The sequence below is a fragment of the Ensifer sp. ZNC0028 genome, assembly GCF_000799055.1.
Lineage (GTDB): Bacteria > Pseudomonadota > Alphaproteobacteria > Rhizobiales > Rhizobiaceae > Ensifer.
Map to the genome: position 1 here is coordinate 55,268 of NZ_JTLA01000045.1, position 56,443 is coordinate 111,710.

The following is a 56,443-nucleotide window of genomic DNA, read 5'->3' on the forward strand; positions in this document are numbered from 1 at the left end:
CCGGCCAGGCCGAGGATCCGACCGGCGCGCTCGGCGACGATGACGATGCTGTCGTCCGAAAGGGTCTCCAGCCACTTGCGTGTCTGTTCCGGATTGGAGAACGGCTGGCGCAGCGTGCCTGCGCGGATGCCCGGTTGGCTCATCAGCGCCGAGATCGCTTCGAAATCGACGACGCGGGCCGCGCGGATGCTGATATCTGAAGGGTCGTTCGCCTCGGTCATTGTTTCCTCTCTTGGCTCCGAGGAAACAGGACCAACCCTGCTCGCCTCGGCAGGGTTGGTGGGGGGACATTTCGCCTTAAGTCAGCGCAACAGGTCTCCCGCACACCCCTGGGGTATGCGTGCAAAGCACCATTGCGAGCATCGAGCGATTGTCCATGAGGGGACGATAGCAAGCGAGGGTAGAAAAGCAAGCCGGTTCGGCGACCGGATTGCTGACGGTCAGGTCACCTGCCAGGCGATATAGACGAGCGTGGCGGCGATCAGCCAAAGCGCGATGCGGCCGGAGCGCGTGTGTTTCGCCTCCGCCTTGCCGATCGCATGCGCGGTCTCCGCATCGAAACGCAGGCCGTTTTCGCTCATCGCCATGATCTCGCTCGAAAACTTCTCCGTGCGAGCGGCGATTTCAGGCGCGGCTTCGGCCAGCCGCAGTGCGGCATGCAGGCCGTCGCGCAGGTCGGTGACGATGCGCTTCGGTCCGAGATTGTCGCGGATCCATTTGCCGACGACCGGTTCAGACGCCTTCCACATGTTGAAGCGCGGATTGAGTGTGCGTGCGACCCCTTCGACGACCACCATAGTCTTCTGCAGCATGACGAGCTCGGGGCGCGTCTGCATGTCGAAGAGTTCGGTGACCTCGAAAAGCAGCGTCAGAAGCTTCGCCATCGAGATGGTTTCGGCCGGCTGGCCGTGGATCGGCTCGCCGATCGCGCGGATCGCCTGGGCGAAACTCGCAGCATCGTGGTGCGAGGGCACATAGCCCGCTTCGAAATGCACGTCGGCGACGCGCTGGTAGTCGCGGGTGATGAAGCCGAAGAGGATTTCGGCCAGGAACCGGCGCTCCTTCTTACCGAGACGGCCGACAATGCCCATGTCGACCGCGACGATATGGCCGGCGTCATCGACGAAAAGATTGCCCTGGTGCATGTCGGCATGGAAGAAGCCGTCGCGCAGCGTGTGGCGCAGGAAGGACTGGATCAGGACTTCGGCGAGAAGGTTGAGATCGTGGCCGGCCGCCTTCAGCCCCTCGATATCCGACATCTTGACGCCGTCGATCCATTCCATGGTGACAACGTCACGCCCGGTCCGCTCCCAGTCGACCTTCGGCACGCGGAAGCCGGAATCGTCCTTGGTGTTCTCGCCAAGTTCGGAAAGGGCGGCCGCCTCCAGGCGAAGATCCATCTCGATCTTGGTCGTCTGCTCCAGCGTCTTGGTCACCTCGACCGGTTTCAGCCGGCGGGTATAGGGCAGGAAGCGTTCCTGCATGTGACTGACCAGATACATCGCCTCGATGTCGGAAGCGAAACGCTGGCGCACGCCGGGACGGATCACCTTGACGGCGACCTTCTCTCGCCCGCTGTCGCGCATCACGATCGCCGGATGCACCTGGGCGATCGAGGCCGCAGCCATCGGCTCGGAAAATTCGGCGTAGAGATCGTCGACCGTCCGGCCGAGCGAGCCTTGGATCGCGGCCTTCGCCTCGTTCTGCGGGAAGGTCGCCATGCGGTCCTGCAACAGCGACAGATCGGCGGCAAACTCCGCGCCGACGACGTCGGGGCGGGTTGCAAGGAATTGACCGATCTTCACATAGGAAGGGCCGAGACGGGCGACGGCGCGCGACAGCCGGTCGCTGCGCTCTTCCCCCGGAACCCTGCGGCGCGCCAAAAGTCCGGCCGCCTTCTGGGCAAAACGGGCAAAGGGCGGCAGATGTTCGGTCGGGACGGCGGAGACGACGCCTTCGCGCACGAGAACCCAGCCGATCCGCGCGAGGCGGATATATGCTCCAGGCGTGCTCATCGGGATCAGATTTTCCAGCCGGAATGCAGCGCTGCGATGCCGCCGGTGTAATTGGTGAAGGAAACGCGGGAGAAACCCGCCTCCTTGATCATCGTCGCGAAGTCCTTCTGGTTCGGGAACTTGCGGATCGATTCCACCAGATACTGGTAGGGCGCCTCGTCGCCGGTGATCAGCTTGCCGAACTTGGGGATCGCGTTGAACGACCATGCGTCATAGAAGCGGTCGAGCAGCGGCATTTCGACTTCGGAAAATTCCAGCACCAGCAGGCGGCCGCCGCGCTTCAGCACCCGGTATGCTTCCTTCAGCGCCACGTCGATGCGCGGCACGTTGCGGATGCCGAACGCGATCGTATAGGCGTCGAAAGTGTTGGCCTCGAAGGGCAGGTCCTCGGCATTGGCCTCGACGAAATCGAGATTGGCGGAGAGCTTCTTCTTCTCGGCCCGCTCGGCGCCGACCGCCAGCATCGAGCCGTTGATGTCGAGCACGGTCGAATGTGCCTTGCGGTCGGAGGCCTCGATAATGCGGAAGGCGATGTCGCCGGTGCCGCCGGCAACGTCGAGGGTCCTGTAACCCTCGCGGCGTGGCGGGTTGAGGGCGGCGATCATCGCGTCCTTCCAGGCGCGGTGGAGGCCCGCCGACATCACGTCGTTCATGATGTCGTAGCGCTTCGCGACCTTGTGGAAGACGTCGTTGACGAGCGGCTGCTTCTCGCCCGTGCCGACGTTGCGGAAACCGAACGATGTTTCCATGCCGCCATCGGCCGATACGCGCTGATCCGTCATACGAAGAACTCCACCTGAACCAATTTTTCCGGCACCATAGCGAAAAGGCCCGTCACACGCTATCTCGTGGGCGGGACCGCGGCTGCGGCATAGCGCACCCCTATAGGATAAGAAGGCCGCCAAGGAAATGCCAACCACCGCATCCGGTGGCTGAGATCGAAGGAGTGCATGCATGCCGGAGTTGCCCGAGGTCGAAACCGTCAAGCGCGGCCTGGCGCCGACCATGGAGGGGGCGCTGCTGGTCAATGCGGAACTGCGCCGTCCGGATCTGCGATTTCCTTTCCCGGAGAATTTCTCCTCGACCGTTGCCGGCCAGCGCATCGTCTCGCTGTCGCGTCGCGCCAAATATCTGATGATCGATCTGGAAGCCGGCGACGTGATCATCGCCCATCTCGGCATGTCCGGCTCCTTCCGCATCGAGGTGGGACCGGCGGCAGCAACGCCGGGCGAATTCCACCATCCGCGCGGCAAGGACGAAAAGCACGATCACGTCATTTTCCATCTCGACGGCGCGCAAGGCCCGGTTCGGGTGATCTACAACGACCCGCGCCGTTTCGGCTTCATGGACCTTGCTCGCCGCGACACGGTGGCAAACCACGCCTATTTTCGTGCGCTCGGCGAGGAGCCGACCGGAAACGTGCTTGATGCCGCCTATCTCGCCGCACGCTTCTCGGGCAAGGCGCAGCCGCTGAAGGCGGCTTTGCTCGACCAGAAGAACATCGCCGGTCTCGGCAACATCTATGTCTGCGAGGCGCTGTGGCGCTCGCACCTGTCGCCGCTGAAACCGGCCGGCGCGCTCGTCGACAAGCGCGGCAAGCCGAAGGACGGGCTGGTGCGCCTGACTGACGCAATCCGCGAGGTCATCGCCGATGCCATTGCCGCCGGTGGATCGTCGCTGAAGGACCATATCCAGGCCGACGGCTCGCTCGGCTACTTCCAGCACTCCTTCTCCGTCTACGACCGCGAAGGAGAGGCTTGCCGCACGCCCGGCTGCGACGGTACGGTCGCGCGGATCGTGCAGGCGGGCCGCTCGACCTTCTATTGCCCGCATTGCCAGAAATGAACGCCGGTCCGTGAGCGGTCTGGTGCATGAACCGGAGGAAACAGGAATGACCTACGAAACGCTGCTGGTCGAAACACGCGGCCGCGTCGGCCTGGTGACGCTCAATCGTCCGCAGGCGCTGAACGCGCTGAACTCGACCGTGATGCGCGAGCTTGCCGCAGCGCTGAAGGCCTTCGATGCCGACAAGGAGATCGGCGCCGTCGTCCTTGCCGGCTCGGAGAAGGCCTTTGCCGCCGGCGCCGATATCAAGGAGATGCAGACGCTCGATTTCGTCGACAGCTATCTCGGCGACTTCATCGGCGGCTGGGACCAGGTCGCTGCGGCCCGCAAGCCCGTGATCGCCGCGGTCTCCGGCTATGCGCTCGGCGGCGGCTGCGAACTGGCGATGATGTGTGACTTTATCATTGCATCCGAGACTGCGAAATTCGGCCAGCCGGAAATCACCCTCGGCGTCATTCCCGGCATGGGCGGCTCCCAACGCCTGACGCGCGCCGTCGGCAAGGCCAAGGCGATGGATCTTGTGCTGACCGGCCGTATGATGGATGCGGCCGAGGCCGAACGCGCAGGACTCGTATCGCGTGTGGTGGCGCCGGAGAAACTGATGGAGGAAGCGCTGGCCGCTGCCGAGAAGATTGCGTCCTTCTCGCTGCCGGCCGTTATGATGGCCAAGGAAGCGGTCAACCGCTCGCTCGAGTTGACCCTTGCCGAAGGCCTGCGTTTCGAGCGGCGTCTCTTCCATTCGCTGTTTGCAACCGAAGACCAGAAAGAGGGCATGGCCGCCTTCGTCGCCAAGCGCAAGCCGGACTTCCAGCATCGCTAGCGCAAGGGGTGGCGCGCAGATTCTGGAAAATGCGCGTTGACGGGGCGGCCGTTTCCCGCTATACGCCGCCCTCAGTTTGGAACGCCATCCTGGGCTTTCCGGAAATACTCCCGAATTGCTTTGATGACAGGTCGCAGTGACCCGGCACGGCGAGGGCGGAGTTCATGTCAGTTTTCGAAGAGAGGCACAAATGGCCAATACAACTTCGGCGAAAAAGGCGACCCGCAAGATCGCACGCCGCACTGCAGTGAACAAGGCCCGTCGTTCGCGCGTCCGTGGCTTCATCCGCAAGGTAGAAGAAGCGATCGCAACCGGCGACCAGGCCGTCGCAGCCGCAGCGCTCAAGGCAGCTCAGCCCGAGCTGATGCGCGCAGCCACCAAGGGCGTCCTGCACGCCAACACTGCATCGCGCAAGGTTTCGCGTCTTGCACAGCGCGTAAAGTCGCTTTCGGCCTAATCCGGCTAAGAAAAATCTGTTAATCGAGAGCCCGGCCCTTGCGCCGGGCTTTTCGGATTCATACTTCTGTCATTGCGATGGTTAATCTGGCGGCTTGGGCTTATGTCAGTGCGATGACAAAATTTATATAATTATTTCAATGACTTGTGAGAGGTCCTTATCAAAAGGATGTCTCTGGCTGGGGGTCCGTTAGGCCCATTCTGAGTCAAGCGAATTTTTATTTTTTTTCTTTTTCGCCAGCTAAGCAAAGAGCGAAAAATCAAAACCCTTGATTCAACAGGGATTCTTCTCGGACTCGGAATGCGGCAAGCAAATGGCGGCCGGAGAGTCAACGGCCGGCGCTTAAGGTTGCGTAAAAATCGCGATTGATCTTGCCCATCGATCCTGCCTAAATGCCCTCCACAGGGGACACGGACCACATCTGTAAAAGGAAGCAAAAGAGGCCATTTCGAAGAAATGGTTTCGATGTTTCTGTCCTTTGTATCAGGGCGGCTCCGCGTCGTTCAATCAGACAAGTCGAAGGTGAAAAACCGGATGGTTCATACCACTCCGGACGAGAAACTTTCGTCCTGTGATTGTGAGGCGGCCATCTGCAGCACCGTGCGTCCGGTCGGACGCCTGAAGGTCGCTGCGGCGCTTTGACGGCTGCCTATCCTGCCCTTTGATCGGCTACGACAAAGGAAACATGCAGGCGGTCTCGATGGAGGGTGCAAGCGGCGCCCGACACGAGGCCAAGGTCCAACGCGCGGCTCATCGCTTCGTACGAGGGTGCGAGGAGCTGTTGACGAGGAGGAGGATCCGGTACGGCGCGGGAGCGCGTCGAAGGGATTGTTGACAAGAGGCGCGAGGGGACATCCTCCGGCCCGAAGGGCAGGTGGGTGCGCGTAGCGCGCAGCGAGGCGGGAGATGAGGAGCCCGGCGTCGTCTGCGACTGTGACGTTCGGCGAAAGCGGCATGGCCTTCGAAGGCGCCGCGGGCGACGGACATAAGAGATGAGGCCGGCAGCGATGACGGCATCTGAACATGAATTGGAAGGCGGCAAAATGCAGATGAATTTGGTGACGGCGGGCGCACTTCAGAAAGAAGGAGACGCATTTCAGGCCGGAAGCAATCTATCTCAGGCGGCGGGGGAAAAAATCGACATGAGGCACGACGCACTGTTCGAGCGGGTAAGTGCGCGTCTCAAAGCTCAAGTCGGTCCGGATGTCTTTGCAAGCTGGTTTGGGCGTCTGAAGCTCCATTCCGTATCCAAGAGCGTTGTGCGCCTTTCGGTGCCGACCACGTTCCTGAAGTCCTGGATCAACAACCGTTATCTCGACCTCATCACCTCGATCTTCCAGCAGGAAGACGGCGAGATCATGAAGATCGAGATCCTGGTGCGCACGGCAACCCGTGGCGCCCGTCCGACCACCCAGGAAGATGTGCTGCCGCAGGCGGCAGAAGCAGCTCCGGCCCAGCCCGCGCGCCGTCCGGCCGCAGCCCAGCCGGTGGCAAGTGTTGCCGCGGCGACCGTCGCAAGCATGCAGAAGCCGACCCAGGCGCCGCTTTTCGGCTCGCCGCTCGACCAGCGCTACAATTTCGAGAGCTTCGTCGAGGGGTCCTCGAACCGCGTGGCGCTTGCCGCCGCCCGGACGATCGCGGAAGCCGGCGCCGGTGCGGTGCGGTTCAACCCGCTCTTCATCCATTCGAGCGTCGGCCTCGGCAAGACGCACCTTCTGCAGGCGATCGCCATCCAGGCGCTGCAGAGCGCGCGTGCACCGCGCGTCGTCTACCTGACGGCCGAATATTTCATGTGGCGTTTCGCCACCGCGATCCGCGACAACGACGCGCTGTCCTTGAAGGAGTCGCTGCGCAACATCGATCTCCTGATCATCGACGACATGCAGTTCCTGCAGGGCAAGTCGATCCAGCATGAGTTCTGCCATCTCCTGAACATGCTGCTCGATTCCGCCAAGCAGGTCGTCGTCGCCGCCGACCGCGCACCGTGGGAACTGGAATCGCTCGACAGCCGCGTTCGTTCGCGTCTCCAGGGCGGCGTCGCCATCGAGATGGACGGCCCGGACTACGACATGCGCCTGGAAATGCTGAAGCGTCGCCTGGACACGGCCCGTCAGGACGACGGTTCGCTCGACATTCCCGGCGAAATCCTCAGCCATGTGGCACGCAACGTGACGGCCAGCGGCCGCGAACTGGAAGGCGCCTTCAACCAGCTCCTGTTCCGCCGCTCCTTCGAGCCGCAGCTCTCGATCGAGCGCGTCGATGAACTGCTCGGCCACCTCGTCAACGCCGGCGAACCCCGCCGCGTCCGCATCGAGGACATCCAGCGCGTCGTCGCCAAGCACTACAACGTCTCGCGCCAGGAGCTTGTCTCCAACCGCCGCACCCGTGTCATCGTCAAGCCGCGCCAGATCGCCATGTATCTGTCGAAGACGCTGACGCCGCGCTCCTTCCCGGAGATCGGCCGTCGCTTCGGCGGACGCGACCATACGACCGTGCTGCATGCCGTGCGCAAGATCGAGGAGCTGATTTCGGGTGACACCAAGCTCAGCCATGAGATCGAGCTGCTGAAGCGCCTGATCAACGAATAGTCGCGGCGGATTGCCGAAAAAAGCCCGGGTTCGCCCGGGCTTTTTTGTTTTACCGGACCGTTTTCAGTGCCGGCCGCGGCGAGTGCTTGGCCGCTGGATTTCCCACGCCCTGTTCGGCCCGCGCCTGCTCGATGATCCAGGCACGAAAGGCCGTGACCGGCGGCCGGTCGAGAGCCGCCGGCGGGTACACGAGATGATAGGCAAGCCCGGTCATGACGCCCTCGGGGAAGGGGGCTTCCAGCACGCCCTCCGCAAGCTCGCGCGTGACCAGCGACAGGCGCACCAGTGCAACGCCGTCGCCGGCCTTGGCTGCCTCGATGGCGCCGTTGCTGTTGACGAAGACTGGCCCTCGTCCGGCGTCCACCCCGTCGGCGCCTGCCGCATCCAGCCACAGCCTCCAATCCTGACGGTGCACATCGTGCAGGAGCACATGCGCGGCGAGGTCGCCCGGCATGTCGAGCGGGTTCCTTGCGCGTAATGCCGGGTGAAGGACCGGGACCGGGTCGTCATCGATCAGCCGTTCACTGACGAGCCCGTCATAGCGGCCAAGCCCGTGGCGGATGGCAATGTCGACCCCGTCGGCGTTGAAGTCCGTCAGCCGGTTGGTGGTGCTGATGCGCACGTCGATGCCAGGCACCTGCAGCTCGAAGGCGCCGATGCGCGGGACCAGCCATTGGGCGGCAAAAGTGGGCGTGCAGCTCACCGTCAGCACCGGCGCGCGCTTGCGTGCCGTCAGCTCCTCGGTCGCTTCGCGCATCATCCGGAACGCGCGCCTGAGTGTCGCGAAATAGGTGCTGCCGTCCTCCGTCAGCACCAACTGTCTCGGCCGGCGCTCAAAAAGCGGCACGCCAAGCGTCTGCTCCAGTTCGCGCACCTGCAGGCTGACCGCGCCAGGCGTCACGTTGAGTTCCTGTGCGGCCTTCGTCACGCTCGAATGGCGCGCCGTCGCCTCGAAGGCGCGCAGCGAGGCGAGGGAGGGAAGGGATGTCGCCATGGTTTAGCCAAACTCAATCATGTGTCGAGAAATGATCGTTTGTTCGAAGCTCAATATCCTGAGAATAATGGCACAAAGTCAAGATGGTCGATGCCATCACGGTTTAGCCTGACAAACAAACGAGGGTTAAGGCAATGACGCAAGCAACGCAGGCCAAGGTCATGGGCGCCCGGGAATGGGGCATGTTGATCCTGCTCTCCATTCTGTGGGGCGGTTCGTTCTTCTTCATCGGCGTCGCCGTCAAGGCGTTGCCGCCGGTCACGATCGTGGCGCTCCGCGTCAGTCTCGCGGCGCTCGCGCTGTTCGCCTTCGTTCGTCTGATGGGGCTGTCGATGCCGCGCGACCCGCGCGTATGGGTCGCTTTCTTCGGCATGGGTCTGCTCAACAATCTCATCCCCTTCTCGTTGATCGTCTGGGGGCAGACGCATATCGCCAGTGGCCTTGCCTCGATCCTCAATGCGACCACGCCGCTTTTCGGCGTGATCGTCGCGCATCTCCTGACCGATGACGAGAAACTGACAGCCAACCGTTTTGCCGGTGTCGTCGTCGGCTTCCTCGGGGTTGCGATGATGATCGGCCCGGCGGCGCTCGGTGGGCTCGGTTCGAACCTGCTTGCCCAGGTCGCCGTGCTCGGTGCAGCGCTTTCCTATGCGCTCGCCGGTGTCTTTGCCCGCCGCTTCAAGCGCATGGGCGTGGCGCCGATCGTGACGGCGACCGGCCAGGTCTCGGCCGCAAGCACCATGCTGATCCCGCTGTCACTGCTGATCGATCATCCCTGGACGCTTCCCATGCCCGGCTTCGACGTCTGGGCGGCGATCGTCGGCATCGCGCTCATTTCCACGGCGCTCGCCTATGTCCTGTTCTTCCGCATCCTTGAGACTGCCGGTGTCACAAACCTGATGCTGGTGACCTTCCTGATCCCGGTCAGCGCCATCCTGCTTGGCGCCCTGTTCCTCGGCGAAACGCTGGAACCCAAGCACTTTCTCGGCATGACCTTGATCACAGCTGGTCTGGCGGCGATTGACGGGCGGCTTTTGCGCCTCTTTTCCCGGCCGGCCATCGACACCAAGTTAGAGTGCCGCGACAACGCTTGAGCGTTTCTGATTTACACGCATTGCGGGCCGGTGGGCGAAAGCACCACCGGCCCTGTTTTTTTCATCCCGGTTGTCGGCTATTGCTTGCCGCCACCGTCTTTGTTTCAGGAGCTGGAGTTCCGATGCTTTACGCCGTGTTTTGCTACAATCAAGAAGATGTCACGAACGCCTGGACCAAGGAGCAGGACGAAAAAGTCATGCATGATCTGTTGGCCGTACAGAGCAAATATGCGGAGGCAGGCCGGCTTGGACCAGTGGCGCGCTTGATGCCGACGACGTCGGCGACGACGCTCCGGCACAGTCACAGCGAGACGATCGTAATCGATGGCCCGTTTGCCGAGACGAAAGAGCAATTGCTTGGCTTCTACGTCATCGACTGCGCGTCTGTCGATGAAGCACTCGATTTTGCCCGCGATCTGAGCTCCGCCAACCCGGCTGCTGGCTCCTACGAAATCCGTCCTCTTGCCATCTACAAACCCAGTGAGCTTGCTTCATGACAGACACAGCCTGGATAGACCTCGCACTTGTTTCGGCCCGGCCGCAGGCCGTGGGCGCGCTGTTGCGCTATTTCCGCAACCTCGACACCGCCGAAGAAGCGTTTCAGGAGGCCTGTATCCGGGCTTTGAAGACCTGGCCGAAGAGCGGCCCGCCGCGCGACCCCGCCGCCTGGCTGATCTTCGTCGGCCGCAACAGCGGCATCGACAAGGTGCGCCGCCAGTCCCGCGAGACGGCGCTGCCGCCGGAGGAAATTCTTTCCGACCTTGAGGATCAGGAGGGCGCGCTCGCCGACCAGCTCGACGGCTCCCACTATCGCGACGACATTCTTCGCCTGCTGTTCGTCTGCAGCAATCCGGCGCTGCCGGCAACGCAGCAGATCGCGCTGGCGCTGCGCATCGTTTCGGGCCTTTCGGTCAAGCAGATCGCCCGCGCCTTCCTCGTCAGCGAGGCGGCGATGGAACAGCGGATCACCCGGGCCAAGTCGCGTGTCGCCGCCGCCGGCCTTGCCTTCGAGACCCCGGATGCGGCCGATCGGTCAGACCGGCTCGCCGCCGTCGCGACGATGATCTACCTCGTCTTCAACGAGGGCTATTCGGCGATGAACGGACCGGAAAGCGTCTCGGCCGACCTGTGCCAGGAGGCGATCCGGCTCGGACGCCTGCTGCTTCAGCTGTTCCCGGCCGAGCCGGAGATCATGGGGCTGACGGCGCTGCTGATGATCCAGCATTCGCGGGCACGCGCCCGGTTCGATGCCGATGGCGCCGTCATCCTGCTCGAAGACCAGGACCGGGGCCTGTGGGACCGCCCGCTGATCGACGAGGCCTTGGCGCTGATCGACAGGGCGATGCAGTACCGTCAACCGGGCGCCTACCAGATCCAGGCGGCGATCGCGGCGCTGCATGCCCGCGCCGAACGGGCGGGTGAGACCGACTGGGCGCAGATCGACCTGCTCTACCAGGCGCTCGAACGACTGCAGCCATCACCGGTGATCACGCTCAACCGCGCCGTGGCGGTTTCGAAGCGTCAGGGCCCGGAAGCGGCGCTGGCGATGATCGCGCCCTTGGCGGAGAAGCTCTCCGGCTATTTCTATTTCCATGGCCTGAGCGGCCATCTCCTGAAGCAGCTTGGCAAGGTTCGCGAAGCGCGCGTCGCCTTCGACCATGCGATCGCACTCGCCACCAACGCGGCCGAATGCGCTTACATCCGCATGCAGCTCGACAAGCTCGATGAAACGCCTGGCATCGAGATCTCCGAAAGAAAAATCTGACGGCCGCTGTCGGGATCCCGCATGCGGTTTCGTCCTTGGACCGAGAACGAAATCCAAGGAGAGAAACCCATGACCACCAGCCTTGCAGTGCCAGCCCCGACGGCAAAGTCGATCATCCTCGGCCGCTTCCTCAGCGGCCTGCTTGTCGCCTTCCTGATCTTCGATGCGGCCATCAAGCTCGTGCCGCTTGCCGTCGTCACCGAAACCATGGTCGCGCTCGGCTACTCGGCCGACCAGGGCCTGGCACGTCTGCTCGGCATTCTCACATTGCTATGCACGGTGCTCTATGTGATCCCGCGCACCTCGATCCTCGGCGCCATTCTGCTCACCGGCTATCTCGGTGGCGCGATGGCGACGCATCTGCGCGCCGGCAGCCCGCTCTTCACCCATCTGCTTTTCGGCTTCTATCTCGGCGTGATCGCCTGGGGCGGCCTCTGGCTTCGGGATCCGCGCCTGCGCGCGCTCATCCCGCTCAAGAACTAACGGCAAGCGATAGAAAGACGACCATGACCAAGACAGTCAACGACTACATTGCCGGCCTTTCCGGCGTTCCCGCCGACGTGGCGAAACGCCTGCATGATGCTATCCTCGCGGTGGGCGGGCTGACGGACATCGTCAAATGGGGGCATCCCGTCTACGACGCCGGCGGCGCTGTCTGCCTGCTCAAGGGCACAAAGGACTCCGTCACCTTCGGCTTCTGGCGCGGAGCTGACATGCTCGATCTTGATCCTCGCATGGAGAAGGGCGGCGGCAAGGGTGACATGGCCTATATCCGCCTGCGCAGCACCGATGACGTCGACGCAGCACAGGTCGCCCGGCTCGTTGCCAGGGGCATCGAACTCAATCGCCTCAAGGGCGATCCGATGAAGTAGGTTCTGACGAACCGCTCCTGCAGCGTGGCGATGCATGAGGACGCCTGCATCGCCGCCAAAGCCCATCTCTTCGCGGGAACACGCGCGCGTGCCGGATCCCGCGAGGCGGTCATGATCCATCGCCAGGCTCGTCGCCAGCGTGCGCGCGGCGCTCGCTTTTGCGTGCATCGTTTCTAAAATACGACCTCTCCTTGCATGGATTCCACAGGTCGTGCATGGTCCCGCCGGCCGATCCTCAAAAATTTCCGAAAAAAATTTAGCACCATGTCGAAATTTGCGAAGCGCGGACGTCCATCGAGCGCTCAGACTATTCAATCCCATTGGAGAGACCATGATTTTTACTGTGACACCGCTTTATGCGCTGCCCGTGGCGGCGATCTATCTGATCCTGTGGTTCCGCGTCAGCGCGATGCGATCCGCGCAGGGCGTATCGTTTGGTGACGGCGGAAATGCCCTTTTGCTTCAGCGTATCCGCCAACATGGCAATTGCGCTGAATGGTCGGCGTTCGTCGTCATTTTGATGATCCTTGCCGAAGGCATGGGGGCTCCGGCGCTGTATCTGCATATCTCGGGCGCGCTGTTGCTGATCGGGCGGATTGCGCACCCCTTCGGCCTGAAGGCTGACAATGCAGGGCACCCGCTTCGTTACGTCGGAAACGGCACCAACATCCTTGCTGCGCTCAACGCCATGGTCTGCCTGGGCGCCAACATCGTCGGCCTTTGAAGGCTGCACCCAATCGAAAGATGAAACCATGCAATATATGCTGCTGATCTATAACGACCCTCAAAAAGAACCGGCCTATGGCACGCCCGCCTTCCACGAGATGATGGCGGGGTTCTTCGCCGCCAACGCGCGGATGAAGGAGGACGGCGTGCTGCGGTCGGGCGAAGGCCTGCAGGGGGTCGAAACCGCAACGTCGCTGCGCATCAAGTCCGGCAAGGTCGAAACCATGGATGGTCCGTTTGCCGAAACGCACGAGCATCTCGGCGGCTATTATGTCATCGATGTCGCGGACCTGGATGCGGCGCTCACCTACGCAGCGTTGATACCCTCGGCGCATTTCGGCACGATCGAGGTGCGTCCGCTCATGGACTACAACCCGGCGAGCTAATCCCCGATGATCATGATCCATGGCACCTGATCCATGACACTCGATCCATGACACAAGCCGTCCCCAGGGCCATCGCAGTGGCGAAGTTGCTCGACAGCACGCTGCGGGCCGATCGGGGGCGGATGCTTGCCATCCTTGTCGCCAACCTGCGTGACTTGTCGCTGGCAGAGGACGCGCTGCAGGAGGCAGCCGTTTCGGCGCTGTCGCATTGGGGCCGGACGGGCATGCCGGCATCGCCGCAGGGCTGGCTTTTGACAGTTGCCCGGCGCAAGGCGCTTGATCGCCTGCGCGCCGCTCGCCGTGATATCGGCAAGGCCGAGGCACTGGCGCAACTCATCGTTCGCGAGGAAGCGGACCCTGAAGACATTCCCGACGAGCGCCTGCGCCTGATCTTCGTCTGCTGCCACCCGGCGCTTGAGCTGAAGTCACGCGTGGCACTGACCTTGCGGACAGTCTGCGGGCTCTCCACCACCGAAATAGCCCGTGCCTTCCTGGACCACGAGCCGACGATGGGCCAACGCATCAGCCGCGCCAAGGCCAAGATCGCGGGCGCCGGCATCTCGTTTTTCGTGCCGACGGCCGAGCACTGGCCGGCGCGGCTGGACGCCGTGTTGACCACGATCTACCTGATTTTCACGACCGGCTATCTCGCGGCGACGGAAGGTCCAAGGGATCTGTGTCTGGAAGCCGAGTATCTGATGCGGATGATCGACCGGCTGCGCCCGGCGGACCCGGAAATCGAGGGTGCGCTGGCGATGATCCTCTTGACCGCCGCACGCCGCGCGGCACGGATCGGTGCTGACGGGGCAAGCCTTCCGCTGAGCGAACAGGATCGCAATCTATGGGACCAGGCGCAGATCGCACAGGGCCGCGCCCTTCTTGCGCGCGCCGTGAGCCGACGAAGCCCCGGCCCATACCAGATCAAGGCTGCCATCGCCGATTGCCGGCTGGGTGAGGGAGGACCCGACTGGCCGCAAATCGCCGCGCTTTATGCCGCCCTCTTCCGGTTTGAGCCGACACCGGTGGTCTCGCTCAACGCCGCTGTGGCCGTGGCCGAGGCGGGCGATGCTGCCCGCGGGCTGGCGATCGTCGAGGGGCTCGCAGCAGAACTTGCGGACTACCAGCCGTGGCATGCGGCGCACGCGGCGCTTTTGGCGTCAGTGGGCAAACATGCCGAGGCCGCAGACGCCTATCGGCGCGCGATCGCCATCGCACCGGGCCTGGCCGAAGTTCTGTTCCTGGAAAAACGTTTGGCCGCACTGCCATTGACCGGGTCGGAATGACGATTTGTGCGCTGGACGGCAGCGGCACGCGTTTGTCGGCCGAAGGCCCATCCGGCGAAACAGATCTTGACGAAACAAACTTGCAGTCGTGGTTGCAAAACAGAGCGCCTTTATCACGCTGAATGCAATATCTCTGCGCAGGACCAGGAATTCACACCAGATCCAGCGAGATAGACATGATCCTCTATTACCAGACCCATTCCCCCTTCGCTCGCAAGGCGCTCGTCTTTGCCCATGAGATCGGTCTTGCCGCCCGGCTTGAGGTCATTCATCACGAAACCAGCCCGACACGGCGCAACGACGAGGTCTATGCCGAAAACCCGCTCGGCAAGGTTCCGATCCTGTTGCGTGAGGGGCAGGAGCCGATCTTCGACAGCGACGTGATCTGCGCCTATCTCGACACGCTCCATGAGGGCCGCAAGCTGATCCCTGAGGCGGGCGAGCCGCGCTGGCGCGCGCTCAGGCTGCAGTCGGTGGCGCAGGTGCTGGCCCAGACGGGTATCGGCCTGCGCTGGGAATGGGAGCGCCGGCCGGAGCATCTGCGTTTTCCGGCGCTTGCCGATGGTTATGTCGAGAAGATCGAGGCGACCTACGACTGGCTGGAGCGGACGCTGGATACGGAAGCCGCCGTCGATATCGGCCAGATCGCGCTCGCAACCACGCTCTCCTGGATGGCTTTCCGCGACTTGCCGTCGTTTCGGGATCGGCCGCGCTTGGCCCGCTGGTTCGACGCTTTCGAAGAGCGGCCGTCCATGCGGGCGACGCCGCTGTCGGGCGAAACGTTCGATTGAACCGGTAGCCGGCGAAAAAAACCGGGCGCCGCTGTGGGCCACTGCCCGGCAGTTGCCGTCCGCTGCTGCGTCACGATCGCCTTACGGGCAGGCGAGATCGGCGACCACCGCGTCGAGGATCAGCATGCCCGCCGGCGTGCAGCGCAGGCGGGAATTGCCGAGCCTCTCGATGAAGCCGTGATCGATCAGGAACTGTTCGCGCTCCGGGTCCGGATCGCGGCCGGAAAGGGTCTGCCAGCGGGCGAGATCGACGCCTTCTTTCAGGCGCAGGCCCATCAGCAGCAGCTCGTCGGACTGAGCTTCGAGATCGAGCGATTCCCGTTCGATCATGCCGTGGCCATGGGTCTCTACGAGACGCAGCCATTCCTCGGGCTTGCGCTCCGTGGAGGTCGCGATCTTGCCGTTGCCGATGCCGAGACGCCCATGCGCACCCGGGCCGATACCGGCATAGTCGCCGTAGCGCCAGTAGGTGAGGTTGTGGCGGCTTTCGGCACCCGGGCGGGCGTGGTTGGAAACCTCGTAGGCCGGCATGCCGATCGAAGCCGTGATGTCCTGCGTCGCCTCGTAGAGCACCGCCGATTGTTCGCCGTCGGGAACGACGAGCTTGCCGGCCTTGTGCAGGCCGAAGAACGGAGTGCCCTCCTCGATCGTCAGCTGGTAGAGCGACAGGTGGTCGACCGCGTAGGAAACGGCTTCCTTCAGCTCGCGCTCCCATTCCTCGACCGTCTGGTTGGGGCGGGCATAGATCAGGTCGAACGACATGCGCGGGAAGATCTCGCGCGCCAGTCGGATTGCCTTCAGCGCGTCCTCGACATTGTGCAGCCGGCCGAGGAACTTCAGGTCCCGGTCGTTCAGCGCCTGGACGCCGAGCGAGACGCGGTTGACGCCGGCGGCGCGGTAGCCGTGGAAGCGTGTCGCCTCGACGCTCGACGGGTTCGCCTCCATGGTGATCTCGATGCCATCAGGCACATGCCAATGGCGGGCGATGCCTTGGAGGATGGCGTCGACCGTGGCGGGTTCCATCAAGGACGGCGTACCGCCGCCCATGAAGACGCTGGTGACCGTGCGCGGGCCGGAAAGCTCGCGCACTTCTTCCATTTCTTTGAGGAAAGCGGCAACGAAACGCGGCTGGTCCACCGGCTGGTGGCGCACATGGCTGTTGAAGTCGCAATAGGGGCATTTGGCCGCGCAGAACGGCCAATGCACATAGACCCCGAAACCGGGGTCCATGCCGTCACCGATCGCCGCTAGCGTGGCAGTCTGCATTATTGCGTCTCTCATGGTCACATTTCATAGGGAGCGGGGATGCGGCGGATAAATCTGCGGTTTCCACCTCCCGCTCCGATCACGCTCCGAGGCAGGTTTCGGCAAAGATCTTGAAGGCGCGGGCGCGGTGCGACAGGGCCTCTTCGTCGCCCGGCTTCCAGCCGTGCTTCTCGTCGGCGCTCATCTCGCCGAAGGTGGTGTCGTAGCCCTTGGGCTGGAACACCGGATCATAGCCGAAGCCCTGGCTGCCGCGCGGCGGCCAGACGACGAAGCCTTCGACTTCGCCGCGGAAGAGCTCCACATGGCCGTCCGGCCAGGCAAGGCAGAGAACCGAGACGAAACGGGCGGTGCGCTCGGAAGGCGTCTTGGCGCCCTTCTCCTGCAGCGCATCTTCGACCTTCTGCATGGCCATGGCGAAGTCGCGGCTGCCATCCTCGCGCTCGGCCCAGTTGGCGGTATAGACGCCGGGTGCGCCATCGAGTGCGTCGACCGCGAGACCCGAATCGTCCGAAAGCGCCGGCAGGCCGGATGCCTTGGCCGAGGCGAGCGCCTTGATCGTCGCGTTTTCCTCGAAGGTCGTTCCGGTCTCGTCGGGCTCGACGAAATTGAGGTCGGCGGCCGACTTCGCCTCGAAGCCGAGCGGGCCGATGAGATCGCGGATTTCGCGGATCTTGCCGGCATTGTGGCTGGCGACGATCAGCGTCTTGTTGTCCAGTTTGCGCATGGTGTCTCGTTTCGTGTTCATTCGATGGACCAGAGGCCCGGTTCCGCACATTCAAGGCTGTTGCCGGCCGGGTCGCGGAAATAGAAGGACCGCGCCCCGTTCGGCCAGCGAAGATCGCTTTCGATCTCGATACCGGCTGTTTCGAGCTTAGCTTTCCAGGTGTCGAGCGCTTCGGCTGCTACCCGGAAGCACATATGTCCCCGACCGGTCGTGCCATGCGGCGGTACTGGCAGGGCTGCGTCCGGCGCCGGCGGTTTCACTGTTTCGGCCGGATTGAAGATCAAAAGCACGCCCTGACCGCAGCGGAAGAACACGTGCCGGTTTGCGGCGCGGGTGATCTTCTGCAGCCCGAGAATACCACCGTAGAAGGCCTCGGCGGCATCGAGGTCGCCCACGTAAAGGGCGGTCTCGAGAATGCCTTCCAGCGCCGGGGCCATCCTGAAAGTCCTTTCGTCAGCCGGCGATCGCCTGCTTCTGCAGCGCCACCAGTTCGGCAATGCCGTTCTTGGCAAGGCCCATCAGGCTTGCGAATTCTTCTTCCGAGAAAGGCTTGCCTTCCGCCGTGCCCTGGATCTCGACGATACCGCCCGCACCGGTCATGACGAAGTTGGCGTCGGTCTCGGCGGCGGAATCTTCGAGGTAGTCGAGATCGATCACCGACTGGTTGGCGAAGATACCGCAGGAAATGGCGGCGACATGATCCTTCAGGACCTTCTCGACCTTGACCATGTTACGGGCTTCCATCCACTTCAGGCAGTCGTGCAGCGCGATCCAGGCGCCGGTGATCGAGGCCGTGCGCGTGCCGCCATCGGCCTGGATGACGTCGCAGTCGATCGAGATCTGGCGTTCGCCGAGCGCCGGCAGATCGACGACGGCGCGCAGCGACCGGCCGATCAGTCGCTGGATTTCCTGGGTGCGGCCGCTCTGCTTGCCGCTGGCTGCCTCGCGCCGCATGCGCTCGCCGGTGGCGCGCGGCAGCATGCCGTACTCCGCCGTCACCCAGCCCTTGCCGCCATTGCGCAGCCAGGCCGGAACCTTTTCCTCAAGGCTGGCGGTGCACAGCACATGCGTGTCGCCGAACCGCACCAGACAGGAGCCTTCCGCATGCTTGGAAAAATTGCGCTCGAAAGAAACCTTGCGCATTTGATCGGTTTTTCTGCCGGATGGCCGCATCGTCAACTCCTATCGTATCTCGTGAGCCTTCTACTGCATAATTCCCCAAATCGAAATCGATTTAGGGACAAAATTGTGCAGCAGTTTAAGGTGCTGCAGCGACGTTTGGCGCGCCCGAGGACGCGCGGCGCTGCAGAACATGGCGCGGGCAAAGGGAACCGGTGGAAAGCCGGGCAATCGACCGTTTTTTCCCTTTTGCCATCGGGCGGCAGGGACACTATATTCCGGCCACGGCAGGATGTGCCTGCATATGTGGAGTGACATGGTACTGCGCAATCCCGGAGCAAAGGAAATCGCCGCGGCGCTCGACGAGCGCTCGGGCGAAATTTTCCGTCGCATCGTGGAGACCTATCTGACGAGCGGCGAGCCGCTCGGCTCGCGCAACCTGTCGCGGCTTTTGCCGATGGCGCTGTCGCCTGCCTCCGTGCGCAACGTGATGAGCGACCTCGAAGACCTCGGGCTCATCTATTCGCCGCATGTGAGCGCCGGTCGCCTGCCGACCCAGACGGGCCTGCGCTTCTTCGTCGATGCCTTCATGCAGGTCGGCAATCTCTCACCTGAAGACCGCGCCTCGATCGACCGGCATGTCCGGCGCGACGACCATACCCAGCCGGTCGATGCGCTTTTGACCGAAGCGAGCCAGATGCTGTCGGGCATGTCGCGCGGCGCGGGTCTCGTCATCACCGCCAAGGCCGATCCGGTGCTGAAGCATGTCGAGTTCATCCGCCTGGCGCCGACCAAGGCGCTGGCCGTGCTCGTCGGCGAACATGACCAGGTGGAAAACCGCATCATCGAGCTGCCGGCCGGCGTCACCAGCTCGCAGCTCACGGAGGCTGCAAACTTCCTCAACGCCCATCTCGCCGGCCAGACGATCGCCGAAACGCGCGTGCAGCTCGAAAGGGTAAAGCAGACGGTGCGCGGCGAGCTGGACGCGCTGTCGCAGGATCTCGTCGAGCGTGGTCTTGCGATCTGGTCGGGCAGCGAGGGTGACGAAAAGCCCGCGCGGCTGATCGTGCGCGGCCGTGCCAACCTGCTCGAAGGGCTCGAGGGCGCCGAGGATATCGACCGGCTGCGCATGCTGTTCGACGATCTCGAAAAGAAGGACAGCATGATCGAGCTGCTCGATCTTGCCGAGAGCGGCCCCGGGGTGCGCATCTTCATCGGCTCGGAAAACAAGCTGTTCTCGCTGTCCGGCTCCTCGTTGATCGTCGCACCCTATCGCGATGGCGAGGACCGCATCGTCGGTGCCGTTGGCGTCATCGGTCCGACGCGGCTCAACTACTCGCGCATCGTGCCGATGGTCGATTATACCGCGCAGCTGATGTCGCGGCTTTCGCGCTAGGAGCGCGCCTTTAGCGCACGTGCGCCATTGAACCCTTGATTTTTCGGCCCCAAACCTCGATATCGGCTTCAAATCCAGTTCCTGAGCATTTTTGCTGAAACGCAGGCTCGCGCTTGCGGTGTGGAAATGCGAAGGACAATAGAGACGACACTGCGGAGAACGTCATGACCGACGATACGAACAAGCACGGACCCGAGGCCACCGACGAGGTATTCGACGCCGCACCGGACGCTGCCGAGGCAGCAGCCGTTGCCGAGCCCGATCCGTTGGAACTCGCCCGGGCCGAAAGCGCCGAACTGCGCGACAAGTACCTTCGGCTTGCCGCCGAGATGGACAACCTGCGCCGTCGCACTGAACGCGACGTCAAGGATGCCAAGTCCTATTCGGTTGCAGGCTTTGCCCGCGACATGCTGGCGGTATCCGACAACCTGCGCCGCGCGCTCGACGCCATTCCGGCGGAAGCCAAGGAAGCTGGCGAAGCCGGTCTCAACACGCTGATCGAAGGCGTGGAGATGACCGAGCGCTCGATGCTTTCGGCGCTTGAGCGCCACGGCGTCAAGAAGCTGGAGCCGGAAGGCCAGAAGTTCGACCCGAACTTCCACCAGGCGATGTTCGAAATCCCGAATGCGGATGTGCCGAACAACACGGTGCTGCAGGTCGTCCAGGCCGGCTACACCATCGGCGACCGCGTCCTGCGTCCGGCCATGGTCGGCGTCTCCAAGGGCGGCCCCAAGGTCGTTGCCGGCGAGAACGGCGACACGCCGGCCGCCTGATCCCGCCGAACGGTATTCAACAAAAACGCCGCGCGAACTTCGCGCGGCGTTTTTGTTTGGTGCACCGTGCGGCGACAGCCGCGGGCAAGTCTTACCCGAACAATTGCTGCAGGTGATCGTTGAGGAAGCGTCCTTCGGGGTCGACCTTGGCCCTCAGCGCCCGGAAGTCGCCGGCGCGGGGGTAGAGTGCCGTTACATCCTCTGCGCCGAGGAAGTGCAGCTTGCCCCAATGCGGCCGCGACCCGTACTGCCTGAGGATCGTGTCCACGTCCTTCAGATATTCCCAATAGTCGGTGCCGGGCTCGCCGGAGACCGAAAGCGTGATCGAATCCTGCTCGAAGAACGGGCTGATCCAGCCGGTGTCACCGGCGGTGAAGCGATACTCGATCGGGTAGATGCAGGTCGGGTGCTTTTCCAGCATCAGCTTGCGCACCGCTTTGACCGCTTCCTTGCCGTGGGCGACGGGCACCGCATATTCGAGCTCGTGGAAGTTCGGCACGTATTCGATCGGGTAGATCTCCGAGGAATAGGCGATCTTCTCGAAACCGCGCTCCATCGGCGCTTCCCCGGTGATGTCGATCACCTTCATCTCGCAGACGTCGGACGTCTTGTCGGTGGTCGAAACCGAGGCCGTATCCGGCAGGCAGTAGCAGTGGCGGCTCTCGGGCACCGGGCACCAGAAGAAGCCGAAATGGCGGTGCTTGGCGGCAAGCTCGTCGTGCTGCTCGATCATTTCGTCGAAGGTGCAGCGCCAGAGCTTTTCATGGAGATTGTAGCTATCCACCGCCTGCAGGGTAATCTCCGAGATCACGCCGAGCATGCCGACGGAGACGCGCGCCGCCTCCAGCAGATCCGGCGTCGTCTCGTCGACCACGAGGATGCTGCCGTCCGGTTGCACGAGGCGCATGCCGACGATCTGCGAGGCCATGTTGCCGAGCCTGGCGCCGGTGCCATGTGTGCCGGTCGTCAGCGCGCCGGCTAGCGCCTGGCTGTCGATATCGCCCTGGTTGATCAGCGACAGGCCGTTTTCCTTCAGCACCTTGCCGAGCTGGTTGATGGTGGTGCCGGCCTTTACCGCCACACGCTTGCGCGCGCTGTCGATGTTGACGACACCTTGCATGCTGGAAAGCGTCAGATGCAGCCCGCTCGTCAGCGCCACCGGTGTGAAGGAATGGCCGGACCCGGCGCAACGCACGTTCAGCCCCTGCGCTGTCGCATCGCGCACCATTTCGGCCAGCGCCGCCTCGCTCTCCGGCGCGCCGCGATGGCGCACGATGCATGATTGGTTTCCGACCCAGTTGCGCCAGTGGCCACCTGCCTGAAGCATTTTTCCCTCCCTCAAACCGCGGTGAAGCAATTGTCGACGAACAGATGCGTGCCGTTGATGAAGCTCGCCTCGTCGCTCGCCAGAAACAGCGCCGCGTTCGCCACTTCCTTCGGATCGCACATGCGGCCCTGCTGCGCGGCGATGGCCGCCTCCGAAACGTCGACACCGTACTTGCTGAGGCCGACAAGCTCGCGCTTGCCGTGGTCGGTGGCGATGAAGCCCGGGCAGACGGCGTTGCAGCGGATGCCGCGGTCGCGGAACTCGACGGCGATGGCGCGGGCGAACATGTGGCAGGCACCCTTGGTGGTGTCGTAGAGCACTTCCATCGGTGTGGCCGCCACGGCCGAGATCGACGAGGTGCAGACGATGCTGCCGCCGCCGGCCGCAAGCATGCCCGGCAACACTGCCTTGGTCATCAGGAACATGCTGCGCACATTGACCGCCATCAGCCGGTCCCACTCGTCCTCCTCCGTTTCGAGGAAGGGGCCGACGGCAAGGATGCCGGCGTGGTTGAAGAGCACGGTGATGGAACCGAAGGCCGCTTCGACCGCCTTGACGGCGGAGGTCACCTCGGCCGACAGCGAGACATCGGCGGGGGCGAAAATCGCCTCGCCGCCATTGGCGCGGATCGAGGCGGCCACCTCTTCGCCCTTGCTGCGCGGCAGGTCGACGATCGCGACCTTTGCGCCTTCGCGCGCGAACAGCTCGGATGCGGCAAGACCGCAGCCTCCCGCGCCACCGCTGATCAGCGCCACCTTGCCTGAAAGCCTGCCTGCCATCGTCATCCTCCCCTTGGGCGTCCTTCGCAACGGTCGCCAATGACGACCCGCGATGGATCCGGTTTCTCACTCCCCGGGAATTATTGTTGACGAGTGAGGGGCTGTCGATATCCCATGGGGGATACGTAGGGTTGGGGGATGACAAGGGAATGCTCGCAAGCGAGTCCGCCGATATCTCGGCGATGATCGGCCTGATCGGCACCGAGGATTTCGGTCGGGCGCTGGACCGGATGCTCCGGTCGGTCACCGGCTTTGATCTCTCGGTCGTGTTTGCCTACCCCTACGATGCCAGGCCGATCGTCCTGCATGACGGCTATACGGCCAAGGTGTCGGCAAGTGCGCTTTCCGCCTATCTCGGCGGCGCCTATCTGCTCGATCCCTTCTATGTCGCCTGTTGCGCCGGCCAGCCGGCCGGGCTCTGGCGGATGCGCGAGCTTGCGCCGGACCAGTTCTTCCAGTCCGACTTTTCGTCGTCGGCGGAAGTGCATCCTTGCGTGTCGATGGAATCCGGCGTTCTCGTCGAGGAGGTGGGCTTCGTCGTCCCGCTCGACGGCGGCCTGCAGGCGACCTACTCGTTGATGCGCGGCCGCGGCGGCGAGCCTTTCAGCGAGACCGAATTGGCCCGGCTGCGCGTCTACGAGCCGATCGTGCGCGAGGCCATCCGGTCGAACTGGCGCCAGCGGGGCCAGACGGTCGCGCCGCCGCCTTCCGAGGAGGGCGACGACGACGCGATGGAAGCGGCGTTCGAGAGCCTGTGTTCAGATCGGCTGACCAAGCAGCAGCGCAACATCGTGCGCCTGATCCTCAGGGGCCACAGCAACCTGTCGATCGGCAAGGTGATGAACATTGCCGAAGGGACGGTGCGCATCCACCGCAAGAACATCTATCGCCGGCTCGGCATTTCGAGCCAGGGTGCACTGTTCCGGATTTTCATTGATCATTTGAACGGGCGTCAGCTCTATTGACGCAAGGTTCGGGCGACTGTGCGCATCCTGCAGGATGCGCCCCGTTGTTCAAGCTCAGGCCGCGTGCGAGGTCGCGTCGTCGTCGAGCAGCGTGTAGATCGCGCTGGCGGAATCGCTCGAGCGGATCTTGGCGACCATGTCCTGGTCGCGAAGCACGCGGGCGATGCGCGACAGGGCCTTGAGGTGGTCCGCGCCGGCGCCTTCCGGAGCAAGCAGCAGGAACACGAGATCGACCGGCTGGTCGTCGAGCGCCTCGAAATCGACCGGCGTGTCGAGACGCGCGAAGATGCCGATGATCGAGGGAAGGTTGTTGAGCTTGCCGTGCGGGATGGCGATACCGTTGCCGACGCCGGTGGAACCGAGGCGCTCGCGCTGCAGGATCACGTCGAAGATTTCACGCTCCGGAAGCCCGGTAATCTTAGAAGCTTTTGCCGCCAATTCCTGAAGGAGCTGTTTTTTCGAGTTGGCCCTCATGGCCGGGATGATCGCATTTTGATGCAGTAGACCTGCCAATGCCATTCTTTTGTCCTCGTTCGCCGGTTAGAGCCGGACAACATCATCATAAATGCGTCGCAATGGCTCTAACCATCTTTGTCATGGCGGGTTCCATGCACAGAAAAGTCACATTTTCCGGCCTGGCCGCTGAGTTGCGGGAGAGGGACGCCGGCATGCCGGCATCCCTCTTTTTCGCTCATGCTTTGATATTGGCAGCGTCGATCCAGCCAATATTTCCATCGTTGCGTCTGTAGACGATATTCAACTCAGCCTTGCCGGGAGTGCGGAACATCAGGACGGGTTCGTCGGTCATGTCGAGCGCCATCACGGCGCTGGCGACAGACATCGTCCTCAACTGTTTCGAGCTCTCGGCGACGATTGTCGGTGCGTAATCCTCGGGGACTTCGTCATCCTCGAAGGGCACCGAATCCATCACTGTGTAGGCCACTTCGGCAGCGTTCTGTCCGTTGCCGTTGTGATGATCCTTCAGCTTGCGCTTGTAGCGACGCAGGCGCTTTTCGATGCGGTCCGACGCCGCGTCGAAGGCTGCCTGTGGATCGTTCGCCTGGCCATTCGCCTGCATTACCACGCCCGTATCGAGATGAAGCTTGCAGTCGGCGCTAAAGCGCGGCCCGGATTTTTCCACAGTGACCTGGCTTGAATATCCTCCGTCGAAATATTTGGTAACGGCCTGCTCGATCTGCTCGCCAATGCGGGCGCGGAACGAATCGCCGATTTCCATCTGTTTACCGGATACACGCACACTCATGGAGTTTCCTCTCTCGTTCGTGATTTGCGTAGCCAGTCTATTCCAAGCGGTCCCGTCATCCAAGCCTTTCAGACTTGCGAGCGCGCCTCTGTCGCAGCCACCGGTCGCACCGGTCGCCTCCGGGGCGAGCATGTCCCCGGCAATTGCGGCGGGCTCATATCGCCTGTGTCGGAGAGAGTCAATCGAAGGTCGCAAAAAAGTTAATGCGCCTTAACGTTCGGGGCTCAGAAACCGGAGGCCTTGGCGAGCGCGCGCTTCTCCCGCCGGCGCTGCACGGAGGAGGGGATGTTCATCGCCTCCCGGTATTTGGCGACCGTGCGCCGCGCGATATCGATGCCGGCCTTCTTGAGGATGTCGACGATGTCGTCGTCGGAAAGCACGGCCTCGGTGCTCTCCTCCTGGATCAGCGTGCGGATCTTGTGGCGCACGGATTCCGCCGAATGGCTGTCGCCGCCTTCGGCCGAGCCGATCGAGACGGTGAAGAAATATTTGAGTTCGAACAGCCCGCGCGGCGTCAGCATGTACTTGTTCGAGGTGACGCGGCTGACGGTCGATTCATGCATCTTGATGGCGTCGGCCACGGTCTTGAGGTTCAGCGGCCTGAGATGCCCGATGCCGTTGGCGAGAAAGGCGTCCTGCTGGCGCACGATTTCCGTCGCGACCTTCATGATCGTGCGGGCGCGCTGGTCGAGGCTGCGCGTCAGCCAGTTGGCATTCTGCAGGCATTCGTTGAGGAAGGCCTGGTCGGCGCTGTTTTTCTGCGTGCCGCGCGAAACCGAAGCGAAGTAGTCCTGGTTGACCAGAACGCGCGGCAAAGCATCCGGATTGAGCTCGACCAGCCACGAGCCGTCGGGCGCTGCCCGCACGACGATATCGGGCACGATGGCCTCGCTGACGCTGGTCTCGAAGCTGGTGCCCGGCTTCGGGTCGAGCTTGCGGATTTCCGCCAGCATGTCGATCAGGTCTTCCTCGTCGACGCCGCAGATCTTCTTGAGCGTCGCGAAATCCCGCCGCGCCAAAAGTTCGAGATTGGCAAGCAGCGCCTCCATCGCCGGATCGAGCCGGTCGCGGGCGCGCAGCTGGATGGCAAGACATTCGCCGAGCGAACGGGCAAAGACGCCCGGCGGATCGAACTGCTGCAGCGTCAGCAGTACCCTGACGACATCGCCATGCGCGGCACCCAGCCGTTCGCCGACCTCGCCGAGGTCCGCCTGCAGGTAGCCGGCGTCGTCCAGCTGGTCGATGAGGTGCTGTGCGATCAGTCGGTCTGACGGCGTCGGCAGCGCGAAGGGCAATTGCTCCAGAAGCGTTTCGCGCAGACTCTTGCGGCCGGCGACGAAATCGTCGAGATCGTAGTCTTCGCCCTCGCCGCCGCCGGGCATCGATTTCCACTGGCCAAGCAATTCCGGCGCGTCGGCGCGCTGCGGCGCCGTGTCGTCCTGGAAGACATTGGCGAAATCGGCATCGAGCTGGTCGTCGAGCCGCTCGCCGCTTTGCGATGTGGCGCTGTCATAGAGATCCGCCTGGCCGCCGCCGTCGTCGTTTCCGCCACTCTCGTCGCCGCCGGCCATCTCGCCCCGCTCCGGGGTGAGCTGATCGTCATTTGCCTGAAATTCGAGCAGCGGGTTCTTTTCGACTTCCTGGGCGATGAACTGGTTGAGTTCAAGATGCGTCATCTGCAGCAGCTGGATCGACTGCATGAGTTGTGGCGTCATCACCAGGGACTGGGACTGGCGCAGATGAAGGCTGGCGGACAGGGCCATGCTGACGCGAAACTCCCGAGAAATCTCCAGGGGCCGCGGTGCTTCTCCGGTCGCCGATCGGGCCCTTTTCTTAATTGGCCCAAAAATTGCTTATCGGAAAGGTTTGGTCAAGCGCGATCGCGGGCGGAATCGCCCGCGAGGCGGTCTCAGAGGCTGAAATTGTCGCCGAGATAGAGCCGGCGCACGTCAGGATTGGTGACGATGTCGTTGGCGCGACCATGCGTCAGCACTTCGCCGGCATGAATAATGTAGGCGCGATCGATGAGGCCGAGCGTCTCGCGGACGTTGTGGTCGGTGATCAGCACGCCGATGCCGCGCGAGGTCAGATGCCGGACAAGTGCCTGGATGTCGGCGACCGAGATCGGGTCGACGCCGGCAAAGGGCTCGTCGAGCAGCATGAAGGTCGGGTCGGTCGCGAGCGCGCGGGCGATTTCGAGACGGCGGCGTTCGCCACCGGAAAGCGCGATCGCCGGCGACTTGCGCAGATGCGTGATGTTGAACTCGCCGAGCAGGTCGTTGAGCTTGCTCTCGCGCCGCTCCAGGTTCTTGTCGTGGACCTCGAGCACGGCGCGGATGTTCTCCTCGACCGTCAGTCCGCGGAAGATCGACGCTTCCTGCGGCAGGTAGCCGACGCCAAGGCGTGCGCGCCGATACATCGGCATGGTCGTTACGTCGTTGCCGTTGATCTCGATCGAGCCCTCGTCGACGGGGACGAGGCCGGTGATCATGTAGAAGCAGGTGGTCTTGCCGGCGCCGTTCGGCCCGAGCAGGCCTACGGCTTCGCCGCGCCGCACCACGAGCGACACGCCGTTGACGACCCGGCGCTCGCGATAGGCCTTGGTCAGCCCACGGGCGATCAGGGTGCCGTCATAGCGCGCCTTGTCGACCGCATGGCCGGAGGCGACCGCAGCGGTCGCCGACGGCTTGCGGACCCGTTTGCGCTTGTGGAGGAAGGGAAGTTGCACGAGCGGTCTACGTCAGTTCGTCTTGCGGGACTTCGGGTCGAGCTGGATCTGCACGCGGCCGCCGCAGGCTTCGAGCTGGGCCTCGCCGGTTTCCATCTGGACGTTGAGCTGGCAGCCGACGAAGACGTTCTTGCCTTCCGAGAGGACGACCTTGTCGCCCTTGAGAGCGAAGACCTGCTTGGTCATGTCGAACGAGCCGGTGTCGGCCGTCGCCTGCTGGGTCCCGGAGCTCAGGAAAACCTTGTTGCTGACCTCGATACGGTCGATGTCGGCGTCGCCGCTCGAAACCGAGCCGCCGCCGGACTTGTAGAAGACGACCATGTTGCCCGCCTGCAGCGTCGTCGTGCCCTGCACGACCTTGACGTTGCCGCTGAAGATCGCCTTGCTTTCCGGGTCCTTGATTTCGAGCTTGTCGCTCTCGATCTGGATCGGCTTGTCGTTGGACAACTCAAGGCCCTTCATCTTGCTCGACGTGGCCTGCGCAAAAGCGCCGGAGGCAATAATCAAAGCGCCGGCTCCGGCAATGGCCAGGCTGGCGGAAATCTTGAAAAATGATGCGGTTGTGACCGACATGGAGTGCACCGGGTCCTATTTCGCGTTTTTGCGGATGGCGGTGGGCTCGACGTTCACCCTCACCATGCCCTCGAAAATTACAATACGTCCCTTATCCGTCATTCGCAGCGTCTGCGCAATGATCGAACCACCCTTCATGCTGATCGCAACGGGCTGCTTCGTTTCCATCTCGCCGGCATTGATGTCCAGATAAGCCGACTGGAAGTCGGCGTTGATGCCATTATTGACGGAAATGGTGAACGGGGCGTTCATGTCGAGCGTATTGGCGCCGCGATCGTAGATGCCGTTGGTGGCGTCGACGGTTGCCATCATCGAATCCTTCATCGGCATTTCCGCGTGGATCGTCTGCAGCGTGATGATGTCGGGGTTGGCGATATCCTGGAGTGCCCGCTGGGCCTTCATCGAATAGCTGATGCCCTGCTTGTTGCGGCCGGAGATCGCCGGGTTCTTCATGACGATCTTGCCGTCCTCGATCGTCGCGGTCTCGATCTGCAGGTCGACGGGCATGAAGGCGCGCACGAAGGAGACGGCGGCAAAAATGACGGCGATGACGCCGGCGATGATCGGCAGGATGATCTTCAGGCGACGCACGCGCGCGGAATGCCGCGCGGCGAGCGCGTAGGCGTCGGCGGAGCTCGCACCCGTATCGGCAAAGATGCCCGGGGCTGGCGCGTGGTTCAACATGAAAAGGCCTGTCGGTTCTACTGCTTTTGTCGCTGACCCGGCGAAGGGGTCATTTACATACATTGGTGTAAGTCGTCGCAAATATGGATATTTTTTGCTGTCGCACAATGGCGCCGCAAAAAAACTCGGGTAAGGCGCAAAAACGCCTGCCGCGGCTTTCAACCGTGACCAAGCGCGTTTATGGAATATGCCTCTTCGCGCGCAGATAGCACGTTCCCGCGGAAACTGACAGAAGCAGCGCCAACAAATCGGGAGAAACCCACATGGACGAACTCGCCATCGCCGATCGCCGCAGCCTGCGCCGGAAGTTGAGCTTCTGGCGCTTTGTGGTGGCGGGCCTGCTTCTCCTCGTCGCGCTCGCGATCTTTGCTTGGTCCGGTGCTGCCGACGACGTCGGCCACAACAGACAGCATGTGGCGCGTGTCGCGATCACCGGCCTGATCCAGGATGACCGCGAGCTGCTCGAGCGCCTGCAGAAGATTGCCGACAACGACAGCGTCAAGGCGCTGGTCGTGACCATTTCGTCGCCGGGTGGCACCACCTATGGTGGCGAGGTCATCTATAAGGCGATCCGCAAGGTCGCCGCCAAGAAACCGGTCGTTTCCGACGTGCGCACGCTTGCCGCTTCGGCGGGCTACATGATCGCGCTCGGCGGCGATACGATCGTTGCCGGCGAAAGCTCGATCACCGGCTCCATCGGCGTCATCTTCCAGTATCCGCAGGTCAAGGAGCTGATGGACAAGCTCGGCGTCTCCCTGGAATCGATCAAGTCGCGGCCGCTAAAGGCGGAACCTTCGCCCTTCCATCCGGCCAGCGACGAGGCGAAGGCCATGATCCAATCGATGATCGACGACAGCTACGCCTGGTTCGTCGACCTGGTTGCCGAGCGCCGCAAGTTATCGCGTCCCGATGCGTTGCTGCTCGCCGATGGACGCATTTTCACCGGTCGCCAGGCGCTGAAGGCCAAGCTCGTCGACAAGCTTGGCGGCGAGGACGAAATTCGCGCCTTCCTCACCGAGAAAAAGGTGTCGAAGGACCTGCCGATCGTCGATTGGGAAGCCCCCCGCAAGACCCTGCCTTTTGGCCTCGGCGCGCTGGTCGGCAACTGGATCAAGATGTTGGGATATGACGCTTTTCCGGCAATGAGCGGGCTCGAAAAAGTTGCAGGCGACAAGTTGTTTCTTGACGGTCTTGTTTCGGTTTGGCAGGTTGATGGCCAATGAGCAAGGCGACATATACCCAGCCTGAGCCGTCGAGCGATGTCGGTGATTTTGCAAATGCCGCGCACCGCCTTGCGGAAATCACAATGCAGACCGAAAAAGCAAAACAAACAAGAATTTGAGGGGGCGACAGTGATCAAGTCAGAACTGGTGCAGATTGTTGCAGCTCGCAATCCGCATCTCTACCACCGCGACGTCGAAAATATCGTCAACGCGGTCCTCGATGAGATCACCGACGCGCTCGCCGCAGGCAACCGGGTCGAACTGCGTGGCTTCGGCGCCTTCTCGGTCAAGAACCGGCCCTCGCGGTCCGGGCGCAACCCGCGTACCGGCGATTCCGTTTTCGTCGAGGAGAAATGGGTGCCGTTCTTCAAGACCGGCAAGGAGCTGCGCGAGCGGCTCAACCCGGGTATGAACGGCGACGACGAGGATTGATTATCCTTGGCGGTCTACAGAGACCCCCAACGACCCCTGTAAACGAGGCCCGTTGCCGACAAGTGTCCGGCAAAGAGTGTGGGCGTCGGCGAAATGGAGCGATTGAATGTTCAAGAAACTGATCAACATCGTTGTTCTTGTACCGGTCGCCATCATCCTGATTGTGCTCAGCGTGGCCAACCGCCAGAGCGTGACGCTGGCACTGAACCCCTTCCGGCCGGAAGACAGCGTGCTTTCGGTGAGCGCGCCGTTCTTCGTCTTCCTGTTCCTTGCGGTCATCGTCGGCGTCATTCTCGGTGCCGCCGCGACCTGGTTCAGCCAGGGCAAGTACCGGCGGCGCGCGCGCAACGAGGCCAACGAAGCAGTGAAGTGGCACCGCGAGGCGGAGAAACACCGCAGCCAGGCGGAAAAGCTCGCAACCCAGGCGACGCTGGCAGCGCCGCAGAACTGATCAGAAGCTCACAAGCCTGCGAAGGCCGAGACGAGATGCCCACTCGGCCGCGTTGCGTTTTCAGCTCGCAGCTTCCGCCGGGCCGCCGACGGCGGCGCTAAAATCGGCGAAGAATTGCTGCGCCAGTTTCTTGGCGGTCGAGTCGATCAGACGCGAGCCGAGCTGCGCGAGCTTCCCACCGATCTCTGCCTTGACGTCGTAACGCAGCACCGTTTCCTCCCCGTCCTCGGTCAGGGCGACATCGGCGCCGCCCTTGGCAAAGCCGGCGATGCCGCCCTTGCCTTCGCCCGAGATCGTATAGCTCTCTGGCGGATTGAGGTTGGAGAGCACGACATTGCCGGTGAAGGAGGCCGAGACCGGGCCGATCTTGATCTTCACCACGGCCGCAAGCTCGGTCGGCGACGTCATTTCCAGCGACTGGCATCCGGGGATGCATCGTTTGAGGATTTCCGGGTCGTTGAGGCCGCGCCACACCGCGTCGCGCCCAGCCGCAATCCGTTCTTCGCCGGTCATGTCCATGCGTTTTCCTCCCCCGTGGCGGCGCCAGGCGCCCGATATCGGCGCGCAAACATCGCTCCGACACATTAGACCTGCCGCGGAATTTTGTCGCGAAGCCGGTTCCGGCCCATGGAAATTCGCAGCGGGTTCTTGCGCCTTGATCTTCGCAAAACGGAAACGGCTTTGCCAAGAGCATCAGCGATGCTATTTGCAGCTTCAAGAGATGCCGCGGCTTCAGGCTGCGGCGACAAACCTCATGGCGTCCGCCGGCTCGTCCCGGATACTGCACAGGCAGGCGGCCCATGCACCAACAAAGCCCAGGGATTTCAGCGTGAAGGAAAAGGACCGGCGGTCGAAGAATGCCTCCGTGACGACGGCCAAGGGCCGTGGTGCCGAAGCGCGTGGCGGCGGCCGCCACGCAGAGAAGCGGTCGGCACCGCCAAAGGGCGGCGGCTTCAAGGAGCGGCCGGCGCGACCGGCGACAGCGCAAACGGCGGAAACGCGCGAGAAGCCAGCAAAGCATGCGCCTGTGCAGGAAACGCCGGCGCGGGTGATCGCGCGGCGAACGGGCGAAAAGCCGGCCGAGCGCATACCGCTCATTCTTGAAACGTCCGACGCTTCCGGCTACCACCTGATCGACAGCGGTGCCGGGGAGAAGCTGGAACAGTACGGTCCCTACCGCATCGTTCGCCCCGAGGCACAGGCGCTCTGGCCGCGCAACCTGCCCGACAGCGTCTGGGAGAAGGCCGACGCGATCTTCACCGGCGACACTGACGAAGACGGCATGGGCCGCTGGCGCTTTCCCGGCGCCGTGCTCGGCGAGACCTGGCCGATGCAGCTTCTCAATACGGAGTTCCATGGCCGTTTCACCTCGTTCCGCCATGTCGGCGTCTTCCCCGAACAGCTCGCGCACTGGAGCTGGGTGAAGGAGCAGGTCGAGGCGGCCGGACGGCCGCTGAAGGTTCTGAACCTCTTCGGCTACACTGGCGTTGCCTCGCTGATCGCCGCCAGGGCCGGCGCCGAGGTCACCCATGTCGACGCCTCGAAGAAGGCGATCGGCTGGGCGCGCGAGAACCAGCAGCTGGCGCGGGCCGAAAACCTGCCGATCCGCTGGATCTGCGACGATGCGATGAAGTTCATCCAGCGCGAGGAACGCCGCGGCAGCCGCTACGACATCATCTTGACCGACCCGCCGAAGTTCGGCCGCGGGCCGAACGGCGAGGTCTGGCAGCTTTTCGACCACCTGGCCGCGATGCTCGACATCTGCCGCGAGATCCTGTCGCCGGAGGCGCGCGGCCTGGTGCTGACGGCCTATTCGATCCGGGCGAGCTTCTACTCGATCCATGAACTGATGCGCGAGACGATGCGCGGCCGCGGCGGCCGGGTGGAGTCGGGCGAACTCATCATCCGCGAAGGCGGGCTTGACGGCCGCGAGCCGGGCAGGGCGCTTTCGACTTCACTCTTCAGCCGCTGGGTACCGCAATGACGAACGACAGAAGCGAGCACGGCACCGGTCGTGTCGGTCAGGTGAAGGAGGTCACGAGCCTCACCAACCCGATCATCAAGGACATTCGCGCGCTGACGCAGAAGAAGCACCGCGACGAGACGCGCTCCTTCATGGCCGAAGGCCTGAAACTGGTGATCGACGCGCTCGACCTCGGCTGGAAGATCAAGACGCTGATCTATGCCAAGGCCGCCAAGGGCAAGCCGCATGTCGAACAGGTGGCGGCAAAGACCTTTGCCAAGGGCGGGCTGGTGCTGGAAGTCAGCGAGAAGGTGCTGTCGACGATCACCCGGCGCGACAACCCGCAGATGGTCGTCGGCATCTTCGAGCAGCGTTATCAGTCGCTGAAGGACCTGAAGCCGCAGCTCGGCGAAACCTATGTGGCGCTCGACCGTGTCCGCGATCCCGGCAACCTCGGCACCGTCATCCGCACGGCCGATGCCGCCGGTGCCTCCGGCGTCATTCTCGTCGGCGAGACCACCGATCCGTTTTCGCTCGAAACCGTGCGCGCGACGATGGGCTCGGTCTTTGCGATGCCGGTGGCGCGCGCCAGCGTCGAGGATTTCATCCGCTGGCAGAAATCCGCCGGCGTGAAGGTCGTCGCGACCCATCTCGCCGGCGCCGTCGACTATCGCACCATTGACTACAAGACCAAGCCGGTCGTGCTTTTGATGGGCAACGAGCAGTCGGGTCTGCCGGAGGAACTCGCCCGCGAGGCCGGTGCGCTTGCCCGCATCCCGCAGGCCGGCCGTGCGGACTCGCTCAATCTGGCGATTGCCACCGGCATCATGCTGTTCGAGGCGCGCCGTCACCTTCTGACCCTGGATGCCCGTGCATGAGCGAGAAGCAGGTGCTGTTTTCGCGGCCGCTGCCGATCGCGGTCTTTATCGTCCTCGCGCTCATCGCCGATCAGGTGATCAAGTATCTGGTCGAGCTTTACCTGCCATTCAACCAGGCGGTCCATGTGGTGCCGATGCTGGCGCTCTACCGCACCTACAACTACGGTGTCGCCTTCTCGATGCTGTCGGGCATGGAAGGCTGGTTCATCGTCGGCATGCGGCTCACCGTGTGCGCCTTCGTGCTCTGGCTGTGGAAGCGCACGCCGAAGGACCGGTTCTTCGCCCATTTCGGCTACGCGCTGATCATCGCCGGGGCGCTTGGCAACCTCGTCGACCGTGTGATCTTCGGCTACGTCATCGATTACATCCTGTTCTATACGGAGACGTGGTCCTTCGCCGTCTTCAATCTGGCCGATACCTTCATCACCATCGGCGCAGGGGCGATCATCCTTGACGAGTTACTACACGCGAAAAAGGCGGATCGGTAAGATTTTATCGAAGCCTTGAAGCCATTCGGAACGCCTGTCGTGTTAGCCGGAACGCATGAGCGAACCGTCACGACTGCTAGAGCGGATCGAAACCGGCTTCGGGAGAGATGCCCGGGCGGGTAGCGCTGCGTCGGTTTCGGCGCTTCCGCTCGATGGGCCGCCGTCCCGTGAGGTGTCGGCGCAGCCCGCTTCCGGTGCGCGCTCTGCGCTTAATTATGCATCCCTGGCGCTGCTCGGCCTGGTCGCTTCCGGCCTTATCCTCGTCGTCGGCATGACTGCCGGTTTCCACCTGTTTGCCGCGGCGATTGCTGCGGCCGGCGTGGTCGGTGCGCTTCTGCTCGCCGTCGAAGCCATCCGCGCGTTTGACAGCGTGCCGGTTTCCGATGAGGCGGAGCGAGACAAGGATTGGCACCGCTCCGAAACCTCGGCGCTGCTTTCGACCATTCACGATGCGCTGGGCGACCTTGCGATCATGCGCGGCATGGACGGAAAGATTGTCCACGCCAATGCCGTCTTCCATCAGATCTGCGGCCGGTCGGATGTCCGGGGCATGGCCTGCGGTGCCCTTGGCCTGAGCTTCGAGCCGAAGGCCGCGCCCAATCATTACCTTGTGCGCATCGCCGCTGCCGAGGGCATCCGCCTTTTCGATTGGCATGACGTGATCGCCCGCGATCCGGCGAGCGGCAAGCTGATGCGCCACAGCATTGCACGCGACGTGACCGAGGAAGCGCGGGCGGCGCGCGAGCGCGAGGCGGCGCGCCGGCGGGCTGAAGAGGCGAGCCAGGCAAAGTCGCGACTGCTCGCCACCGTCAGCCATGAAATCCGCACGCCGCTTTCGGGCATTCTCGGCATGAGCCACCTGCTCGGCCAGACCCGCCTGTCGAGCGAGCAGAAGAACTATCTCGCCGGAATGCAGCAATCCGGCCACGCGCTGGTCCAGCTCGTCGAAGACCTGATCGACTTTTCGTCGCTTTCGGCCGGTCGCTTCCAGTTTCGCCCGAGCCGGCAGGATCCGCGCGGCGTGATCGAGAGCGTCGTGGAAATGCTCTCCAACCGCGCCCACGAGAAGGGCATCGAGATCGGCGCCACCGTTTCCGTCGACGTCCCCGCGCTGATGGCTTTCGACGCGGCGCGTCTGCGCCAGGTGCTTTTCAACGTCATCGGCAACGCGGTCAAATTTACGGAGGTCGGCGGCGTCTTCGTCAGCGCCGACACGATCGAGGACTGCGTGCGGATCCGCATCGACGATACGGGTCCGGGCATGTCGCCCGACGATCTGAAGCGAATCTTCGAGGAGTTCGAGCAGGCCGGCAATGACGAACAGCGCGCCAAGGGCACCGGTCTCGGCCTCGCCATATCCAGGCGCATCATGCAGGCCTGCGGCGGCAGCCTCACGGCCGCAAGCGCGCCCGGCCGCGGCAGCCGCTTCGAAATCCGCATGCCGCTTGCAGAGGTCGAGGCGATCGCGCCGGAGCGCCGCTCGACCCTTGCCGGATCGCATGTGCTGGTCATGGCCCCTGATGGCCCGGCCTCGGCGGCGCTGGCCGCAACCATCGCGACGCTTGGCGGGCGCTGCCACCGCGCAACGACGCTTGCCGCAGCCCAGCATGTTCTCGCCGACGTGCAGGCAGGCGGCGCGGCGCTCACCGACGTGATCGTCGATCACCGGCACGCACAGCAGTACGAGCAGCTACTGGCGCTGCAGCCGGCCATCGGGCGGCTGGAGGTTCGCCGCACCTATCTGATCAATCCGGAGGAGCGCAACAGCCACCCCGTCAACCAGATGGATGGCTACGAGGCCTGGCTGATCCGGCCCTTGCGCGAAAAGTCGCTGGTCGAAGTGCTGCTCGGCCGCCTGAAGGGCATCGAAAAGCGCGACGCGATCAACGACAACAGGCCGGTCCTGCGCGAAGAGCCGGTCATCGAACCCGACCGTCGGCCGGGACACGGCATCCTGCTGGCCGAGGACGATCCGATCAACGCACTGATCATCCGCACCCTGCTGCAGCGCTCGGGACATGCGGTGCAACTGGTCAGCGACTTCGCGGGGGTCGCCGAGACGCTGCGGGCGCCCGCCGGAAACACATCGCCGGAGCTTCTCGTCACCGACCTCAACATGCCGGGTGGCGACGGGCTTTCCATGATGCGGCAGATACGCGCGGACGAGGCGTCGCGCGCGTTGGCGCGGCTGCCGGTGATCGTTCTGACGTCGGATATCCGCGAGGACATGCGCGACCGCCTGCTTGCCGCCGGTGCCGATGTCGTGCTCGCCAAGCCCGTGGAACCACAGGTGCTGACCGCCGAGATCGCGCGTCTGTTGCGCAAACGGTAACTCTTGCGGTGGTTACGGTATTGATCGGACAGCGGGGGTTGTACGCAATGTTCATGTCACTATGTTGTTGCAGAAACGTGGTCTAAGCCCCCGCAGACAGATTTGATTCGGGATTACGCGGATGGCCATCGAGCTACTGGATTCGGCGAACGTGGTTGACACTTCTCAGGCTTGCATCGGCAAGAAAGCCGCCGCTCCGGCGTCCGACGTTCTCGGCAGGATCGCCAATCTCGAGACGCGGCTCGCCCGCACGGCGTCGGAAATCGATGCCGCTCAGGCCGTGCGTTACAAGGTTTTCGTCGAGGAGATGAAGGCGCAGGTCGGCCCCGAGGCCGATCGGCGCAAGCGCGACGTCGACAGCTGGGACGCGATCTGCGACCACCTTTTGGTTCTCGATACCTCGATCGAAGGCGACGCCGAGGATCAGATCGTCGGGACATACCGGTTGCTGCGCCAGGATGTGGCTGAGCGCTCGGGCGGCTTCTACTCGTCTTCCGAATTCGCGATCGATGCGCTTCTCGCCCGTCATCCGACCAAGCGCTTCATGGAGCTCGGCCGCTCCTGCGTCCTGCCGGACTACCGGACCAAGCGCACGGTCGAACTCCTGTGGCAGGGCAATTGGGCCTATGCGCTCAAATACGGCATGGACGCGATGTTCGGCTGCGGCTCGTTCCCGGGGGTCGTTCCGGCCGAGCATGCGCTGGCGCTGTCCTTCCTGCACCACAATATCCGCGCCCGCGACGACTGGGCCGTCAGCGCACGGCCCGAGCTGCACCGGACGATGGATCTGATGCCGGCCGAGGCGATCAATGCCAAGAAGGCGCTTGCCGCTCTGCCGCCCTTGATCAAGGGCTATATGCGGCTCGGCGCCATGGTCGGCGACGGCGCGGTGGTCGATCATGCGTTCCGCACCACCGACGTTCTGATCGTTTTGCCGATCAGCAACATCTCGGGCCGCTACCTCAACTACTACGGCGCAGATGCCGGACGTTTCGGTGGCGCCGCCTCCTGACCGGGTCGCGGTGGGGTTAACCAATTATTAATGATGGGTTTGACTTTCAGGGTCGAAAGAGAGACATGTATTGTCATGTTCTTCTCTAGTTTCATGACGAACGAATAGAGAAAATAAATGGAGAAACTGCCGATCTTCCGGAGGTTGGCAGGCATAGGGTTCCCAAGACTCCGTCTTTCATTACCTTAAACATAAATGCATTACATGTTATTAAGCCCGCCTCCTTTTCGGAAAGCGGGCTTTTCTTCTTTATAGTTGTTTCGAATTGCTACCAATCGGGGTCGCGCGTTGACCCGAACGGAGACGGCTGCACCGAAATGGAGCAGCCGCCGGACCGGCAATACCGGTCCTACATGCCGGCGTTATAGGCCGCGATCGCCGCCATATTGACGATGTCGGAATCCTTGGCCGACATCGAGACGATCTGGATCGACTTGTCGAAGCCGACGAGCAGCGGACCGATCACCGTCGAGCCGCCGAGTTCCTGCAGCATCTTGGTCGAGATCGATGCCGAGTGGAACGCCGGCATGACGAGCACGTTGGCCGTGCCCGATAGGCGGCAGAACGGGTATTGCTCCATCACCTTCGGATTGAGCGCCACGTCGGCGGCCATTTCGCCGTCATACTCGAAATCGACGCGACGCTTGTCGAGGATGTTGACCGCCTCGCGCACCCGCTCGGAACGCTCGCCCTGGGGATGACCGAAGGTGGAATAGGCAAGCATCGCCACGCGCGGCACGTAGCCGAGACGCTTGGCGAGGCCGGCTGCTTCCTCGGCGATATCGGCAAGCTCCTCCGAAGAGGGCATGTCGTGAACCGCCGTGTCGGCGACGAGCACGGTGCGGCCGCGGCAGAGCGCGATCGAGACGCCGATGACGCGGTGGCCGGGCTTCGGGTCGATGCAGCGGCGCACGTCTTCGAGTGCCGTCGAATAGTTGCGGGTGAGACCCGTCACCATGCCGTCGGCGTCACCGAGCGCCACCATGCAGGCGGCGAAGTGGTTACGGTCGTTGTTGATCAGACGCTGGGCGTCGCGGAAGAGGAAGCCCTTCCGCTGCAGGCGGGCATAGAGATAGTCCGTATAGGCGCCGACACGCTTGGAAAGACGCGCATTGACGATCTGGATACCGGGGCGGTCGAGGTCGATGCCTTCGCGTTCCGCCGTCTCGCGCATGCGTTCCTCGCGGCCGAGCAGGATGGCGGTGCCAAGCTGCTGGTTGGCATAGGCGATGGCCGAGCGCATGACCTGCACCTCTTCGCCTTCGGCAAAGACGATGCGCTTCGGCTGGCGCCGGACGCGCTCGTAGATGCGCTGCAGCGTCGAGGCGATCGGGTCGCGGCGGGCGGAAAGCTGGCGGCCATAGGCTTCGAGATCCGTGATCGGTTTGCGGGCGACGCCGCTTTCCATCGCCGCCTTGGCGACCGCCATCGGGATCGCCGAGATCAGCCGCGGGTCGAAGGGGACCGGGATGATGTATTGCGGGCCGAAGCGGGGCCGGTTGCCCTGGTAGGCGGCGGCGACATCGTCGGGAACGTCTTCCTTGGCAAGGCTGGCGAGCGCCTCGGCAGCGGCGATCTTCATCTCGTCGTTGATGGTCGTTGCGCGCACGTCCAGTGCACCGCGGAAGATGTAGGGGAAGCCGAGCACGTTGTTGACCTGGTTCGGATAGTCCGAACGGCCGGTGGCCACGATCGCGTCGTCGCGGATACGGGCGACTTCCTCAGGCGTGATTTCCGGGTCCGGATTGGCCATGGCGAAGATGATCGGCCGCGGCGCCATCGAGCGCACCATGTCCTCCGACAGCGCGCCCTTGGCCGAAAGACCGAAGACCACGTCGGCGCCGTCCATCGCTTCGGCGAGCGTGCGGCGGTCGGTCTTGACCGCATGGGCCGACTTCCACTGGTTCATGCCCTCGGTGCGGCCTTGGAAGATCACGCCCTTAGTATCGCACAGGATCACGTTTTCCGGATTGAAGCCCATCGACTTGATGAGCTCGATGCAGGCGATGGCTGCGGCACCCGCGCCGTTGCAGACGAGTTTCGTCGTCTTGAAGTCGCGGCCGGTCAGCGCCAGCGCGTTGATGAGGCCCGCCGCGGCGATGATCGCGGTGCCGTGCTGGTCGTCGTGGAACACCGGGATGTCCATGACCTCGCGCAGCTTCTGCTCGATGATGAAACAGTCCGGCGCCTTGATGTCTTCAAGGTTGATGCCGCCGAAGGAGGGCCCGAGGAAGCGCACGCAATTGATGAACTCGTCGACGTTTTCGGTATCGACCTCAAGGTCGATGGAATCGACGTCGGCGAAGCGCTTGAACAGCACGGCCTTGCCTTCCATGACAGGCTTTGACGCAAGCGCCCCGAGATTGCCGAGGCCGAGAATGGCGGTGCCGTTCGAGATGACGGCGACCATGTTGCCGCGCGTCGTATAATCATAGGCGGTGTTGGGATCCTCGGCGATCGCCTTCACCGGCACTGCAACGCCCGGCGAGTAGGCGAGCGACAGGTCGCGCTGGGTGGCCATCGCCTTGGTGGGAGAAATCTCCAGCTTTCCGGGACGACCCTGCGAGTGAAAATCGAGCGCTTCCTGCGCGGTGACGCTCGTCATGGTGCGATCGGTCTTGTCGGTGGCCGGCATGTTTCCTCAATCCTCCTGTGGGCGAGCCTTGCGGCGCGCCTCTTTATGGTTGTCGTCTATATTTCCTTGGCGATAGTGTGCCATCTCTTTTTTCGGGACAATCATGAATTTCGTGACAGACTATTCGACCCGCGCGGGGGAGGTTTTATCCGCAGCCGAATTGGCGAGCGAGGAAAGCCGTTCCACGGCGACGCCGATGATGGAACAGTTCATCGAGATCAAGGCGAACAACCCGGATTCGCTGCTGTTCTACCGCATGGGCGACTTCTACGAGCTGTTCTTCCAGGACGCGGTCGAAGCCTCGCGCGCGCTTGGCATCACGCTCACCAAGCGTGGCCAGCATATGGGGCAGGAGATCCCGATGTGCGGCGTGCCGGTGCATGCGGCCGATGATTACCTGCAGAAGCTGATCGGTCTCGGCTTCCGCGTCGCCGTCTGCGAACAGGTGGAAGACCCGGCGGAAGCCAAGAAGCGCGGAGCCAAGTCGGTGGTGCGCCGCGACGTCGTGCGCCTGGTCACACCGGGCACGATCACCGAAGAGAAACTGCTTTCGCCGTCCGAGACCAACTATCTGATGGCGCTGGCGCGGATCAAGAGCGGGTCCGAGCCTGCCTACGCGCTTGCCTGGATCGACATCTCCACCGGCATCTTCCGCCTCGCCGAGACCGCCGAGAGCCGACTGCTTGCAGATATCCTGCGCATCGAGCCGCGCGAACTGATCCTGGCCGATACGGTCTTTCACGACCCGGAACTACGTCCCGTCTTCGACGTGCTCGGCCGCGTTGCCGTACCGCAGCCGGCAGTCTTGTTCGACAGCGCGACGGCGGAAGGGCGCATCAGCCGCTATTTCGGCGTCAAGACGCTCGACGGTTTCGGCACCTTCTCGCGCGCCGAACTCGCGGCGGCGTCTGCGGCGATCTCCTATGTCGAAAAGACCCAGCTTGCCGAACGGCCGGCACTCGGCACGCCCGAGCGCGAAAGTGCCGCCTCGACGCTCTTCATCGACCCGGCGACCCGCGGCAATCTAGAACTGGTAAAGACGCTGTCCGGCGCACGCGAAGGCACGCTCTTGAAGGCGCTCGACCGCACCGTGACAAGCGGCGGCGCCCGGCTTCTCGCCGAGCGGCTGATGTCGCCGCTGACCGACCCGGACCGTATCAATGAGCGTCTCGATTCGATCGAGATCCTGGCGGACCAGCCGTCCTTTGCCGGCGACCTGCGCGATGCGTTGCGTCGCGCGCCGGATATGCCGCGTGCCCTGTCGCGGCTGGCGCTCGGCCGTGGTGGCCCGCGCGATCTCGGCGCCATCCAGGCGGGCTTGCATGCGTCTGCCTCGATTTCTCGACTGATGGCTGCCGGCACGCTCTCGGACGAACTGAAGGAAGCGCGCGCCGCAATCGATGCGCTGCCCGCCGGTCTGCTCGGCCTGCTCGACGCAACGCTTGGCGACGAGCTGCCGCTTCTGAAGCGTGACGGCGGTTTCGTCTGCGAAGGCGCCAATGCCGAGCTCGACGAGGTCCGGGGCCTGCGCGACCAGTCGCGTCGGGTGATCGCCGGCCTGCAGCTGCAATATTCCGAAGAGACCGGCATCAAGTCGCTGAAGATCAAGCACAACAACGTGCTCGGCTATTTCATCGAGGTGACGGCGGGCAATGCCGGTTCGATGACCGACACGGATGCCGGCCGCGCCCGTTTCATCCATCGCCAGACGATGGCGAACGCGATGCGCTTCACCACGACGGAGCTGGCCGAGCTTGAAAGCAAGGTCGCCAACGCCGCCGACCGCGCGCTGTCGATCGAGCTTCAAGCCTTCGACCGGATGACGGCAGAGGTCGTCGCTTCTGCCGAGACGCTGAAGGCAGCGGCACTGGCGCTTGCGACCGTCGACGTCTCCGTCGGCCTTGCGGTTCTCGCCGAGGAGCAGGCCTATGCCCGCCCCACCGTCGACCGCTCGCGCATGTTTGCCATCGACGGCGGCCGCCATCCGGTGGTCGAGCAGGCGCTGAAGCGCCAGGCGTCGAATGCCTTTGTCGCCAATGGCTGTGATCTCTCTCCGCCCGAGGGTGAGGAGGGCGGCGCGATCTGGCTGCTCACCGGTCCGAACATGGGCGGTAAGTCGACCTTCCTGCGCCAGAACGCGCTGATCGCGATCATGGCGCAGATGGGCACCTTCGTGCCTGCCGCGAGCGCCCATATCGGCATCGTCGACCGGCTCTTCTCCCGTGTCGGCGCTTCGGACGATCTGGCGCGCGGCCGCTCGACCTTCATGGTCGAGATGGTCGAGACGGCGGCGATCCTCAACCAGGCAACCGACCGCTCGCTGGTCATCCTCGACGAGATCGGCCGCGGCACCGCTACCTTCGACGGCCTGTCGATCGCCTGGGCGGCGGTCGAGCACCTGCACGAGGCGAACCGCTGCCGCGGTCTCTTCGCCACCCACTTCCATGAGCTGACCGTGCTTTCGGAAAAGCTCGGCCGTCTCTCGAATGCGACGATGCGCGTCAAGGAATGGCACGGCGACGTGATCTTCCTGCACGAGGTCGGTCCGGGTGCTGCGGACCGCTCCTACGGCATTCAGGTCGCCCGTCTCGCCGGTCTGCCGGCCTCGGTCGTGGCGCGCGCCAAGGACGTGCTCGCCAAGCTCGAGGATGCGGACCGCAAGAACCCGGCGAGCCAGCTGATCGACGATCTGCCGCTGTTCCAGGTGGCGATCCGCCGCGAAGAGGTGAAGCCCGCCGGAAACTCCAAGGTCGACGAGGCGCTGAAGGCGCTGAACCCCGACGACATGACGCCGCGCGAGGCGCTCGATGCGCTCTATGCGCTGAAGAAGGAAGTGAGCGCCGCCAAGGCGGGGTGAGGAACGTGCGTGCGGTTTTCCGCCCGCATTCCGCCGACCCTTGGTCGAGGCGCCGCGCGCCTTTTTCCTGTGCAAGCCGTCGGTAAAAAGGCTATACAGCGCCGCGCGCCTTTGCGGGCGCGGCGCTTGATTGCTGTTTGGTCTTTATTCGGCCTCGGTCGCAAGGATCATCCAGGAGCGCTTGACAGCGAACGACCACGCAACCAGTCGGACAGGGCGCCCCTCGGCACTTCATGGGCAGACAAGACATTTCCTTTCCCGAAATTCTCGACGTCGCAGCGCTCCGGGCGAAATGCGACTTCATCGCCTCGGCCCATGCCGAACAGCGCGACCCGATGCGTCAGGCGCTGCTCGCCGCGTTCAAACAGGCAAACATCGCTGGCCGGGCAAAGGCCCGTGAACTGTTCAATGCCGACGGTGCCGGTATTCTCTGCGCTGAGCGTATTTCCTGGCTGCAGGATCAGCTGATCACGGTGCTGCATGATTTCGTGCTGAACGAGATCTTCGATGCCGCCAATGCACCGCCGGCGTCGCGGATCGCCGTGACGGCGGTCGGCGGCTATGGCCGCGGCACGCTGGCGCCGGGCTCCGACATTGATCTTCTCTTCCTGCTGCCGGTCAAGAAGGCCGTCTGGGCTGAGCCGGCGATCGAGTTCATGCTCTATATCCTCTGGGATCTGGGCTTCAAGGTCGGCCACGCCACCCGCACCATCGACGAGTGCATCCGGTTGTCACGCGCCGACATGACGATCCGTACGGCCATCCTCGAGACGCGCTACATCTGCGGCTCGCAGACGCTCTGCGCCGAACTGGAAACCCGCTTCGACCACGAGATCGTGCGCAACACCGGCCCGGACTTCATCGCCGCCAAGCTGGCCGAGCGCGACGAGCGTCACCGCAAGGCCGGCGACACGCGCTACCTCGTCGAGCCGAACGTCAAGGAAGGCAAGGGCGGACTTCGCGACCTGCACACGCTGTTCTGGATCGCCAAGTATTTCTACCGGCTGAAGGACACTGCCGACCTCGTCAAGCTCGGCGTCTTGTCGCGGCAGGAGTACCAGCTCTTCCAGAAGGCCGAGGACTTCCTCTGGGCGGTGCGCTGCCACATGCATTTCCTCACCGGCAAATCCGAGGAACGGCTTTCCTTCGATATCCAGCGCGAGATCGCCGAGGCGCTCGGCTACCATGACCATCCTGGCCTGTCCGCCGTCGAACGCTTCATGAAGCACTTCTTCCTGGTGGCCAAGGACGTCGGCGATCTCACCCGCATCTTCTGCGCAGCGCTTGAAGACCAGCAGGCCAAGGACGCGCCCGGCATTTCCGGGATCATTGGCCGCTTCACCCATCGCAGCCGCAAGATCGCCGGTACGCTCGATTTCGTCGACGACGGCGGTCGCATCGCGCTCGCAAGCCCCGACGTCTTCAAGCGCGATCCGGTCAATCTGCTGCGCTTCTTCCACATCGCCGATATCAACGGGCTGGAATTCCATCCGGCCGCACTGCGCCAGGTGACGCGGTCGCTAAGCCTTATCAAGCCGGCGCTGCGCGAAAACGAAGAGGCGAACCGTCTCTTCCTGTCGATCCTCACTTCGCGCCGCAAGCCGGAACTGATCTTGCGCCGCATGAACGAGGCGGGCGTGCTCGGTCGCTTCATTCCGGATTTCGGCAAGATCGTCTCAATGATGCAGTTCAACATGTATCATCACTATACGGTCGACGAGCACCTGCTGCGCACCGTCGACGTGCTCTCGCGCATCGAAGGCGGCATCGAGGAGGAGGCTCATCCTCTCGTCGCCAAGCTGATGCCGGGGATCGAGGACCGCGAGGCGCTCTATGTCGCTGTGCTTTTGCACGACATCGCCAAAGGCCGGCCCGAGGATCACTCGACCGCCGGCGCCAAGGTGGCGCGCAAGCTCTGCCCGCGCTTCGGGCTGTCGCCGAAGCAGACCGAACTGGTCGCCTGGCTGATCGAAGAGCATCTGCTGATGTCGATGGTCGCCCAGACGCGCGACCTCAACGACCGCAAGACGATCGTCGATTTCGCCGAACGGGTGCAGTCGCTCGATCGGCTGAAGATGCTGCTGGTGCTCACCGTCTGCGATATCCGCGCCGTCGGCCCGGGTGTCTGGAACGGCTGGAAGGGCCAGCTGCTGCGCACGCTCTATTACGAGACCGAGCTGTTGCTGTCGGGCGGCTTCTCCGAACTGTCGCGCAAGGAGCGTGCGGCCCATGCCGCGATCATGCTGGGCGAGGCCTTGACGGACTGGTCCGAAAAGGAGCGCGACGACTATGTGCGCCTGCACTACCAGCCGTATCTTTTGACGGTGGCGCTGGAAGACCAGATCCGGCATGCGCGCTTCATCCGCGAGGCGGATGCCGCCGGTAAGGCTCTCGCGACCATGGTGCGCACCCACCAGTTCCACGCGATCACCGAAATCACCGTGCTTTCGCCGGACCATCCGCGGCTTCTGACTGTCATTGCCGGGGCCTGTGCGGCCGCCGGCGCCAACATCGTCGACGCGCAGATCTTCACGACCTCGGACGGACGCGCGCTCGACACCATTCTCGTCAACCGTGAGTTCGCCGTCGATGAGGACGAGATGCGCCGGGCGGCGAGCATCGGCAAGCTGATCGAGGACGTGCTTTCGGGTCGCAAGCGCCTGCCGGAGGTGATTGCCAGCCGCACCAAGGTAAAGAAGCGCACAAAGGCGTTTACCGTGACGCCGGAAGTGACGATCAGCAACACGCTGTCGAACAAGTTCACGGTGATCGAGGTCGAAGGCCTCGACCGTCCGGGCCTCCTGTCCGAGATCACCGCCGTACTGTCCGATCTTTCGCTCGACATCGCCTCGGCGCACATCACCACCTTCGGCGAGAAGGTGATCGACACCTTCTACGTCACCGACCTCGTCGGCCAGAAGGTGACGAGTGAAAACCGTCAGATGAACATTGCCGCACGCCTTAAGGCCGTCATGGCCGGGGAGGGGGACGAAGCGCGCGACCGCATGCCCTCGGGCATCATTGCGCCGCCCCCGGGCGTTTCCTCCGCTCACAGAACGACAAAAGCCGAAACATGAGTCTGGTCAAGAAATTTGCAACCGTCGGCGGTGCGACGCTCGGAAGCCGCCTGTTCGGCTTCATCCGCGAAACCTTCATGGCGGCAGCGCTTGGCACCGGCCCGGTTGCCGATGCCTTCAACACCGCCTTCCGCCTGCCCAACACCTTCCGGCGCCTCTTTGCCGAAGGCGCCTTCAATTCCGCCTTCGTGCCGCTCTTTGCCCGGGAGATCGAGGCGAATGGCATGGACGGCGCCCGGCGTTTCTCCGAGGAGGTCTTCGGCGTCCTCTTCACCGTGCTTCTGTTCCTGACGATCGCGATGGAATTGACGATGCCCTTCATCGTCAGCAACCTGATCGCACCCGGCTTTGCCGACGACCCGGAAAAGCTCGGCAGCACCATCGTCTTTGCGGCGATCATGTTCCCCTATCTCGCCTGCATGTCGCTGGCGGCGATGATGGCGGGCATGCTGAATTCGCTGCACCGCTACTTCGCAGCGGCCATCGCACCGGTCTTCCTCAATTTCATCCTCATCGGCGTGCTCGGCTATGCCTGGTATGCAGGTCAGGATCCGATCGCGGTCGGCTATGGCCTCTCCTGGGGCGTCATGGCCGCCGGTCTCGTGCAGCTTGCGATCGTCTGGATCGCCGTGCGCGACGCCGGTATCAAGATCGGCCTTCGCCGCCCGAAGATGACCGCCAACGTCAGGCGCCTGCTGGTGCTGGCGCTTCCGGCGGCGATCACCGGCGGGATCACCCAGATCAACCTCCTGATCAACACCAACATCGCCTCGGCCAAGGAAGGTGCGGTGTCATCGCTCGTCTATGCCGACCGCATCTACCAGCTTCCGCTCGGTGTCGTCGGCATTGCGGTCGCAACCGTGCTTCTGCCCGAACTTGCCCGGGCGCTGCGTTCGGGCAACGTCAACGAGGCCTCGAACCTGCAGAACCGCTCGGTCGAGTTCACGCTGTTCCTGACGCTGCCGGCCGCTGCCGCTCTTCTCGTCATGTCCGAGCCGATCGTCCGGCTGCTGTTCGAGCGCGGCAAGTTCTCGGCCGACTCGACCGTCATCGTCGGTCATATCCTGGCCATCTACGGCCTCGGACTGCCGGCTTTCGTGCTGATCAAAGCCTTCATTCCCGGCTTCTTCGCGCGCGAAGATACGCGCACGCCGATGATCTTCGCTGCGATTTCCGTCGTCGTGAACGTGTCCCTGGCGCTCACTCTTTTTCCGCGGCTTGGCGCCAGTGGCATCGCCACCGCCGAGATCGTTGCCGGCTGGGTGAATGCCGTGCTTCTGTTCGCAACGCTTGTCTGGCGCGGCCATTGGGGCAGGGACATCCCGCTTCTGACCCGTATCCCGCGTCTCGTCATCGCTGCGGCGGGCATGACGGCGGCGCTATATTATGCTGTCGGCTGGTTCGCTTTCGAACTGTCCTCTTCCGCATCCCTCCTGACGCGGGCAACGACGCTGACGGGTCTCGTCGCGGTCGCCATGGTGATCTACTTCGCGCTTGCCTTCGGGCTCGGTGGCGCGAGCCTCGGGATGATCCGCCGCAACATCAAGCGCGGGGCGAAAGCGCCCGCCGCAGCACCTGAGGCGAGCGACTGATGCGCCAGACCCTCGCACGCATTGCCCTGGTCGTGCCGGATTATGACGCCGGCATCGCCTTCTATTGCGGCAAGCTCGGTTTTGATCTCGTCGAAGACACCGTCCTCGACGCCGCCAAGCGCTGGGTCGTCGTTCGTCCCAAGGGTGCTGTCGAGACGGCTTTGCTGCTCGCCAAGGCGGACGGCGAGCGCCAGCAGGCGGCGATCGGCAACCAGACCGGCGGCCGGGTCGGCTTCTTCCTGTTCACCGATGATTTTTCCCGCGACCATGCGGCGATGCTGGCCGCAGGCGTCGTCTTTCTCGAAGCGCCGCGCCACGAGCCCTATGGCACCGTGGCTGTCTTCAGCGACCCGTTCGGCAACCATTGGGATCTGCTGCAGCCGGCGGCATGAGGGTGCCTCGCCGGGCCCCTTGATTGCCTTGCATCCTGCGTGCATAAGCCATGCCGTTAGCAACATGGGCCAGCCGGCCCTGGGGCCCTCCACCAGCCTATTGAGGACGACATGAACGAATTCAAGCCGCTCGTATTTTCCGGCGTTCAGCCGACGGGCAATCTCCATCTCGGCAATTATCTCGGCGCGATCCGCAAGTTCGTGGCGCTGCAGGAAAACAACGATTGCATCTACTGCGTCGTCGACCTGCACTCGATCACCGCCCAGCTCGTGCATGAGGACCTGAAGGGGCAGATCCGCTCGATCGCCGCCGCCTTCATCGCTTCGGGCATCGACCCGAAGAAGCACATCGTTTTCAACCAGTCGGCCGTGCCGCAGCATGCGGAACTCGCCTGGATCTTCAATTGCGTCGCCCGTATCGGCTGGATGAACCGCATGACGCAGTTCAAGGACAAGGCCGGCAAGGACCGCGAGAACGCCTCGCTCGGTCTGCTCGCCTATCCGAGCCTGATGGCGGCTGACATCCTCGTCTATCGCGCCACCCATGTTCCTGTCGGTGACGACCAGAAGCAGCACCTGGAGCTGACGCGCGACATCGCCCAGAAGTTCAACATCGACTTTATGGAGCATATCCGCAGCGCCGGTTACGGCGTCGATATGGTCGTCGGTGAGGAGCCGATCCACGCCTACTTCCCGCCGGTGGAGCCGCTGATCGGTGGCGCAACGCCGCGCGTCATGTCGCTGCGTGACGGCACCAAGAAGATGTCGAAGTCGGACCCCTCCGATCTCTCGCGCGTCAACCTGATGGACGATGCCGAGACGATCTCGAAGAAGATCCGCAAGGCCAAGACCGATCCGGACGCGCTTCCGAGCGAAGTGGACGGCCTGAAGGGCCGTCCGGAAGCCGAAAACCTCGTCGGCATCTACGCGGCGCTGTCGGACAAGACCAAGGAGCAGGTGCTCGCCGAGTTCGGTGGACAGCAGTTCTCGGTCTTCAAGCCGGCGCTGGTCGACCTTGCGGTCGAGGTTCTCTCGCCGATCACGGCTGAGATGCGCCGGCTGATGGGCGACACCGCCCATATCGACGCGATCCTCAGGGATGGCGGCGAGCGGGCGCGGGCGCGTGCGGAAAAGACGATGCGCGAAGTGCGCGAAATCATCGGCTTCCTGCAGTAAATTGATTGGGTCCGGGCAACTCCCGGACCCAATTTCATTTTGATGGCCGGCTTTCGCCAGCCGAAGTGAGCCTCGACCGGAAGGCCTCGGGCACTTTTCCGTGTCCTCGTCCGAAACGCAAAAATCAGACCTTGCGGCGGCTCGCGCGGGATGTATTGTTCACCCTATGGTCTCGACCCGACTCTCTCGACTTGAAGGACACCGCCGCAAATTCATGGCGGTGATTGACGATACCCCGGAATGCGGGCGCGCCGTGCACTATGCGGGCATGCGCGCGAAGAATTCCAATGGTGGCCTCGTCCTGCTCTATGTGATCGCCGACGGCGACTTCCAGCAATGGCTGGGGGTTGAGGAAATCATGCGTGCGGAAGCGCGCGAGGAGGCCGAGGCGACGCTCGCCAAGGTGTCCCAGTCAGTGCGCGAGCGCATCGGTATCGAGCCGGAGGTCGTCATCCGCGAGGGCACGGCGACCGACCAGATCCACGCGGCGATCGAAGAGGATCGCGATATCGCCATTCTGGTTCTCGCAGCCGGTTCGGCGAAAGAAGGCCCCGGTCCGCTGGTGTCGTCCATTGCCGGCAAGGCCGCGGCCTTTCCGATCCCCGTCACGGTCATCCCCGATGCCCTGACGGACGAGGAGATCGACGCGCTTAGCTGACCTGCGTCGCTATGTGCTCTTGCGAGCCGAGAGCCATGCTCCTATATTCTTTTGAATTATTCTAAAAAGCTGGGCGGATGCCGCTCCCGGCGAAACGGAGACAGACATGTTCATTCAGACCGAAGCCACGCCGAACCCGGCGACGCTGAAGTTTTTGCCGGGCAAGGTCGTCCTGGAAAACGGCACGGCCGAATTCCGCGACGAGGAAGAAGCACGCGCCGGCTCGCCGCTCGCGGCACGGCTGTTTTCGATCCCCGGCGTCACTGGCGTCTATTTCGGCTACGATTTCATCACCGTCACCAAGGAAGGCCAAGAATGGCAGCACCTGAAGCCGGCGATCCTCGGTTCGATCATGGAGCACTTCATGTCGGGCCAGGCGATCATGGCTGGCAGCGGCCGCGCCGAGCAGTCCGACGAGGAAGACGAGTTCTTTGACGAGGGTGACGAGACGATCGTCGCCACGATCAAGGAACTCCTGGAAACCCGCGTACGTCCGGCCGTCGCCCAGGATGGCGGCGACATCACCTTCCGCGGCTTCAAGGACGGGACTGTGTTCCTCAACATGAAGGGCGCCTGCTCCGGTTGCCCGTCGTCCACCGCGACGCTGAAGCATGGCGTGCAGAACCTGCTGCGCCACTTCGTTCCCGAGGTGGAGGCCGTCGAGGCCGTGTAAAATAACGCGCGCCTGTCCGGCGCGCCGGTTTCGCGTATCGATTTTGCCGCAAAGCCCGATCGGCTTTGCGGCTTGTGGCGTCTGAAAGATCCTGCGTTGAAATGATTGTACTTGCGCTCGACACGTCCGGTTCCGGTTGCTCCGTTGCCGTCTATGACAGCGAAACGGAAGCCGTGCTCGGGCGTTCCGGGGCCGATCTCGGCAAGGGACATGCCGAGCGGCTGATGGAATTCGTCGACGAGGCCTTGGCTGCGTCCGGCCGGTCGCTTGACGCTATCGACCGTATCGCCGTCACCGTCGGCCCGGGATCCTTCACCGGCATCCGCGTTGGCGTCGCGGCCGCTCGTGGCCTGGCTCTGGCGCTCGGCAAACCCGCCGTCGGCGTCTCGACGCTTGCCGTCGTCGCCGAGGGACTGCGCCGCACGGCTGCCGGAAAGCCCGTCCTCGTCGCCATCGACGCCAAGCGGGACGAGGTCTATCTCCAGGCTTTCGATGCGACCGGCAGTGCCACAGGCGAGCCCGAAGCCCTCTCCGTCGAAAGTGCCCGCGAACGCTACGCCAATTTCGACGGCGTCATTGGCGGCTCCGGCGCGCATCTCGTTGCTGCCGATCTGCCGTCCAAATCTTCAGAACTCATCGATGTTGCCGCGGTTGCCGCCCTTGGCGCTGCTGCCGATCCAGCCTCGGCCAAGCCGCGTCCGCTATATCTCAGAGGCCCCGACGCCAAGCCGCAGGCGGGCTTCGCGATTGCCCGAGCATAGACCGAGATGAGCTTTACCGATTACTTCACCCGCCGTACCGAGTTCGATATCTTCCCCCTGGAGGAAGCGGACCTCATTGCCGCGGCGGCGCTGCATCGTCAGCGTTTCGCGTCCCCGTGGAGCGATGGCGAAATCCATGCGCTTCTGGTGCAGGAAACGGTGTTCGGCTTTGTCGCCCGGCAGACCAACGGCAGCTTCCGCCCGGCCTTCGGTGGGTTTGTCCTGTCGCGTGCGGTTGCCGGCGAGGCGGAAATCCTGACGATCGGCGTCGAGCCGCGTTATGCCCGCTCCGGCCTCGGCTGGCGGTTGATGCAGGCGGCGATGCGCGAAGCGCTGGTCAAGGGCTCCGAGGCCCTGTTTCTCGAAGTGGACGAGACCAATCAGCCGGCAATCGGGCTTTACCGTAAGCTCGGCTTCAACAAGGTCGGCGAACGCCGTGCCTATTACCAGGACAAGGCCGGCCAGCGGACCGCCGCGCTTGTCATGCGGCTCGATCTTCGCTAGTTCCGACACGGACAGGAGCAGGATGAGGAAGGCCAAGCGGTCTTTCGCCCGCATCCGGCTTTACCCAATTGGAACAGGTCACGATGATCGCGCCGCGGTTCGGCTGAAGATCATCGCGATTCTCAAGGTCTCGCGCAGGAAAATTCTTCCCGGATGATCAATTGGCTACGGATCGCGATCTTCGCAGCGCTTCTGGCGCTGGTTTCGCTCGTGCTGATGCCGATCCAGGTCGTCTGCCTCTGGCTTGACCTGAAACCCCGGCGCCGTCTGCCGCGATATTGGCACCGGCTCGCCTGTTACCTTCTCGGCATCAAGGTGCGCGTCCACGGAATGGCGGATCGCCGCCGGCCGCTTTTGATCTGCGCCAACCACGCCTCCTGGAAAGACATCCTGGTGCTTTCCTCGGTTGCCGACGTCGTCTTCGTCGCCAAGTCCGAGGTGAAGGGCTGGCCGGTCTTCGGCGTGCTTGCCCGGCTGCAGGCGTCGATCTTCGTCGAGCGCGAACAGAAGCGCTCGACCGGCAAGCAAGTGAGCGAAATCGGCGAGCGCATGGCTGCCGGTGAAATCGTCGTGCTGTTTCCCGAGGGAACGACCTCGGACGGCAACCGTCTGCTGGAGATCAAGACCTCGCTCTTCGGCGCAGCGGCCTCCGCCGTGCCGCATTCGCCGACCGGCCTCGTGCATGTGCAGCCGGTCGCTATCTCCTATACCGGCATCCACGGCATGCCGATGGGCCGCTTCAACCGGCCGATCGCCGCCTGGCCGGGCGATACCGAACTGGTGCCGCATCTTCTCGGCATCCTGCGCGAGGGCGCGATCGAGGTCGATGTCGATTTCGGTGAGGCGATCGACTACGACCGCCACACCAATCGCAAGGAAGTGAGCCGTACGGTCGAACAACGCATCCGCAGCATGTTGTCGGATCGTCTGCGCGGGCGGGCCTGAGACGTCCCGGGCAAGGGCGGCCGCGCCGAAAATACTTCAACTTCCGACCACTTTGCACTAAAGAACCCGGCATGACCCAGGAAACTGCCCTTCTGTCGACGACGCCCGCCACGGGCGACGAGCGCGCCCCGGCCCGCAAGGTCTTCGTCAAGACCTACGGCTGCCAAATGAACGTCTACGATTCCGACCGCATGACGGACGCCCTGTCGCGCGACGGCTATGTCTCGACCGACGTGCTGGAAGACGCAGACTTCGTGCTGCTCAACACCTGTCACATCCGCGAGAAGGCGGCGGAAAAGGTCTATTCCGAACTCGGCCGCCTGCGCGACCTGAAGAAGGAAAGGGCCAAGGAAGGCCGCGAGATGGTGATCGGCGTTGCCGGCTGCGTCGCGCAGGCCGAAGGCAACGAGATCCTGCGGCGCGCGCCTGCCGTCGATCTCGTGATCGGCCCGACCACCTATCACCGCCTGCCCGAGGCGCTGAAGCGCGCCCGCAGTGGCGAGCGCGTCGTTCAGACGGACTATGCCGTCGAAGACAAGTTCGAGCACCTGCCGGCACCCGACAAGGCAAAGACCCGCCTGCGCGGCGTCACCGCCTTCCTCACGGTTCAGGAAGGCTGCGACAAGTTCTGCACCTTCTGTGTCGTGCCCTATACGCGCGGCTCCGAGGTTTCCCGCCCCGTCGCCCAGATCGTCTCCGAGGCGGAGAAGCTGGTCGAGGGCGGCGTGCGCGAGATCACCCTGCTCGGCCAGAACGTCAACGCCTGGCATGGCGTCGGGCCCGATGGCCGCGAATGGGGCCTTGGCGACCTGCTTTTACGCCTTGGCGAGATCGAGGGCCTTGCCCGGCTGCGTTACACCACCAGCCATCCGCGCGACATGGACGACAGCCTGATCGAGGCGCATCGCTCGATGGAAAAGCTGATGCCCTACCTGCACCTGCCGGTGCAGTCGGGCTCCGACCGCATCCTGAAGGCGATGAACCGCAGGCATACGGCGGCGGAGTATCTGGCGCTGATCGCGCGCATCCGCGCCGTCCAGCCGGACCTGGCGCTCTCGGGCGATTTCATCGTCGGCTTCCCCGGCGAGACCGATGAGGACTTCGAAGACACCATGCGCCTCGTCGAGGCCGTGGGTTATGCACAGGCATTTTCGTTCAAATATTCGACCCGACCCGGCACGCCGGGCGCCGAGCTCGGCGACCAGGTTCCCGAGGACGTGAAAGCCAAGCGCTTGGAAAAATTGCAGGCTTTGCTGTTTTCCCAGCAGCGTGCCTTTGCCGAGTCCTGCGTCGGCCGCGAAATCGACCTGCTTCTGGAGAAGGAAGGGCGCATGCCCGGCCAGCTCGTCGGGCGTTCGCCGTGGCTGCAGCCGGTGAATGTTGATGCAAAAGCATCGCAAATCGGTGACATTATCAAGGTGCGAATCATCAAGGCCGGGCCGAACAGCCTGTTTGCGGAGATGATCGGGTAAGGACCGAAAACAAGGAGCCTGAACCGCTTGAACGGACACGAATTGATCTCTTCATCCACGCGCCAGTCGAAAACCACTGCGACAGACGCCAATCACTTCGTGCTGACCTTCGAGAACAATCGGTTCGCCAGCGAGCTCTTCGGCCAGTTCGATCAGAACTTGAAGCTTCTCGAAGAGCGCCTGCGCATCGACGCCCGGCCGCGCGGCAATTCCGTCGCGATCTCGGGTGACGTCGTCGCCACCAACCAGGCCCGCCGAGCTCTTGATTATCTCTACGGGCGGTTGCAGAGCGGCGCGTCGATCGATACGTCTGATGTCGAGGGCGCGATCCGTATGGCGGTTGCCGCCGACGATCAGCTACAATTGCCGACCATGGAGCGTAAAGCCAAATTGACAATGGCGCAGATTTCGACGCGCAAGAAGACGATCGCCGCGCGCACGCCGACGCAGGATGCCTATATCCGTGCGCTCGAGCGCTCGGAGTTGGTCTTCGGCGTGGGCCCCGCCGGTACCGGCAAGACCTATCTTGCCGTTGCCCACGCCGCACAGCTGCTTGAGCGCGGCGCCGTCGATCGCATCGTGCTGTCGCGTCCTGCCGTCGAGGCGGGCGAGCGCCTGGGCTTCCTGCCGGGCGACATGAAGGAAAAGGTCGATCCTTACCTTCGGCCTCTCTACGACGCGCTCTATGACATGATGCCGGGCGACAAGGTCGAACGCGCGATTACCGCCGGCGTCATCGAGATCGCGCCGCTCGCCTTCATGCGCGGCCGCACGCTTGGCAATGCCGCCGTCATCCTCGACGAGGCGCAGAACACCACATCGATGCAGATGAAGATGTTCCTGACCCGCCTGGGTGAAAACGGTCGGATGATCGTCACCGGCGATCCGAGCCAGGTGGACTTGCCGCGTGGCGTCAAGTCGGGCCTGGTCGAGGCGCTGCAGATCTTGAAGGGCGTCGAGGGCGTCTCGGTCGTCCGCTTCAAGGATGCTGATGTCGTCCGTCATCCGATGGTGGCGCGCATCGTCAGGGCCTACGAGTCCCACACGGCCGTGCACGACGAAAGCGAGCAGGGCGACCGCTGACAGGCGGTCGCTGCGATCATGACGGCATTGGATATCCAGATCAGCGTGGAAGAGGGCAACTGGCCGGACGAAGAGGCGTTGCTCGCTTTCTCGTCGCCCGTGCTCGAAGCGGCGGCAGCCTTTCTTGCAAGCGAAGAAAAGCAGCCGCTGCCGAAGGTGCCGCCGGAGCTCTCGCTCGTCTTCACCGACGACGCCTCCATGCGGGCGATCAACGCCGAGTGGCGCAACCAGGACAAACCGACCAACGTTTTGTCCTTTCCCGCCTTTCCCGTGACGCCCGGAAAGATGCCCGGGCCGATGCTCGGCGACATCATCGTTGCCCGCGAGACGCTCGAGCGCGAGGCGGTGGAGCTCGACAAGTCCTTCGATCAGCACCTGACGCATCTTCTCGTGCATGGATTCCTGCATCTTTTCGGCTATGATCATATGGAAGATGACGAAGCCGAAAGAATGGAAAGCCTGGAGACTCGCATTTTGGCGCGTCTTGGCTTATCTGACCCCTACGGGGATCGTACCCCGGATTAACAGTTTGGACCGATGAGCGATTATAAAACACAGCCCGTCGCGCTGGCGACCGAGGAGGCAGATGCCTCCGGAGAGGCGGA

Annotated in this window: 56 protein-coding genes (2 of these 56 cut by a window edge); 38 read left to right on the forward strand and 18 right to left on the reverse strand. The window is 63.4% G+C overall.

What is annotated here, in order from left to right; genetic code table 11:
• From L981_RS11525 to ubiE, 3 genes are all read right to left on the reverse strand, one after another.
• Positions 1–221, reverse strand: the beginning of a protein-coding gene (locus tag L981_RS11525) for a GNAT family N-acetyltransferase (protein ID WP_043615554.1). 310 nt of this gene lie to the left of the window's left edge; the window shows 221 of its 531 coding nt (coding positions 1–221); its start codon is at positions 219–221; the stop codon falls past the left edge of the window.
• Positions 222–440: 219 nt separating this feature from the next.
• Positions 441–2,015: a 2-polyprenylphenol 6-hydroxylase gene (gene ubiB / locus L981_RS11530; RefSeq protein WP_043615557.1), complete on the reverse strand. Its 1,575-nt coding sequence runs from the start codon at positions 2,013–2,015 to the stop codon at positions 441–443.
• Positions 2,016–2,020: 5 nt separating this feature from the next.
• Positions 2,021–2,797: a bifunctional demethylmenaquinone methyltransferase/2-methoxy-6-polyprenyl-1,4-benzoquinol methylase UbiE gene (ubiE, locus tag L981_RS11535; protein ID WP_034797505.1), complete on the reverse strand. Its 777-nt coding sequence runs from the start codon at positions 2,795–2,797 to the stop codon at positions 2,021–2,023.
• 172 nt (positions 2,798–2,969) lie between these two features.
• Here ubiE and mutM point away from each other — a divergent pair, with 172 nt between their 5' ends.
• The 4 genes from mutM to dnaA all read left to right on the forward strand — a co-directional run bounded on the left by mutM (position 2,970) and on the right by dnaA (position 7,725).
• Positions 2,970–3,860, forward strand: coding sequence for a bifunctional DNA-formamidopyrimidine glycosylase/DNA-(apurinic or apyrimidinic site) lyase (gene mutM, locus L981_RS11540; RefSeq protein WP_043615562.1), 891 nt, complete (start codon positions 2,970–2,972; stop codon positions 3,858–3,860).
• A gap of 46 nt (positions 3,861–3,906) precedes the next feature.
• Positions 3,907–4,680, forward strand: a complete 774-nt coding sequence (locus tag L981_RS11545) for an enoyl-CoA hydratase (protein ID WP_043615565.1) — start codon at positions 3,907–3,909, stop codon at positions 4,678–4,680.
• Positions 4,681–4,870: 190 nt separating this feature from the next.
• Entirely contained in the window at positions 4,871–5,137 is a 267-nt protein-coding gene (gene rpsT / locus L981_RS11550) for a 30S ribosomal protein S20 (RefSeq protein ID WP_043615568.1), read from the forward strand.
• A gap of 1,142 nt (positions 5,138–6,279) precedes the next feature.
• On the forward strand, positions 6,280–7,725 hold the full coding sequence (gene dnaA, locus L981_RS11555; RefSeq protein ID WP_043615700.1) for a chromosomal replication initiator protein DnaA: 1,446 nt from the start codon (positions 6,280–6,282) through the stop codon (positions 7,723–7,725).
• Positions 7,726–7,774: 49 nt separating this feature from the next.
• On the opposite strand, the gene gcvA is transcribed toward dnaA, so the two are convergent.
• Positions 7,775–8,719 carry a transcriptional regulator GcvA gene (gcvA, locus tag L981_RS11560; RefSeq protein ID WP_052201751.1) on the reverse strand — a complete coding sequence of 315 codons (945 nt, stop codon included), beginning with the start codon at positions 8,717–8,719 and terminating at the stop codon, positions 7,775–7,777.
• Between the two features lie 134 nt (positions 8,720–8,853).
• Between gcvA and L981_RS11565 the strand changes: the two genes are divergently transcribed.
• From L981_RS11565 to L981_RS11605, 9 genes are all read left to right on the forward strand, one after another.
• Entirely contained in the window at positions 8,854–9,813 is a 960-nt protein-coding gene (locus L981_RS11565) for a DMT family transporter (RefSeq protein ID WP_245281620.1), read from the forward strand.
• Positions 9,814–9,935: 122 nt separating this feature from the next.
• Entirely contained in the window at positions 9,936–10,310 is a 375-nt protein-coding gene (locus L981_RS11570) for a YciI family protein (RefSeq protein ID WP_043615571.1), read from the forward strand.
• Entirely contained in the window at positions 10,307–11,578 is a 1,272-nt protein-coding gene (locus L981_RS11575; RefSeq protein WP_043615574.1) for an RNA polymerase sigma factor, read from the forward strand. The genes L981_RS11570 and L981_RS11575 overlap by 4 nt, the downstream gene beginning before the upstream one ends.
• Before the next feature lie 69 nt (positions 11,579–11,647).
• A complete protein-coding gene (locus tag L981_RS11580; protein ID WP_052201752.1) occupies positions 11,648–12,061 on the forward strand; it encodes a DoxX family protein in 414 nt (137 codons plus the stop codon).
• Between the two features lie 23 nt (positions 12,062–12,084).
• On the forward strand, positions 12,085–12,450 hold the full coding sequence (locus L981_RS11585) for a DUF1801 domain-containing protein (RefSeq protein WP_052201753.1): 366 nt from the start codon (positions 12,085–12,087) through the stop codon (positions 12,448–12,450).
• Positions 12,451–12,781: 331 nt separating this feature from the next.
• Complete coding sequence (locus tag L981_RS11590) at positions 12,782–13,174, forward strand: MAPEG family protein (RefSeq protein WP_043615577.1); 393 nt, start codon at positions 12,782–12,784, stop codon at positions 13,172–13,174.
• 28 nt (positions 13,175–13,202) lie between these two features.
• Positions 13,203–13,562 carry a YciI family protein gene (locus L981_RS11595; protein ID WP_043615579.1) on the forward strand — a complete coding sequence of 120 codons (360 nt, stop codon included), beginning with the start codon at positions 13,203–13,205 and terminating at the stop codon, positions 13,560–13,562.
• Positions 13,563–13,609: 47 nt separating this feature from the next.
• A complete protein-coding gene (locus tag L981_RS11600) occupies positions 13,610–14,845 on the forward strand; it encodes an RNA polymerase sigma factor (protein WP_043615581.1) in 1,236 nt (411 codons plus the stop codon).
• A gap of 176 nt (positions 14,846–15,021) precedes the next feature.
• Positions 15,022–15,636, forward strand: coding sequence for a glutathione S-transferase family protein (locus L981_RS11605; RefSeq protein WP_043615583.1), 615 nt, complete (start codon positions 15,022–15,024; stop codon positions 15,634–15,636).
• 81 nt (positions 15,637–15,717) lie between these two features.
• Here L981_RS11605 and hemW read toward each other — a convergent pair whose 3' ends face one another.
• From hemW to rph, 4 genes are all read right to left on the reverse strand, one after another.
• A complete protein-coding gene (hemW, locus tag L981_RS11610; RefSeq protein WP_043615585.1) occupies positions 15,718–16,902 on the reverse strand; it encodes a radical SAM family heme chaperone HemW in 1,185 nt (394 codons plus the stop codon).
• A 79-nt stretch (positions 16,903–16,981) separates the two neighbouring features.
• Positions 16,982–17,626 carry an RdgB/HAM1 family non-canonical purine NTP pyrophosphatase gene (rdgB, locus tag L981_RS11615; protein WP_043615587.1) on the reverse strand — a complete coding sequence of 215 codons (645 nt, stop codon included), beginning with the start codon at positions 17,624–17,626 and terminating at the stop codon, positions 16,982–16,984.
• Positions 17,627–17,643: 17 nt separating this feature from the next.
• The gene (locus L981_RS11620; RefSeq protein ID WP_043615589.1) at positions 17,644–18,063 is read right to left on the reverse strand and encodes a VOC family protein; all 420 of its coding nucleotides are present in this window, start codon (positions 18,061–18,063) and stop codon (positions 17,644–17,646) included.
• A gap of 16 nt (positions 18,064–18,079) precedes the next feature.
• Positions 18,080–18,799 carry a ribonuclease PH gene (rph, locus tag L981_RS11625; protein ID WP_043615591.1) on the reverse strand — a complete coding sequence of 240 codons (720 nt, stop codon included), beginning with the start codon at positions 18,797–18,799 and terminating at the stop codon, positions 18,080–18,082.
• Positions 18,800–19,061: 262 nt separating this feature from the next.
• Between rph and hrcA the strand changes: the two genes are divergently transcribed.
• On the forward strand, positions 19,062–20,141 hold the full coding sequence (gene hrcA / locus L981_RS11630; RefSeq protein WP_043615594.1) for a heat-inducible transcriptional repressor HrcA: 1,080 nt from the start codon (positions 19,062–19,064) through the stop codon (positions 20,139–20,141).
• Between the two features lie 164 nt (positions 20,142–20,305).
• Positions 20,306–20,914 carry a nucleotide exchange factor GrpE gene (gene grpE / locus L981_RS11635; protein ID WP_043615596.1) on the forward strand — a complete coding sequence of 203 codons (609 nt, stop codon included), beginning with the start codon at positions 20,306–20,308 and terminating at the stop codon, positions 20,912–20,914.
• Between the two features lie 91 nt (positions 20,915–21,005).
• Here the strand turns inward: grpE and L981_RS11640 are convergent, their stop codons facing one another.
• Both L981_RS11640 and L981_RS11645 read right to left on the reverse strand, forming a co-directional pair.
• Positions 21,006–22,241: a D-arabinono-1,4-lactone oxidase gene (locus tag L981_RS11640; RefSeq protein ID WP_043615598.1), complete on the reverse strand. Its 1,236-nt coding sequence runs from the start codon at positions 22,239–22,241 to the stop codon at positions 21,006–21,008.
• Between the two features lie 11 nt (positions 22,242–22,252).
• Positions 22,253–23,020, reverse strand: coding sequence for an SDR family NAD(P)-dependent oxidoreductase (locus tag L981_RS11645; protein ID WP_043615601.1), 768 nt, complete (start codon positions 23,018–23,020; stop codon positions 22,253–22,255).
• 149 nt (positions 23,021–23,169) lie between these two features.
• Here L981_RS11645 and L981_RS11650 point away from each other — a divergent pair, with 149 nt between their 5' ends.
• Complete coding sequence (locus tag L981_RS11650; protein ID WP_043615604.1) at positions 23,170–23,985, forward strand: helix-turn-helix transcriptional regulator; 816 nt, start codon at positions 23,170–23,172, stop codon at positions 23,983–23,985.
• Positions 23,986–24,039: 54 nt separating this feature from the next.
• On the opposite strand, the gene ptsN is transcribed toward L981_RS11650, so the two are convergent.
• The 6 genes from ptsN to lptC form a co-directional block, all read right to left on the reverse strand.
• A complete protein-coding gene (ptsN, locus tag L981_RS11655; RefSeq protein WP_043615607.1) occupies positions 24,040–24,504 on the reverse strand; it encodes a PTS IIA-like nitrogen regulatory protein PtsN in 465 nt (154 codons plus the stop codon).
• Between the two features lie 172 nt (positions 24,505–24,676).
• Positions 24,677–25,249, reverse strand: coding sequence for a ribosome hibernation-promoting factor, HPF/YfiA family (gene hpf / locus L981_RS11660; RefSeq protein WP_034797455.1), 573 nt, complete (start codon positions 25,247–25,249; stop codon positions 24,677–24,679).
• Positions 25,250–25,473: 224 nt separating this feature from the next.
• Positions 25,474–27,012, reverse strand: coding sequence for an RNA polymerase factor sigma-54 (gene rpoN / locus L981_RS11665; protein WP_043615612.1), 1,539 nt, complete (start codon positions 27,010–27,012; stop codon positions 25,474–25,476).
• 146 nt (positions 27,013–27,158) lie between these two features.
• Positions 27,159–27,977 carry an LPS export ABC transporter ATP-binding protein gene (gene lptB / locus L981_RS11670; protein WP_043615614.1) on the reverse strand — a complete coding sequence of 273 codons (819 nt, stop codon included), beginning with the start codon at positions 27,975–27,977 and terminating at the stop codon, positions 27,159–27,161.
• Positions 27,978–27,989: 12 nt separating this feature from the next.
• On the reverse strand, positions 27,990–28,550 hold the full coding sequence (locus tag L981_RS11675; protein ID WP_043615617.1) for an LptA/OstA family protein: 561 nt from the start codon (positions 28,548–28,550) through the stop codon (positions 27,990–27,992).
• A 15-nt stretch (positions 28,551–28,565) separates the two neighbouring features.
• Complete coding sequence (lptC, locus tag L981_RS11680) at positions 28,566–29,234, reverse strand: LPS export ABC transporter periplasmic protein LptC (protein WP_043615620.1); 669 nt, start codon at positions 29,232–29,234, stop codon at positions 28,566–28,568.
• A 263-nt stretch (positions 29,235–29,497) separates the two neighbouring features.
• Here lptC and sppA point away from each other — a divergent pair, with 263 nt between their 5' ends.
• The 3 genes from sppA to L981_RS11695 all read left to right on the forward strand — a co-directional run bounded on the left by sppA (position 29,498) and on the right by L981_RS11695 (position 31,340).
• Complete coding sequence (sppA, locus tag L981_RS11685; protein WP_043615623.1) at positions 29,498–30,457, forward strand: signal peptide peptidase SppA; 960 nt, start codon at positions 29,498–29,500, stop codon at positions 30,455–30,457.
• Between the two features lie 54 nt (positions 30,458–30,511).
• The gene (locus L981_RS11690) at positions 30,512–30,889 is read left to right on the forward strand and encodes an integration host factor subunit beta (protein ID WP_246810660.1); all 378 of its coding nucleotides are present in this window, start codon (positions 30,512–30,514) and stop codon (positions 30,887–30,889) included.
• A 106-nt stretch (positions 30,890–30,995) separates the two neighbouring features.
• Positions 30,996–31,340, forward strand: a complete 345-nt coding sequence (locus tag L981_RS11695; protein ID WP_034797442.1) for a lipopolysaccharide assembly protein LapA domain-containing protein — start codon at positions 30,996–30,998, stop codon at positions 31,338–31,340.
• A 60-nt stretch (positions 31,341–31,400) separates the two neighbouring features.
• Here L981_RS11695 and L981_RS11700 read toward each other — a convergent pair whose 3' ends face one another.
• On the reverse strand, positions 31,401–31,859 hold the full coding sequence (locus L981_RS11700; protein WP_043615626.1) for a carbon monoxide dehydrogenase subunit G: 459 nt from the start codon (positions 31,857–31,859) through the stop codon (positions 31,401–31,403).
• Positions 31,860–32,169: 310 nt separating this feature from the next.
• Here L981_RS11700 and L981_RS11705 point away from each other — a divergent pair, with 310 nt between their 5' ends.
• The 5 genes from L981_RS11705 (at position 32,170) to L981_RS11725 (ending at position 38,013) form a co-directional block, all read left to right on the forward strand.
• Complete coding sequence (locus L981_RS11705) at positions 32,170–33,324, forward strand: class I SAM-dependent rRNA methyltransferase (RefSeq protein ID WP_043615716.1); 1,155 nt, start codon at positions 32,170–32,172, stop codon at positions 33,322–33,324.
• A complete protein-coding gene (locus L981_RS11710) occupies positions 33,321–34,181 on the forward strand; it encodes an RNA methyltransferase (protein WP_043615629.1) in 861 nt (286 codons plus the stop codon). The genes L981_RS11705 and L981_RS11710 overlap by 4 nt, the downstream gene beginning before the upstream one ends.
• A complete protein-coding gene (gene lspA / locus L981_RS11715; RefSeq protein ID WP_043615632.1) occupies positions 34,178–34,669 on the forward strand; it encodes a signal peptidase II in 492 nt (163 codons plus the stop codon). The genes L981_RS11710 and lspA overlap by 4 nt, the downstream gene beginning before the upstream one ends.
• Positions 34,670–34,724: 55 nt before the next feature.
• Complete coding sequence (locus tag L981_RS11720; protein ID WP_043615634.1) at positions 34,725–37,001, forward strand: ATP-binding protein; 2,277 nt, start codon at positions 34,725–34,727, stop codon at positions 36,999–37,001.
• Between the two features lie 121 nt (positions 37,002–37,122).
• Positions 37,123–38,013 (forward strand): GNAT family N-acetyltransferase, encoded by an 891-nt coding sequence (locus L981_RS11725; protein WP_043615637.1) that lies wholly within the window; start codon positions 37,123–37,125, stop codon positions 38,011–38,013.
• Positions 38,014–38,362: 349 nt separating this feature from the next.
• On the opposite strand, the gene L981_RS11730 is transcribed toward L981_RS11725, so the two are convergent.
• Complete coding sequence (locus tag L981_RS11730) at positions 38,363–40,648, reverse strand: NADP-dependent malic enzyme (protein ID WP_043615640.1); 2,286 nt, start codon at positions 40,646–40,648, stop codon at positions 38,363–38,365.
• Positions 40,649–40,751: 103 nt separating this feature from the next.
• On the opposite strand from L981_RS11730, the gene mutS reads away from it, so the two are divergent.
• The 14 genes from mutS to L981_RS11800 form a co-directional block, all read left to right on the forward strand.
• Positions 40,752–43,505, forward strand: coding sequence for a DNA mismatch repair protein MutS (gene mutS, locus L981_RS11735; RefSeq protein ID WP_043615643.1), 2,754 nt, complete (start codon positions 40,752–40,754; stop codon positions 43,503–43,505).
• Positions 43,506–43,738: 233 nt separating this feature from the next.
• Entirely contained in the window at positions 43,739–46,582 is a 2,844-nt protein-coding gene (locus L981_RS11740) for a [protein-PII] uridylyltransferase (RefSeq protein WP_043615645.1), read from the forward strand.
• The gene (gene murJ, locus L981_RS11745; RefSeq protein WP_043615647.1) at positions 46,579–48,174 is read left to right on the forward strand and encodes a murein biosynthesis integral membrane protein MurJ; all 1,596 of its coding nucleotides are present in this window, start codon (positions 46,579–46,581) and stop codon (positions 48,172–48,174) included. The genes L981_RS11740 and murJ overlap by 4 nt, the downstream gene beginning before the upstream one ends.
• Positions 48,174–48,566 carry a VOC family protein gene (locus tag L981_RS11750; protein WP_043615650.1) on the forward strand — a complete coding sequence of 131 codons (393 nt, stop codon included), beginning with the start codon at positions 48,174–48,176 and terminating at the stop codon, positions 48,564–48,566. The genes murJ and L981_RS11750 overlap by 1 nt, the downstream gene beginning before the upstream one ends.
• A 111-nt stretch (positions 48,567–48,677) precedes the next feature.
• A complete protein-coding gene (gene trpS / locus L981_RS11755; protein WP_043615653.1) occupies positions 48,678–49,742 on the forward strand; it encodes a tryptophan--tRNA ligase in 1,065 nt (354 codons plus the stop codon).
• 166 nt (positions 49,743–49,908) lie between these two features.
• The gene (locus tag L981_RS11760; protein ID WP_043615656.1) at positions 49,909–50,400 is read left to right on the forward strand and encodes a universal stress protein; all 492 of its coding nucleotides are present in this window, start codon (positions 49,909–49,911) and stop codon (positions 50,398–50,400) included.
• A 106-nt stretch (positions 50,401–50,506) separates the two neighbouring features.
• Positions 50,507–51,073 (forward strand): NifU family protein, encoded by a 567-nt coding sequence (locus L981_RS11765; protein WP_043615659.1) that lies wholly within the window; start codon positions 50,507–50,509, stop codon positions 51,071–51,073.
• A gap of 101 nt (positions 51,074–51,174) precedes the next feature.
• Complete coding sequence (tsaB, locus tag L981_RS11770; protein WP_043615661.1) at positions 51,175–51,834, forward strand: tRNA (adenosine(37)-N6)-threonylcarbamoyltransferase complex dimerization subunit type 1 TsaB; 660 nt, start codon at positions 51,175–51,177, stop codon at positions 51,832–51,834.
• Positions 51,835–51,840: 6 nt separating this feature from the next.
• Positions 51,841–52,338 (forward strand): GNAT family N-acetyltransferase, encoded by a 498-nt coding sequence (locus L981_RS11775; protein ID WP_043615664.1) that lies wholly within the window; start codon positions 51,841–51,843, stop codon positions 52,336–52,338.
• A 153-nt stretch (positions 52,339–52,491) separates the two neighbouring features.
• Entirely contained in the window at positions 52,492–53,283 is a 792-nt protein-coding gene (locus L981_RS11780) for a 1-acyl-sn-glycerol-3-phosphate acyltransferase (RefSeq protein WP_043615666.1), read from the forward strand.
• 71 nt (positions 53,284–53,354) lie between these two features.
• Complete coding sequence (gene miaB, locus L981_RS11785; protein WP_043615669.1) at positions 53,355–54,755, forward strand: tRNA (N6-isopentenyl adenosine(37)-C2)-methylthiotransferase MiaB; 1,401 nt, start codon at positions 53,355–53,357, stop codon at positions 54,753–54,755.
• A 27-nt stretch (positions 54,756–54,782) separates the two neighbouring features.
• Entirely contained in the window at positions 54,783–55,838 is a 1,056-nt protein-coding gene (locus L981_RS11790) for a PhoH family protein (protein ID WP_043615671.1), read from the forward strand.
• Positions 55,839–55,856: 18 nt separating this feature from the next.
• Entirely contained in the window at positions 55,857–56,363 is a 507-nt protein-coding gene (gene ybeY / locus L981_RS11795; RefSeq protein WP_043615673.1) for an rRNA maturation RNase YbeY, read from the forward strand.
• Between the two features lie 12 nt (positions 56,364–56,375).
• Positions 56,376–56,443, forward strand: the 5' portion of a protein-coding gene (locus tag L981_RS11800; RefSeq protein ID WP_043615676.1) for a hemolysin family protein. It continues 1,093 nt past the right edge of the window; 68 of the gene's 1,161 nt are visible here — the first part of the coding sequence; it begins with the start codon at positions 56,376–56,378; its stop codon lies beyond the right edge, outside the window.

Coding starts and splice junctions, on each gene's coding strand:
- ubiB (WP_043615557.1), bottom strand. CDS start 2,015: ATGAGCACGCCTGGAGCATATATCCGCCTCGCGCGGATCGGCTGGGTT.
- ubiE (WP_034797505.1), bottom strand. CDS start 2,797: ATGACGGATCAGCGCGTATCGGCCGATGGCGGCATGGAAACATCGTTC.
- mutM (WP_043615562.1), top strand. CDS start 2,970: ATGCCGGAGTTGCCCGAGGTCGAAACCGTCAAGCGCGGCCTGGCGCCG.
- L981_RS11545 (WP_043615565.1), top strand. CDS start 3,907: ATGACCTACGAAACGCTGCTGGTCGAAACACGCGGCCGCGTCGGCCTG.
- rpsT (WP_043615568.1), top strand. CDS start 4,871: ATGGCCAATACAACTTCGGCGAAAAAGGCGACCCGCAAGATCGCACGC.
- dnaA (WP_043615700.1), top strand. CDS start 6,280: ATGAGGCACGACGCACTGTTCGAGCGGGTAAGTGCGCGTCTCAAAGCT.
- gcvA (WP_052201751.1), bottom strand. CDS start 8,719: ATGGCGACATCCCTTCCCTCCCTCGCCTCGCTGCGCGCCTTCGAGGCG.
- L981_RS11565 (WP_245281620.1), top strand. CDS start 8,854: ATGACGCAAGCAACGCAGGCCAAGGTCATGGGCGCCCGGGAATGGGGC.
- L981_RS11570 (WP_043615571.1), top strand. CDS start 9,936: ATGCTTTACGCCGTGTTTTGCTACAATCAAGAAGATGTCACGAACGCC.
- L981_RS11575 (WP_043615574.1), top strand. CDS start 10,307: ATGACAGACACAGCCTGGATAGACCTCGCACTTGTTTCGGCCCGGCCG.
- L981_RS11580 (WP_052201752.1), top strand. CDS start 11,648: ATGACCACCAGCCTTGCAGTGCCAGCCCCGACGGCAAAGTCGATCATC.
- L981_RS11585 (WP_052201753.1), top strand. CDS start 12,085: ATGACCAAGACAGTCAACGACTACATTGCCGGCCTTTCCGGCGTTCCC.
- L981_RS11590 (WP_043615577.1), top strand. CDS start 12,782: ATGATTTTTACTGTGACACCGCTTTATGCGCTGCCCGTGGCGGCGATC.
- L981_RS11595 (WP_043615579.1), top strand. CDS start 13,203: ATGCAATATATGCTGCTGATCTATAACGACCCTCAAAAAGAACCGGCC.
- L981_RS11600 (WP_043615581.1), top strand. CDS start 13,610: ATGACACAAGCCGTCCCCAGGGCCATCGCAGTGGCGAAGTTGCTCGAC.
- L981_RS11605 (WP_043615583.1), top strand. CDS start 15,022: ATGATCCTCTATTACCAGACCCATTCCCCCTTCGCTCGCAAGGCGCTC.
- hemW (WP_043615585.1), bottom strand. CDS start 16,902: ATGCAGACTGCCACGCTAGCGGCGATCGGTGACGGCATGGACCCCGGT.
- rdgB (WP_043615587.1), bottom strand. CDS start 17,626: ATGCGCAAACTGGACAACAAGACGCTGATCGTCGCCAGCCACAATGCC.
- L981_RS11620 (WP_043615589.1), bottom strand. CDS start 18,063: ATGGCCCCGGCGCTGGAAGGCATTCTCGAGACCGCCCTTTACGTGGGC.
- rph (WP_043615591.1), bottom strand. CDS start 18,799: ATGCGGCCATCCGGCAGAAAAACCGATCAAATGCGCAAGGTTTCTTTC.
- hrcA (WP_043615594.1), top strand. CDS start 19,062: ATGGTACTGCGCAATCCCGGAGCAAAGGAAATCGCCGCGGCGCTCGAC.
- grpE (WP_043615596.1), top strand. CDS start 20,306: ATGACCGACGATACGAACAAGCACGGACCCGAGGCCACCGACGAGGTA.
- L981_RS11640 (WP_043615598.1), bottom strand. CDS start 22,241: ATGCTTCAGGCAGGTGGCCACTGGCGCAACTGGGTCGGAAACCAATCA.
- L981_RS11645 (WP_043615601.1), bottom strand. CDS start 23,020: ATGGCAGGCAGGCTTTCAGGCAAGGTGGCGCTGATCAGCGGTGGCGCG.
- L981_RS11650 (WP_043615604.1), top strand. CDS start 23,170: ATGCTCGCAAGCGAGTCCGCCGATATCTCGGCGATGATCGGCCTGATC.
- ptsN (WP_043615607.1), bottom strand. CDS start 24,504: ATGGCATTGGCAGGTCTACTGCATCAAAATGCGATCATCCCGGCCATG.
- hpf (WP_034797455.1), bottom strand. CDS start 25,249: ATGAGTGTGCGTGTATCCGGTAAACAGATGGAAATCGGCGATTCGTTC.
- rpoN (WP_043615612.1), bottom strand. CDS start 27,012: ATGGCCCTGTCCGCCAGCCTTCATCTGCGCCAGTCCCAGTCCCTGGTG.
- L981_RS11675 (WP_043615617.1), bottom strand. CDS start 28,550: ATGTCGGTCACAACCGCATCATTTTTCAAGATTTCCGCCAGCCTGGCC.
- lptC (WP_043615620.1), bottom strand. CDS start 29,234: ATGTTGAACCACGCGCCAGCCCCGGGCATCTTTGCCGATACGGGTGCG.
- sppA (WP_043615623.1), top strand. CDS start 29,498: ATGGACGAACTCGCCATCGCCGATCGCCGCAGCCTGCGCCGGAAGTTG.
- L981_RS11690 (WP_246810660.1), top strand. CDS start 30,512: ATGCCGCGCACCGCCTTGCGGAAATCACAATGCAGACCGAAAAAGCAA.
- L981_RS11695 (WP_034797442.1), top strand. CDS start 30,996: ATGTTCAAGAAACTGATCAACATCGTTGTTCTTGTACCGGTCGCCATC.
- L981_RS11700 (WP_043615626.1), bottom strand. CDS start 31,859: ATGGACATGACCGGCGAAGAACGGATTGCGGCTGGGCGCGACGCGGTG.
- L981_RS11710 (WP_043615629.1), top strand. CDS start 33,321: ATGACGAACGACAGAAGCGAGCACGGCACCGGTCGTGTCGGTCAGGTG.
- lspA (WP_043615632.1), top strand. CDS start 34,178: ATGAGCGAGAAGCAGGTGCTGTTTTCGCGGCCGCTGCCGATCGCGGTC.
- L981_RS11720 (WP_043615634.1), top strand. CDS start 34,725: ATGAGCGAACCGTCACGACTGCTAGAGCGGATCGAAACCGGCTTCGGG.
- L981_RS11725 (WP_043615637.1), top strand. CDS start 37,123: ATGGCCATCGAGCTACTGGATTCGGCGAACGTGGTTGACACTTCTCAG.
- L981_RS11730 (WP_043615640.1), bottom strand. CDS start 40,648: ATGCCGGCCACCGACAAGACCGATCGCACCATGACGAGCGTCACCGCG.
- mutS (WP_043615643.1), top strand. CDS start 40,752: ATGAATTTCGTGACAGACTATTCGACCCGCGCGGGGGAGGTTTTATCC.
- L981_RS11740 (WP_043615645.1), top strand. CDS start 43,739: ATGGGCAGACAAGACATTTCCTTTCCCGAAATTCTCGACGTCGCAGCG.
- murJ (WP_043615647.1), top strand. CDS start 46,579: ATGAGTCTGGTCAAGAAATTTGCAACCGTCGGCGGTGCGACGCTCGGA.
- L981_RS11750 (WP_043615650.1), top strand. CDS start 48,174: ATGCGCCAGACCCTCGCACGCATTGCCCTGGTCGTGCCGGATTATGAC.
- trpS (WP_043615653.1), top strand. CDS start 48,678: ATGAACGAATTCAAGCCGCTCGTATTTTCCGGCGTTCAGCCGACGGGC.
- L981_RS11760 (WP_043615656.1), top strand. CDS start 49,909: ATGGTCTCGACCCGACTCTCTCGACTTGAAGGACACCGCCGCAAATTC.
- L981_RS11765 (WP_043615659.1), top strand. CDS start 50,507: ATGTTCATTCAGACCGAAGCCACGCCGAACCCGGCGACGCTGAAGTTT.
- tsaB (WP_043615661.1), top strand. CDS start 51,175: ATGATTGTACTTGCGCTCGACACGTCCGGTTCCGGTTGCTCCGTTGCC.
- L981_RS11775 (WP_043615664.1), top strand. CDS start 51,841: ATGAGCTTTACCGATTACTTCACCCGCCGTACCGAGTTCGATATCTTC.
- L981_RS11780 (WP_043615666.1), top strand. CDS start 52,492: ATGATCAATTGGCTACGGATCGCGATCTTCGCAGCGCTTCTGGCGCTG.
- miaB (WP_043615669.1), top strand. CDS start 53,355: ATGACCCAGGAAACTGCCCTTCTGTCGACGACGCCCGCCACGGGCGAC.
- ybeY (WP_043615673.1), top strand. CDS start 55,857: ATGACGGCATTGGATATCCAGATCAGCGTGGAAGAGGGCAACTGGCCG.